At 62.2% G+C, this 55,298-nt stretch carries 54 protein-coding genes and 4 pseudogenes (2 of these 58 running past the window's edge); 31 read left to right on the top strand and 27 right to left on the bottom strand.

The features are described 5' to 3' along the window. Positions 1-495, bottom strand: partial view of a cytochrome c oxidase subunit 3 gene (locus BMG03_RS19645; RefSeq protein ID WP_075777676.1) — the 5' portion only. The gene continues 60 nt to the left of window position 1, outside the view; the window shows 495 of its 555 coding nt (coding positions 1-495); the start codon lies at positions 493-495; its stop codon lies beyond the left edge, outside the window. Positions 496-745: 250 nt separating this feature from the next. Between BMG03_RS19645 and hemN the strand changes: the two genes are divergently transcribed. After that, on the top strand, positions 746-2,101 hold the full coding sequence (hemN, locus tag BMG03_RS19640; RefSeq protein WP_077701426.1) for an oxygen-independent coproporphyrinogen III oxidase: 1,356 nt from the start codon (positions 746-748) through the stop codon (positions 2,099-2,101). 136 nt (positions 2,102-2,237) lie between these two features. Here the strand turns inward: hemN and BMG03_RS19635 are convergent, their stop codons facing one another. Beyond that, complete coding sequence (locus BMG03_RS19635) at positions 2,238-2,537, bottom strand: DUF6522 family protein (protein ID WP_075777624.1); 300 nt, start codon at positions 2,535-2,537, stop codon at positions 2,238-2,240. Positions 2,538-2,549: 12 nt separating this feature from the next. Next, positions 2,550-2,969, bottom strand: a complete 420-nt coding sequence (locus BMG03_RS19630; RefSeq protein WP_075777625.1) for an Rrf2 family transcriptional regulator — start codon at positions 2,967-2,969, stop codon at positions 2,550-2,552. A 400-nt stretch (positions 2,970-3,369) separates the two neighbouring features. On the opposite strand from BMG03_RS19630, the gene BMG03_RS19625 reads away from it, so the two are divergent. The 11 genes and pseudogenes from BMG03_RS19625 (at position 3,370) to BMG03_RS21115 (ending at position 12,671) form a co-directional block, all read left to right on the top strand. Further along, complete coding sequence (locus BMG03_RS19625; RefSeq protein WP_075777626.1) at positions 3,370-4,653, top strand: flavin-containing monooxygenase; 1,284 nt, start codon at positions 3,370-3,372, stop codon at positions 4,651-4,653. An 18-nt stretch (positions 4,654-4,671) separates the two neighbouring features. After that, positions 4,672-5,085 carry a RidA family protein gene (locus BMG03_RS19620; protein WP_075777627.1) on the top strand — a complete coding sequence of 138 codons (414 nt, stop codon included), beginning with the start codon at positions 4,672-4,674 and terminating at the stop codon, positions 5,083-5,085. A gap of 30 nt (positions 5,086-5,115) precedes the next feature. Next, positions 5,116-5,793: a DUF1028 domain-containing protein gene (locus tag BMG03_RS19615; RefSeq protein WP_075777628.1), complete on the top strand. Its 678-nt coding sequence runs from the start codon at positions 5,116-5,118 to the stop codon at positions 5,791-5,793. Beyond that, positions 5,793-6,728: a LysR family transcriptional regulator gene (locus tag BMG03_RS19610; RefSeq protein WP_075777629.1), complete on the top strand. Its 936-nt coding sequence runs from the start codon at positions 5,793-5,795 to the stop codon at positions 6,726-6,728. Before BMG03_RS19615 ends, BMG03_RS19610 begins: the two co-directional genes overlap by 1 nt. 3 nt (positions 6,729-6,731) lie before the next feature. Continuing rightward, positions 6,732-7,829, top strand: a complete 1,098-nt coding sequence (gene argE, locus BMG03_RS19605) for an acetylornithine deacetylase (RefSeq protein WP_075777630.1) — start codon at positions 6,732-6,734, stop codon at positions 7,827-7,829. 202 nt (positions 7,830-8,031) lie between these two features. Next, a complete protein-coding gene (locus BMG03_RS19600) occupies positions 8,032-9,183 on the top strand; it encodes an aromatic ring-hydroxylating oxygenase subunit alpha (protein ID WP_425275176.1) in 1,152 nt (383 codons plus the stop codon). 461 nt (positions 9,184-9,644) lie between these two features. Then, positions 9,645-10,391, top strand: a complete 747-nt coding sequence (locus tag BMG03_RS19595) for a sulfite exporter TauE/SafE family protein (RefSeq protein WP_075777631.1) — start codon at positions 9,645-9,647, stop codon at positions 10,389-10,391. Positions 10,392-10,533: 142 nt separating this feature from the next. Beyond that, a pseudogene (locus BMG03_RS21130) lies at positions 10,534-10,713 on the top strand (GntR family transcriptional regulator); the annotation flags it as partial. Between the two features lie 90 nt (positions 10,714-10,803). After that, on the top strand, positions 10,804-11,220 hold the full coding sequence (locus BMG03_RS21125) for a FadR/GntR family transcriptional regulator (protein ID WP_240497758.1): 417 nt from the start codon (positions 10,804-10,806) through the stop codon (positions 11,218-11,220). A 510-nt stretch (positions 11,221-11,730) separates the two neighbouring features. After that, the gene (locus BMG03_RS21120) at positions 11,731-12,165 is read left to right on the top strand and encodes a hypothetical protein (protein ID WP_244271038.1); all 435 of its coding nucleotides are present in this window, start codon (positions 11,731-11,733) and stop codon (positions 12,163-12,165) included. A gap of 2 nt (positions 12,166-12,167) precedes the next feature. Next, positions 12,168-12,671 carry a DMT family transporter gene (locus tag BMG03_RS21115; protein ID WP_244271037.1) on the top strand — a complete coding sequence of 168 codons (504 nt, stop codon included), beginning with the start codon at positions 12,168-12,170 and terminating at the stop codon, positions 12,669-12,671. 230 nt (positions 12,672-12,901) lie between these two features. Here BMG03_RS21115 and BMG03_RS19580 read toward each other — a convergent pair whose 3' ends face one another. Then, positions 12,902-13,342, bottom strand: a complete 441-nt coding sequence (locus tag BMG03_RS19580; protein ID WP_425275175.1) for a transposase domain-containing protein — start codon at positions 13,340-13,342, stop codon at positions 12,902-12,904. Between BMG03_RS19580 and BMG03_RS19575 the strand changes: the two genes are divergently transcribed. Next, entirely contained in the window at positions 13,259-13,969 is a 711-nt protein-coding gene (locus BMG03_RS19575) for an IS6 family transposase (RefSeq protein WP_075777548.1), read from the top strand. The genes BMG03_RS19580 and BMG03_RS19575 overlap by 84 nt on opposite strands. 46 nt (positions 13,970-14,015) lie before the next feature. Further along, a complete protein-coding gene (locus BMG03_RS19570) occupies positions 14,016-14,222 on the top strand; it encodes a hypothetical protein (RefSeq protein ID WP_075777531.1) in 207 nt (68 codons plus the stop codon). Positions 14,223-14,454: 232 nt separating this feature from the next. Here BMG03_RS19570 and BMG03_RS19565 read toward each other — a convergent pair whose 3' ends face one another. The 8 genes and pseudogenes from BMG03_RS19565 to BMG03_RS21110 all read right to left on the bottom strand — a co-directional run. After that, entirely contained in the window at positions 14,455-15,426 is a 972-nt protein-coding gene (locus BMG03_RS19565) for a D-2-hydroxyacid dehydrogenase family protein (protein WP_075777532.1), read from the bottom strand. 53 nt (positions 15,427-15,479) lie between these two features. After that, entirely contained in the window at positions 15,480-16,904 is a 1,425-nt protein-coding gene (locus BMG03_RS19560; RefSeq protein ID WP_075777533.1) for an MmgE/PrpD family protein, read from the bottom strand. Between the two features lie 14 nt (positions 16,905-16,918). Next, entirely contained in the window at positions 16,919-17,929 is a 1,011-nt protein-coding gene (locus BMG03_RS19555; protein WP_157771626.1) for an AbrB family transcriptional regulator, read from the bottom strand. 49 nt (positions 17,930-17,978) lie between these two features. Beyond that, positions 17,979-19,487, bottom strand: a complete 1,509-nt coding sequence (locus BMG03_RS19550) for a tripartite tricarboxylate transporter permease (RefSeq protein ID WP_075777535.1) — start codon at positions 19,485-19,487, stop codon at positions 17,979-17,981. Between the two features lie 11 nt (positions 19,488-19,498). Beyond that, positions 19,499-19,960, bottom strand: coding sequence for a tripartite tricarboxylate transporter TctB family protein (locus BMG03_RS19545; RefSeq protein WP_075777536.1), 462 nt, complete (start codon positions 19,958-19,960; stop codon positions 19,499-19,501). Between the two features lie 60 nt (positions 19,961-20,020). Next, positions 20,021-20,977, bottom strand: a complete 957-nt coding sequence (locus BMG03_RS19540; protein ID WP_077701425.1) for a Bug family tripartite tricarboxylate transporter substrate binding protein — start codon at positions 20,975-20,977, stop codon at positions 20,021-20,023. A gap of 102 nt (positions 20,978-21,079) precedes the next feature. Then, positions 21,080-21,781, bottom strand: coding sequence for a GntR family transcriptional regulator (locus tag BMG03_RS19535; protein ID WP_075777537.1), 702 nt, complete (start codon positions 21,779-21,781; stop codon positions 21,080-21,082). Positions 21,782-21,887: 106 nt separating this feature from the next. Continuing rightward, positions 21,888-21,995, bottom strand: a pseudogene (locus BMG03_RS21110) (IS6 family transposase); the annotation flags it as partial. 251 nt (positions 21,996-22,246) lie between these two features. Between BMG03_RS21110 and BMG03_RS19525 the strand changes: the two are divergent. From BMG03_RS19525 to BMG03_RS19500, 6 genes are all read left to right on the top strand, one after another. Next, positions 22,247-23,560, top strand: coding sequence for a hypothetical protein (locus BMG03_RS19525; protein ID WP_077701424.1), 1,314 nt, complete (start codon positions 22,247-22,249; stop codon positions 23,558-23,560). Beyond that, positions 23,535-23,924, top strand: coding sequence for a helix-turn-helix domain-containing protein (locus BMG03_RS19520; RefSeq protein WP_075777540.1), 390 nt, complete (start codon positions 23,535-23,537; stop codon positions 23,922-23,924). The genes BMG03_RS19525 and BMG03_RS19520 overlap by 26 nt, the downstream gene beginning before the upstream one ends. A 171-nt stretch (positions 23,925-24,095) precedes the next feature. Then, the gene (locus BMG03_RS19515; RefSeq protein ID WP_075777541.1) at positions 24,096-25,931 is read left to right on the top strand and encodes a site-specific integrase; all 1,836 of its coding nucleotides are present in this window, start codon (positions 24,096-24,098) and stop codon (positions 25,929-25,931) included. A 9-nt stretch (positions 25,932-25,940) separates the two neighbouring features. After that, complete coding sequence (locus tag BMG03_RS19510) at positions 25,941-27,386, top strand: hypothetical protein (RefSeq protein WP_075777542.1); 1,446 nt, start codon at positions 25,941-25,943, stop codon at positions 27,384-27,386. A gap of 280 nt (positions 27,387-27,666) precedes the next feature. Continuing rightward, positions 27,667-28,245: a hypothetical protein gene (locus BMG03_RS19505; protein ID WP_075777543.1), complete on the top strand. Its 579-nt coding sequence runs from the start codon at positions 27,667-27,669 to the stop codon at positions 28,243-28,245. Positions 28,246-28,349: 104 nt separating this feature from the next. Then, positions 28,350-29,738: an IS1182 family transposase gene (locus BMG03_RS19500; RefSeq protein WP_075777544.1), complete on the top strand. Its 1,389-nt coding sequence runs from the start codon at positions 28,350-28,352 to the stop codon at positions 29,736-29,738. A gap of 253 nt (positions 29,739-29,991) precedes the next feature. On the opposite strand, the gene BMG03_RS19495 is transcribed toward BMG03_RS19500, so the two are convergent. The 9 genes from BMG03_RS19495 to mprF all read right to left on the bottom strand — a co-directional run bounded on the left by BMG03_RS19495 (position 29,992) and on the right by mprF (position 40,197). Then, entirely contained in the window at positions 29,992-30,543 is a 552-nt protein-coding gene (locus BMG03_RS19495; RefSeq protein WP_077701422.1) for a tyrosine-protein phosphatase, read from the bottom strand. Between the two features lie 55 nt (positions 30,544-30,598). Then, positions 30,599-31,210: a hypothetical protein gene (locus BMG03_RS19490; RefSeq protein ID WP_077701421.1), complete on the bottom strand. Its 612-nt coding sequence runs from the start codon at positions 31,208-31,210 to the stop codon at positions 30,599-30,601. Positions 31,211-31,212: 2 nt separating this feature from the next. Beyond that, positions 31,213-32,196 (bottom strand): ABC transporter permease, encoded by a 984-nt coding sequence (locus BMG03_RS19485; RefSeq protein ID WP_075777568.1) that lies wholly within the window; start codon positions 32,194-32,196, stop codon positions 31,213-31,215. Beyond that, entirely contained in the window at positions 32,189-33,121 is a 933-nt protein-coding gene (locus BMG03_RS19480; RefSeq protein ID WP_077701419.1) for an ABC transporter permease, read from the bottom strand. The genes BMG03_RS19485 and BMG03_RS19480 overlap by 8 nt, the downstream gene beginning before the upstream one ends. Continuing rightward, positions 33,118-33,864, bottom strand: a complete 747-nt coding sequence (locus tag BMG03_RS19475) for an ABC transporter ATP-binding protein (protein ID WP_077701418.1) — start codon at positions 33,862-33,864, stop codon at positions 33,118-33,120. Before BMG03_RS19475 ends, BMG03_RS19480 begins: the two co-directional genes overlap by 4 nt. A 175-nt stretch (positions 33,865-34,039) precedes the next feature. After that, positions 34,040-34,819: a COG4705 family protein gene (locus BMG03_RS19470; protein WP_077701417.1), complete on the bottom strand. Its 780-nt coding sequence runs from the start codon at positions 34,817-34,819 to the stop codon at positions 34,040-34,042. Positions 34,820-34,826: 7 nt separating this feature from the next. After that, positions 34,827-35,450 (bottom strand): hypothetical protein, encoded by a 624-nt coding sequence (locus BMG03_RS19465; protein ID WP_077701416.1) that lies wholly within the window; start codon positions 35,448-35,450, stop codon positions 34,827-34,829. Between the two features lie 105 nt (positions 35,451-35,555). Next, positions 35,556-37,547, bottom strand: a complete 1,992-nt coding sequence (locus tag BMG03_RS19460) for a bifunctional DedA family/phosphatase PAP2 family protein (protein ID WP_167733413.1) — start codon at positions 37,545-37,547, stop codon at positions 35,556-35,558. Positions 37,548-37,590: 43 nt separating this feature from the next. Continuing rightward, positions 37,591-40,197: a bifunctional lysylphosphatidylglycerol flippase/synthetase MprF gene (gene mprF / locus BMG03_RS19455; RefSeq protein ID WP_075777621.1), complete on the bottom strand. Its 2,607-nt coding sequence runs from the start codon at positions 40,195-40,197 to the stop codon at positions 37,591-37,593. A gap of 139 nt (positions 40,198-40,336) precedes the next feature. Here mprF and BMG03_RS19450 point away from each other — a divergent pair, with 139 nt between their 5' ends. The 4 genes from BMG03_RS19450 to BMG03_RS19435 all read left to right on the top strand — a co-directional run bounded on the left by BMG03_RS19450 (position 40,337) and on the right by BMG03_RS19435 (position 43,242). Further along, positions 40,337-41,011: a response regulator transcription factor gene (locus BMG03_RS19450; protein WP_075777620.1), complete on the top strand. Its 675-nt coding sequence runs from the start codon at positions 40,337-40,339 to the stop codon at positions 41,009-41,011. Further along, positions 41,011-41,430, top strand: a complete 420-nt coding sequence (locus tag BMG03_RS19445; protein ID WP_077701414.1) for a hypothetical protein — start codon at positions 41,011-41,013, stop codon at positions 41,428-41,430. The genes BMG03_RS19450 and BMG03_RS19445 overlap by 1 nt, the downstream gene beginning before the upstream one ends. Then, entirely contained in the window at positions 41,430-42,368 is a 939-nt protein-coding gene (locus BMG03_RS19440) for a sensor histidine kinase (RefSeq protein ID WP_167733412.1), read from the top strand. The genes BMG03_RS19445 and BMG03_RS19440 overlap by 1 nt, the downstream gene beginning before the upstream one ends. A 247-nt stretch (positions 42,369-42,615) precedes the next feature. Further along, positions 42,616-43,242 carry a DedA family protein gene (locus BMG03_RS19435; RefSeq protein WP_208858051.1) on the top strand — a complete coding sequence of 209 codons (627 nt, stop codon included), beginning with the start codon at positions 42,616-42,618 and terminating at the stop codon, positions 43,240-43,242. A 202-nt stretch (positions 43,243-43,444) separates the two neighbouring features. On the opposite strand, the gene BMG03_RS19430 is transcribed toward BMG03_RS19435, so the two are convergent. Both BMG03_RS19430 and BMG03_RS19425 read right to left on the bottom strand, forming a co-directional pair. Continuing rightward, on the bottom strand, positions 43,445-43,657 hold the full coding sequence (locus BMG03_RS19430) for a hypothetical protein (protein ID WP_075777618.1): 213 nt from the start codon (positions 43,655-43,657) through the stop codon (positions 43,445-43,447). After that, complete coding sequence (locus tag BMG03_RS19425) at positions 43,654-44,406, bottom strand: COG4280 domain-containing protein (protein WP_075777617.1); 753 nt, start codon at positions 44,404-44,406, stop codon at positions 43,654-43,656. The genes BMG03_RS19430 and BMG03_RS19425 overlap by 4 nt, the downstream gene beginning before the upstream one ends. Between BMG03_RS19425 and BMG03_RS19420 the strand changes: the two genes are divergently transcribed. Both BMG03_RS19420 and BMG03_RS19415 read left to right on the top strand, forming a co-directional pair. Beyond that, positions 44,400-45,365, top strand: a complete 966-nt coding sequence (locus BMG03_RS19420; RefSeq protein ID WP_157771625.1) for a MurR/RpiR family transcriptional regulator — start codon at positions 44,400-44,402, stop codon at positions 45,363-45,365. The genes BMG03_RS19425 and BMG03_RS19420 overlap by 7 nt on opposite strands. A gap of 192 nt (positions 45,366-45,557) precedes the next feature. Next, a pseudogene (locus tag BMG03_RS19415) lies at positions 45,558-46,370 on the top strand (IS3 family transposase); the annotation flags it as partial. 207 nt (positions 46,371-46,577) lie between these two features. Here the strand turns inward: BMG03_RS19415 and BMG03_RS19410 are convergent. Further along, positions 46,578-47,861, bottom strand: coding sequence for an IS110 family RNA-guided transposase (locus BMG03_RS19410; RefSeq protein ID WP_075777662.1), 1,284 nt, complete (start codon positions 47,859-47,861; stop codon positions 46,578-46,580). Between the two features lie 135 nt (positions 47,862-47,996). Between BMG03_RS19410 and BMG03_RS19405 the strand changes: the two are divergent. Then, positions 47,997-48,377 (top strand): annotated as a pseudogene (locus BMG03_RS19405) (integrase core domain-containing protein); the annotation flags it as partial. Positions 48,378-48,392: 15 nt separating this feature from the next. Here the strand turns inward: BMG03_RS19405 and BMG03_RS19400 are convergent. Together BMG03_RS19400 and BMG03_RS19395 are read right to left on the bottom strand one after the other, a co-directional pair. Continuing rightward, complete coding sequence (locus BMG03_RS19400) at positions 48,393-49,424, bottom strand: IS110 family RNA-guided transposase (protein WP_075777660.1); 1,032 nt, start codon at positions 49,422-49,424, stop codon at positions 48,393-48,395. Between the two features lie 623 nt (positions 49,425-50,047). After that, positions 50,048-50,805 (bottom strand): IS5 family transposase gene (locus tag BMG03_RS19395; RefSeq protein ID WP_099049392.1). Its coding sequence is split into 2 segments (ribosomal slippage): positions 50,048-50,481 and positions 50,481-50,805, totalling 759 coding nucleotides; the frame shifts between segments, so codons are not numbered across the junction. Positions 50,806-51,113: 308 nt separating this feature from the next. Between BMG03_RS19395 and BMG03_RS19390 the strand changes: the two genes are divergently transcribed. The 4 genes from BMG03_RS19390 to BMG03_RS19375 all read left to right on the top strand — a co-directional run bounded on the left by BMG03_RS19390 (position 51,114) and on the right by BMG03_RS19375 (position 54,674). Continuing rightward, on the top strand, positions 51,114-52,319 hold the full coding sequence (locus BMG03_RS19390; protein ID WP_075777686.1) for an IS256 family transposase: 1,206 nt from the start codon (positions 51,114-51,116) through the stop codon (positions 52,317-52,319). Between the two features lie 336 nt (positions 52,320-52,655). Further along, on the top strand, positions 52,656-53,246 hold the full coding sequence (locus BMG03_RS19385) for a hypothetical protein (protein WP_075777673.1): 591 nt from the start codon (positions 52,656-52,658) through the stop codon (positions 53,244-53,246). 339 nt (positions 53,247-53,585) lie between these two features. Continuing rightward, the gene (locus tag BMG03_RS19380; protein ID WP_075777672.1) at positions 53,586-54,080 is read left to right on the top strand and encodes a hypothetical protein; all 495 of its coding nucleotides are present in this window, start codon (positions 53,586-53,588) and stop codon (positions 54,078-54,080) included. 3 nt (positions 54,081-54,083) lie between these two features. Further along, entirely contained in the window at positions 54,084-54,674 is a 591-nt protein-coding gene (locus BMG03_RS19375; RefSeq protein WP_077701411.1) for a helix-turn-helix transcriptional regulator, read from the top strand. Positions 54,675-54,741: 67 nt separating this feature from the next. Here the strand turns inward: BMG03_RS19375 and BMG03_RS19370 are convergent. After that, positions 54,742-55,298, bottom strand: a protein-coding gene (locus BMG03_RS19370; protein ID WP_244270937.1) for an IS3 family transposase (it continues 603 nt past the right edge of the window). Within the gene, positions 54,742-55,298 belong to an annotated coding region that runs on past the window's edge; the region does not span the whole gene.

Here is a 55,298-nt window from a genome sequence, read left to right as displayed (position 1 = left end):
GAACGCGGTCGCATCCTCGATATTTCCCACATGATCGCGCCACGCCACCAGCAGCAGCAGGATGACGCCGGCTGCGACATGCGCGGCGTGAAATCCGGTCAGCAGGAAGTAGAAATTGAAGAAAGGATGCGTGTCCCAGACAATGCCTTGCGCCGCCTTGGACGCGAATTCGGCGCCCTTGATCCAGAGAAATGCCGCGCCGAGCAAAGCGGCACACACAAGAGAAACGCGTGCGCCGCCACGCCTGCGCGATTGCCTTAGATTCAACGCCAGGGCAGCGAAAAAGCCGCTCGTCAGCAAGATAATCGTGTTGGTCGCAGCGGCAGTCCGGTCCAGCGCATTCTGCGCCTCGGCAAAGCCCGTCGGATCCGTGATCCGCACCGACAAGAAAACGATCAACCCCGCCCCGAAAACCAGCAATTCGCTGATAATGAGAACCCACATCAAAAGATCGCCGGGCAAATCGTCCAATGCAGTTCGGGTTTGATCCGTCATTCAGCAAGACCTTTGCAAGAGCCTTCGGCCCGTCACGACTCAATCGGCTTCAACCTTCGTCGCCATGATCTCTCCCTGCACTATTTGAATGCGCATTGTAAATACCAATTACCGCACACAAGATGACTCGATGCCCTTCTGTCAATTTCACGGTCGAACGAGGGGACCTGTGCGGCCACCGGCTGCGTCGTCGCAAATTTAGTTTGAGCCACAGCAAAGAAGCCCGCTTCTGTCTGTCTGATAAGAGGGCATGGAACACACAGAAACACTTCGGGCCCTTGGCCTCTTCGATGCGCGCGTGCCGCGTTACACGTCCTACCCGACTGCGGCGGCCTTTGCGCCCGACACAGGCGCGTCCTTTCAACGCCATGCGCTTGAACGGTTGGACCCGAGCGAGCCTGTGTCAGTCTACATGCACATCCCGTTTTGCGAGCGTCTTTGCTGGTTCTGCGCCTGTCACACACAAGGCACGAGAACCCTTGGCCCGGTGGAAAGCTATATCGAGGCGCTTGAGGCAGAGCTCGAAATGGTGCGCGCCATCATACCGAACGGCCTGAAAATGGGCCGCCTTCACTGGGGTGGCGGAACGCCTACCATCCTGCCGCCGGAATTGATTCATCGTCTCTCGGCATCGATACGCCGTGTGTTTCCACCAGCTCAGGAGTTCGAGTTCTCGGTGGAGATTGACCCGACCATGGTCGATCGCGCGAAGATCGAAGCTCTCGCCTCCGAGGGCATGAACCGCGCGTCGATCGGCATTCAGGATTTCGATCCCGAAGTCCAAAAAGCCATCGGTCGCCTGCAACCGTTCGAAACCACACGCGCGTGCGTCGAAGACTTGCGTGCAGCCGGCATCGCCTCTCTCAACACCGATCTGGTCTATGGCCTCCCGCACCAGAGCCTCGCACGCATCGAAGATACGATCGAAAAGGTTCTCACCTTTACGCCGGACCGCGTTGCGCTCTTTGGTTACGCGCATGTGCCTTGGGTTTCAAAACGGCAAAAGCTGATCGACGAAGACGCGCTGCCGGACGATCTGGCGCGCTACCACCTCGCCACGCGCGCCGGAGAACTGTTTGTCGCGGCTGGCCTCACAGCTATCGGCATCGACCATTTCGCGCACCCCGGCGACACTCTGACGGCGGCGCTCGAAGCCGGACGGCTGCGTCGCAATTTCCAAGGATACACGACCGACACATGCAGCACTCTCATAGGGCTTGGGGCATCGTCGATTTCGCGCTTTTCGGAAGGTTATATCCAGAATGCGCCCGCAACCGCGGCTTATCAGCAGCGGATTGCAACCGGTGTTTTTCCGGGCGCTCGTGGCTACCAGTTAAGCCCCGAAGACCAGTTGCGCGCTCGGGCGATCGAGGAGTTGATGTGTCGGTTCGCAGTGGATCTTGACGATTTGAGCCAGGAGTTCGGCACCGATGCCCAGAAGCTGCTACCGTGCCTGACGGAAATGGCCACGCGCTTCGCGCCATTCGCAAGGCTGACGGGAAAGCGTATCGCCATTGCACCGGAAGGTCGCCCGTTAACACGGATAATCGCTTCGGTTTTCGATCAGCACGTGCCCGAGGGGGTGCGCTATTCGCGCGCGTCCTGAACAAGGCGCGTCTGATGGCGGAGCGCGCCTTCAGCAGGGTGTCACGCTAGACAACTCGCCGCCGGCAACAAGAAGCGGAGCTTGCGGGGGAGGGAGGGGCAGATCGTCGTGCTTCTTTCCCGCGGGAAATTGCTGGTCAGGACTTCGAATGTGTCGTTGCGAGGTCGCGCGGAGCCGCAACGGGTGCGTGTGAGGGAAAGGTGCCGCGTGACAGGATCGTGCCGTTCTTATCGACAACGAGGCGTAGAGCGCGACCGCCAAAGTAGAAGGTCAGCCGCCATCGGCCGGCATCGTCGTCGACACCGGCCTCGCATCTGCTTGTGACCTCGCCGTCGCGGAGTTTCGCGAGAACATCGGCTGGTGGGAGGCCGAAAGCGCGTCCAACGAGTTCTGCGTCGACAGTAAAACCCTCAGTGGTGAAAGACACGTTACGCATCGCTATCTCCTTTCAGACCGCAGATGAAACAGTGGCCGGCAAGGCGATGTCTGCCAGCGTCGAACGATCGAGTTCTGCCAAAAACGCGGTCTCTGCGGCGCGGAGTCTGCCCTTCAAGCCGCAGACGGGGGTAATGCAGCACGCGCCGTCAGGCAAAAAACATTCGACAATGGCCTGGTCCTGCTCGAGAAGCCGCACGAGGTCTCCAAGAACAATCTCGTGGGCGGGACGGCCGAGCATTGCGCCGCCACCGGTCCCGCGCCGCGTGGTCACGAAGCCGTGCCGGGCCAGGCGCTGAATGACTTTATTCAGGTGGTGGCGAGAGATACCGAATTCATCGGCGATCTCGGCTGTCGAGAAGGCACGCTCCGGCCCGCTGGCCATCCGCATCAGCGCTCGGAGTCCGAAATCTGTGAAACTGGTCAGGCGCATATGGTGCCTCCAACAAACAAGCATCAGAAATACTTGTTATAGGTTCGGCCGCGATCGCGCAATGATCTTCGTGTCAAGTCAGTCACGTCCCGGACGCCATCCGCCTTTCCGCAACAGGCCGGATTGGGAGACCTAAAGCATCGAGGCAACTCGGATTGAAGGAACTGGGCCGGTGCTCAGATTTTCCGAGCTGACCACAGAATACTGGGCTGAAAGGATAAGGCTCGCACAGAGCGATGCTCCCTTCGCGGTGAATGGTAGCCTAGCTTAGGCGCTCCCTAATCAATACTACCGAAAATCTTTATTTTAGTTAACCTGCCCCGGTTATACCGAGAAGGTACGGGACGAGGGCCCTCGTGCCACTTTCGGGCAACGAAACAAACCGCTGGGGACTGCGCTGATGAAGATTGATAACATCAATACGCTCGTCATTGGTGCGGGGCAGGCCGGGATCGCCATGAGTGAGCATCTGACGCGCCGGCGGATCGCACATATCGTCCTCGAGCGGGCGCGCATCGCCGAGTCCTGGCGCACGCGCCGTTGGGACTCGCTCGTCGCGAACGGACCGGCCTGGCATGATCGCTTTCCGAATATGGAATTCGAGGGCCACTCTCCTGACGCATTCGTCGGAAAAGAGGATGTGGCCGCTTATTTCGAGGCCTATGCTGAACGCTTTGCGGGTCAGATACGGAGCGGCGTCGAGGTGACGGCGCTCGCGCCGCTGGACGGGCGTCCGGGGTATCGCGCGGACACGTCGGAAGGAGCGATCGAGGCGCAAACCGTCGTCGTTGCGACCGGTGCCTTCCAGACACCAGTGATCCCTCCGATTGTCCCAGAAGCCGATTGGCTTAACCAGATACATTCCAGCGATTACCGAAATCCGGATGCTCTGCAGAAGGGAGCGGTGCTCGTTGTTGGCGCGGGATCTTCCGGAGCGCAGATCGCGGATGAGCTGGTGCGGGCAGGGCGCCGCGTCTTCCTTTCGGTCGGACCGCATGACCGGCCGCCGCGCAGCTATCGTGGCCGCGACTTCGTCTGGTGGCTGGGCGTGCTCGGGAAGTGGGACCGGCAAGCGAGCGCCCCTGGTGCCGAGCACGTCACCATCGCGGTCAGCGGGGCGAACGGGGGCCAGACGGTCGATTTCCGCAGGCTTGCCCAAGACGGCATCACCCTTCTCGGACGCACCGAGACTTGTGCCAATGGCGTGCTGTCCTTTGCCCCTGACCTCGAACGCAACGTCCGCCTTGGAGACGAGAACTACCTCGCGCTCCTCGACGAGGCAGACGCCTATGTGACCCGCAACGGACTCGACCTGCCTCCCGAGCCATCGGCCCGGGCGCTTGCCGCGATGCCGGACTGCGTGACCGATCCGCTGCAGACGCTCGACATTCGCGCAGCTGGCATTTCCACTATCATCTGGGCGACCGGCTTCGCTAACGACTACGGCTGGATGGCGGTCGATGCCTTTGACGAGGCGGGACGGCCCGCGCATCAGCGCGGCGTGTCGCGCGCATCGGGGGTTTATTTCCTCGGCCTACCATGGCTTTCAGGGCGCGGCTCCAGCTTCATCTGGGGCGTCTGGCATGATGCGAAATACCTCGCAGATCACATCGAGATCCAGGCCAGCTACCGTGCTTATCGTCCCGATCCCGCAGCGGCCCGCGCCGCTTCCCGCCCCGCTTGATCCGAACAGGGAAACATCATGGCTCATACCCGAATTCGCGCCTTCAACACGAAGGACACTTACCCCGAACAGAACCTCGACAATGATCTCGCGCAGGCCGTCGTGGCGCGTGGGCAGATGATCTTCCTACGAGGGCAGTGTCCGCAAGACCTCGACACCGCGAAGAATATCGATAGCCACGACCCGGTCGAGCAGACCCACAAGGTCATGCAGAACATCCGCCAGCTCATCGAAGAGGCAGGAGGCGAGATGGCGCATCTGACCAAACTTGTCGTCTACCTTACCGACGTGCGCCACCGCGAGGCCGTCTACCGGACAATGGGCGAATACATCGGCGGTGTGCATCCTGTTTGCACCGGTCTGGTCGTGGTCGCTCTTGCGCGACCCGAGTGGCTGGTGGAAATTGACGCAACAGCCGTAATTCCCGACTAGACCCGATTTCTGCAGCGAAACGGAGCACGCATGACCTTTTCTATCGTAGCCAGATGTGCGCAAAGCGGCCAGCTCGGCGTTGCAATATCCTCGTCTTCACCGGCGGTCGCAGCGCGCTGCGCGCGGGCGCGGGCCGACGTCGGCGCGGTCTCGTCGCAAAACGTGACCAATCCCGAGCTGGGGAAAATCATGCTGGACCGGATGGCAGCGGGCGAGGGCGCAGCGGATGCCGTGGCCGCGGCACGCGACGGCGACGATCATCCCGATTATCGCCAGCTTCTCGCAATTGACGCGCGCGGCGCGACATCGGTTCATTCGGGTCCGAAGGCCCTCGGGATATGGGCCTCCGCCGAGGGCCGCGACTGCGCCGCAGGGGGCAACATGCTGGCGGGGGATGGTATCCCGGCGAAGATGGTGGCGGCCTTCGAAGCGGCGGACGGTCCTTTCGGGGATCGCCTGATCGCGGCGATGAAGGCGGGTCTCAAAGCCGGCGGCGAAGCCGGGCCAGTGCATTCCGCGGGGCTGTTGATCGTTGACCGGCAAAGCTGGCCCTATGCCGATCTGCGGGTCGACTGGCTCGACGAGGGCTGTCCGATCACCGCGTTGTCCGATCTTTGGGCGCGCTACCGTCCGCAGGCCGACGATTACGTGACCCGCGCGTTGAACCCAGGCGCAGCACCGTCCTATGGCGTTCCGGGCGACGACTGATGCCGTTGCGGATCACGCTCCGCCAGCTCGAATACTTTATCGCTGTCTGCGATTGTGGTTCCATTACGCTCGCGGCCCAGAAGCTGAACGTCTCTTCGCCCACGATTTCCGCTGCCATTGGCCAGCTCGAGGCAGAGGTCGGCTTGACGCTCTTCAATCGGCGTCATGCCCATGGCCTGACCGTATCGCAAGTGGGGCGTCGGTTCCTAGAGGGGGCGCGGGAGGCCGTCGCACGGGCGGAGGCGCTCGGCGATCTGGCGAGCGCCTTGGCCGGCACAGTGCGAGGCGACCTGCATGTGGGCTGTCTGATCACCTTCGCGCAGATCGTGCTACCGAAACTGCGCCGCAGTTTCATCGACACCTATCCCGAGGTCGTCTTCCACCAGTTCGAACGCGATCAATCTGAGATTTTTGAGCAGCTGCGGGATGCGAGGTTGGATGTGGCGATAACCTACGATCTCGACATTCCCCCCGATCTCGATTTCCAGCCATTGATCGACCTGCCGCCCGTTGCACATTTCGCGCAGGATCATCCTCTGGCTGGGCTGCGCGAAGTGGCGCCCTCGGAACTTGTCGACCTGCCAATGATCCTGCTCGATCTACCGGTGAGCACCGACTATTTCCTGTCGCTCTTCGGTGCCACGGGACAGCGCCCGCGCGTCGTGGAGCGGACGCGTGATATCGCGGTGATGCGCTCACTGGTGGCGAATAACTTCGGTTATTCCATCGCCAATATCCGGCCGATCACAGACCAAGCTCCCGACGGCGGCACGCTGCGTTTCGTGCCGATCTCGGGCGCGCCTCGGTTGCTCAAGATGGGCATTCTGACGAGCCGGGGAGCGGAAACCTCACGTACGGTCGCCGCTTTCATTGAGCATGTCCGTGAAAATTTGAGCGATGCGAGCGAATTCAGTTTTGCGGCTGCAACGAGGTAAACCATGGAACTCTCCACCAAAGACATCCTCGCAGCGCTCGTCGGTTTTCCAACGGTCACGGACGGGCCCAACGGCGCATTAGTCGATTGGGTCGAAGACTTCCTGCAGTTGCACGGTTTCGCGACATGGCGGCTCGTGTCCGCCGATGGCCTGAAGGCGGGTCTACTTGCAAAGCGCGGGGAAGGAGACGGCGGCTTGCTCTGCTCTGCACACTCCGATGTCGTGCCGGTCGCTGGGCAGGCGTGGTCGCGAGATGCCTTTGGCCTCTTCGAGCGCGATGGCCGATATTTTGGGCGCGGCACAACCGACATGAAAGGCTTTCTTGCCTGCGTTCTGGCCGTCGCGCAATCACTGAAGGTCGAAGCCCAGAGCATGCCTCTGAGCCTCGCGCTCAGCTGGGATGAGGAGATCGGTTGCCGCGGCATAGCCGAGATGATCGATACGGTAATCCCTACGCTGGGACGGCCTGACCTCTGTCTTGTTGGAGAGCCGACTTCGCTGAAGATCGTGACCGGACACAAGGGCAAGGCAAGCTACCGTGCTGTCGCGACTGGCGAGGCCGGGCACTCGGCGATGGCGCCGCGGTTTCGGAACGCGCTGCACCCGGCTGCCGACCTCTTGCAGGCGATCCGGGAGCGGCAGTCCACACTTATGGAGGAGGGCGCGCGGGACGGACGTTATGACCCTCCGTTCTCAACAATTCATGCCGGGGTCTTGCGTGGCGGGAGCGCGTTGAACATCGTTCCGGACCGCGCCGAGCTTCTGTTCGAGATCCGCCACCTCGCGGCCGAGACGCCCGATTCTATAATGAGGGGCCTCGATGTGCCCCGCAATGTGACGATCACGCAGACAGGGAGCTACCCGGGTCTTTGCAGCAACGCAGAGCACCCGGCAATCCGCGCTTTTGCGTCTAGCCTTGCGCAGCCGGACGCCGGCACCGTCGCATTCGGCACGGAAGCGGGATTTTTCGCAACACTCGGCCTTGCCACGATCGTCTGGGGGCCAGGCGACATGCGCGACGGTCATCAACCCGACGAATCGATTGCGATCTCCGAACTCGAGAGCTGCATACGAATTTTGCGCGCTTATCTGTCCTATTGAAGGTGTGTCTGCAGACCTCTTGCGGAACGTGGAGGCGCTGCTGCGCGCGTGAACTCCGCTCGTCGCGCGGTTTGACCTTGGGTCAGTCGGTTAGTCCGAGCCTAAGCCATACTAATAGAAAAATTTCTTTCAACGAAGCAGGAGCGGCGGCATTCAGAAGAGGTCCGGAACGAACATCTCCGGGCCAGATATGGAGCCCGCGATGAACGAGAACACTCCCGTCACCATCCCTCGGATCGATCCTGTCGCCGAACTCGCCGCCAATGTGGCGGTCCCGTTCGAGCGCGCCTTTGCAATGCCAAGCTCCGTCTACACCTCAAAGGAGTTTCTCGCCGTCGAAGAGGAGCGGATCTTCGCGAAGAGCTGGGTCTGCGTCGGGCGCGCTGAATCGCTCGACGGACCGGGCGCCTACTTGACGACCGAGGTTGCCGGCGAGCCGATCATCGTGCTGCGCGACGCCAAGGGAGCGCTGCGAGCGGTGTCGAATGTCTGTCGCCACCGGATGTCGACGCTGCTGCAAGGTCGCGGCACCGTGCGAGTCATCACTTGCCCCTATCACGCCTGGACCTATTCGCTCGACGGATCTCTCCGCGGCGCTCCGGCAATGGAGATGAACGACTCTTTCTGCAAGGAAAGTTCGGGCTTGCCCTCGGTCCGCTGCGTCGATTGGAAGGGCTGGATCATGCTGACCCTCGATCCTGATCTGGCGGAGCCCCAGGAGATCTATTCCGAGGTGGACGATCTTGTCGGCTACCTTGATATGGCGAGCTATCGCGAGACGTTCCGCGAGGAGCATCGCTGGAACACCAACTGGAAGATTCTCGCCGAGAACTTCATGGAGAGCTACCACCTGCCGGTCTGCCACGTGGGGACGATCGGCGGCGCGAGCAGGCTCAGCGACATGGTCTGCCCTGAAGGTTTCGCGAATTTCAACTTTCACCACATCCTCAAAGCCGATTCCGTGCCGCTGGCACTGGCGCATCCGTCCAACACCGTCCTGGAAGGTGACGACCGCCGCCGCACCTGGCTGCTGGCGATTTACCCGTCGCTGATGATCACGCTCACCCCGGGCTATTTCTGGTATCTTTCTCTGCGTCCTGACGGGCCCGATCACGTGAAGATTCTATATGGCGGCGGTCTCTCGCCCGATTTCCTCGCAGATCCGGACGCGGAGGCCCATCTCGCCGCTCTCAAGACACTGCTCGACGAGGTGAACGCGGAAGACAAGGGCTGCACCGAAAAAGTCTGGAAAGGTATGCAAAGCCGCTTTGCCAAGCCCGGGCCCCTCTCGCATCTCGAACGCCCGAACTACGAATTCGCCCAGTGGCTTTCGCGAATGGTATCGACCGGCTGACGTGGACAGTGCCGGCTCCCGTGAAGAACGCCCGGCACTAATTCATAGACTCCGGTGTGCAGGTCGCCCTTGTAATCGTAGATGGGACCCTGATTACAGCCGGGTTCGTCACCCTCGAAATTCTTCTGCATGGTCAAGGCGTCCTTCGGCGTTCCCGGAGCGTTCTCGCGGAAGTACGGCTCGGGCACAGTTGAGATGGTGTCGTCGCCCAAGACCGAGTTCGAAAGCATTTCGACCGGCAGATCTATGTCTCTTGATTTTATCAAGTAAGAATGAGGTCTTAACCTTTCTCGCGCACAGCGCAGCGGGGATAGTCGTAGGCAAGAAGGTGTGTTCGTGAGCGAGGTTTACGACGCTCTGAACAGACGCCGAGCAGCGAGACGGGTTAGCGAAGCAGACCAATTCGCAGACCAAATCCCACGAGGTGTATGTAGTAGGTCCATCACTTCAAGGATCGTTTCATGCTCTCCATCGTTTTACTTGTCTTAGCAGGTCTCATGGCCGGAATGGTTAATGCGATCGCGGGTGGCGGCACGCTTCTCAGCTTTCCAGCTTTGGTCTGGCTAGGTGTCCCGCCCGTGATGGCAAATGCCACTGCGACGCTGACAGCGCTGCCGGGATATATTGGAAGTACCTGGGCGTTCCGGAACGACATTCGTGCCGAGGGAAGTCTTGGCCTCGCAGGCGTGGTAGGAACTGCGGCTCTTCGCGGACTTACAGGGGCCGGTCTGTTGCTGATTACCTCCGGAGAAGCTTTTGTCGGCATCGTGCCGTGGCTCATCTTCGCCGCGACATTGCTCTTCGCTGCAGGGCCTCGTCTCGTGGCGATGGTGCAGGCCCGCGGCGTGAAGGTAGGACCGGTGCTTTCGGCTGTCGCGATCTTTCTCGTTTCCGGCTATGGCGGCTACTTCAACGGCGGGGTAGGAATTATGCTTCTCGCGATGTTCAGTCTCATCGGCTTTCGCAATCTCCACGGCATGAACGGTCTAAAGAATCTTCTGTCCGCCGTTCTCTCGCTGGTTTCCGTCACAGCTTACGCGAGCGCTGGCCTGATCGCTTGGGACTCCGCTGCCGTGTTGGCCGTCTCGACCACATTGGGCGGCTATATTGGGGCGCATCAGGCGCGCAGAATCCGGCATACCGAGTATCTTCGTGGGCTGATTGTAGCGATCGGTGCGGTGTTGACGCTGGTCTTTTTCGTCATCTGACCGGCACGCCCGTCAGGGCGGGCGCGGACCGTCGTTTCACCGGCAATTCGGCGTCCGCCCGAGATCCGGAAAACGCTGGCCGCCCGGACTTGCTTTCCGTGGTGTTCGGTCCGAACATCAATGCGATCAAGGGAAGGGCGGTATGCGAACTGATAAAATAGCGGCACGGGGACGGCTATGGCGCATAATAGAGGAACGCGCGCCCGCACCAGGAGACCGGCTTCCGCCTGAGCGGGTGCTAAAGGACCTTGTCGGATGTAGCCGCGAAACGTTGCGCGCTGCACTCGGCGCGTTCGAGGCGGAAGGTGAGGTCTGGCGGCATGTCGGACAGGGGAAATTTCGGGGCCGGGCGCCGCTGGGGCGACCGGTAAAGGATACCCTTCTGCTGGAAGCGACTACGCCTGTGGATCTGATGGACGCGCGCAGACTGCTCGAACCGCAGGTCGCGGCGGCAGCGGCGATGCGACGGGAGTCAGAGGACATTGCTCATCTTCGCCGGTGTGTTGCTGAAGGGAAAGCGGCGCGCAACCGCGCCGAATGTGAACGGGCAGATGATGCCTTCCACCAGACCGTTGCCCGGGTGGCGCGAAACCCGGTTCTGATTGCGCTCCTACGACATTTTTCAGGCACACGTTGCCGCGCAGTCTGGCAAAGGGAATGGGATCGAACCTACCGACGCGTCGGAGTCGAAGAGTTCACCCTTGTTCATTGTGGTCACCACGAAAAGGTGGTTGCGGCGATCGCGGACAGGGATCCCCGCGCGGCGCATCGGGCCATGGCCCATCATCTCGAAGTTGTCAGTAGCGCGATGCGAGAGGCCGATCCGTAGAGACCCAGCCGATTGAGCTGCGCCCTAACGTTAGGCATGCCGAGAACCGCCCCACCGAAGGAAGCTACGTGCTGCATCTTTTCGTCTGTATCAATTATTGATCATTGCGCCAGACAGCACGTTCCGTAAGCTACCCTCGATCCGATCTCTGTTTTCGTGGGGCGTCGAAGACGGTCATCTCGCGCGGAACCGCGAGATGAAAATCGATGAAGGTCGCGCTTCCAAAAGCTCACGTCGGTTTTGTCGGCTTCGGCGTACTCTTTATGAACTTCGGTGCTTTGCGTGCGAACGTCTCCGATTGCTTCCGCTACGTCGAGTTATGCCATCCCTAAGGGTAAGCCAGCCCCCGGAGATGCATCTCCACGCCGGAAAAGGTTGACCGGGCAAGGCCCCGGCAATACCAACGATCGGAGGGCGAGATGGCGTCTCGCCCCGATCCCGTTTTTGTCCTGAACGCCCGGACCTGTCGCGCGCGCCTACCGATACCTCGGACGGCGCCGAGGAGGCATCATGGCATTATCCGCAACTCCCAGCACCGCCACCTTCGAGCACAAGCGTATCGGAATGGCGTCGATGGCGCTCGCAATGGCGCTCCTGCCGGTGGGGGACGCGATCTCGAAATCACTCACCACGGTCATTGCGCCTTTCGAGGTCACCTTGCTGCGCTCATTGGCACAGGCCGCGTTCTTCCTGCCGGTTGCGTGGGTCATGCGTCGTCACCTCGCGGGTCCGATCCTCTCGGGGGCGTCCCTCATCTCGGCCGGGCTAATCGTGACCGTGCTCTATTCGCTCATCACCGCTTTCGAGGTCATGCCCATCGCCACGGCGATCGCGATCTTCTTCGTCGAGCCGCTGCTTCTCACCTTGCTTGCCGGGCCGTTCCTTGGGAGGTTCCGGGCCCGCGTCGCTTCGCTGCCGTCGGGGTCGGGCTCGTCGGCGCGCTGATCGTGATCCGGCCGAACTTTGCCGTGTTCGGTCCGGTGGCGTTGCTGCCGCTGCTGGCCGCCCTGTGCTATGCGCTCAACATGATCGTCCTTCGCAAGGCGCGTGGCGGGCAATCCCCCCTGAGCTTCCAATTGGGCGCCTCGCTCTGCGCCGCGGGCCTCCTGCTGTTTATCGAGATACTCCGCCAACTCAGCGGGCTCGCTCCGGACCTGCCTCTCTTGCCCGGTTGGACGGGCTATGCGGTGCTCGCCGCCGGGGCGCTGTCGACAGTGACGTTCCTGATGATCACTTTTGCGTTCTCTCGCGTCGAGGCGAGCCTGCTGGCCCCGTTCCAGTATCTCGAGATCGTTGGTGCGACAGTCCTCGGGTTTCTGGTGTTCGGCGACATTCCCGACGCGCTCACGTTCCTCGGCACCGGGATCATCCTGGCATCCGGAATCTATGTCTTCCATCGCGAAAGGGTGCAGGACGGGCCTGACGAAAAGGAATTTCGCGCGCGCTCCTGAGGCGGCGGCGTCGTTCTCCGTCGTAATGCCAATCTGTCGCGTTGCGGCGGATAGAGCGTGTCATACCAGCAAGTGCGCCAAGAATTGGGAGACGGCTATCTCCTCCTTGCTGGCGCATCACGTTCGTCAAGTGGCTCGCCATTATCTCACGGAAGTGGCTTCCATCAGCGGGAGATGGCCTTGCCCGAAGGCTTGCATTCGGTAAGCGCCGGCTGCATCCCACCCCAGGTTCAGCTTGACGGCTTGAAGGTCCACGGGAGAAGTTCGTCGATGCGGCCTTGCGGATGGCCGACGGCGATGGCCTCGAGGGTGGCCTTGAGATAGGCGAAGGGTTCGACGCCGTTGATCTTTTCGGTCTCGATGAGCGATGCGATGCGTCCCCAAGCGCGCTCGCCGTCGTCATGTCCGGCGAACAATGCGTTCTTCCTATTCAGAGCGATGGGCCGGATCAGGTTCTCCACGCTGTTGGAGTCGATCTCCACCCGCCCATCGTGCAGGAAGGTCTGGCGCCCGTCCCAGTGCCGGTGGATGTAAGCGAGCGGCATCGCCAACTTGTTCGGGATGGTTCTGTTGGATAGGCGTGTGGGATGAAGATACCGTCCGAGATGCCGCGCCTGAAAGGCTACCGCTTTCCCCGTGAAATCGTTGCCTACGCGGTCTGGGCGTACCAACGGTTCGCGCTCAGCACTGCGGATGTCGAGGACCTGTTGGCGGAGCGCGGCGTGATCGTCAGCCGGGAAACGGTCCGAAAATGGGTCAACCGATTTGGCTGCCACTTCGCCACCTGCATCAAGCGCGACAGGCCAGGCGCCAGCGACAAGTGGCATCTCGATGAAGTTGTCATAGCGATCCGCGGCAAGAAACACTGGTTGTGGCGCGCCGTCGACGGGAATGGAGACGTGCTTGATATTCTGGTCCAGCCACGACGGAACGCCAAGGCTGCAAGGCGTTTTCTCAAACGGTTAGTCGGCCGGTTCGGCGCGCCGAGGGTCATCGTCACCGACAAGCTTCGCAGTTATGTCAGGCCGATCCGCGAGCTGGCGCCGGGGGCAGATCACCGAGCGCACAAAGGCTTGAACAACCGCATCGAAGGATCGCACCGCCCGACCCGCAAGCGTGAGAAACTCATGGGCAGGTTCAAGTCGCACAGGCAAGCGCAGAGGTTCCTCGCCGCCCACGACCAGATCAACACTCTCTTCCGCCCCCGCCGCTATCAACTTTCCGCCAACTCCTATCGCCATGTCAGGTCCGATGCCCATGACCTGTGGCGCCACTACGCCCTCGAGATGACCGCCTGACATTCGCCCTTCCGGCCGAACTCGTCGACCAATAACTAAGTTGGCAATGCCCCTGGAGGGACACATTCGCGGCGTCCTGAAAACCTTTGGCATCCGCATGACCGGGATCAGTCAAGGGCGGCAGCGCCAGGCGTTCCGCGATCAGCTCGCCGCGGCGGGCGAAACAGACCCGGTGCTGCGCGTCATTGCGGACGGGTTCATTACGGCCCACGCGACCCTTTGCCAGGCCGCGGCTGATCTCGATGCCGCCTAGAAACGAAAAGCGCGAGATCATTCAGTCACGCGCCGGCTGATGACTGAATAGCCCCGTGTATCGTGGACGCCTTCTTTGCTGATTTTGAGGTAATTGCACGTACAGCAATAAATGCTACATAATATTTATTACCGGCGTTTTTGCTTTACTCAGACATATTCGCTCTCTGTCTCGTCGCCGGCTAAATTGCCGCGGCGGCCCCACACCCCTCCGACCCATCTCGGGACGGCTTTCAGCTCACCGCTTCGGGATTTATGACGTTGATCGGCGCGCCTGCGTCGAACGCGTTCACCTGAGCGTAGATATCCGCGAATTGATGTTCCAGCTCGTCTTGGGTCACGAAGCCGATATGCGGCGTCGCGATGACCCGCGGATCGGTCAGCAGCACGGAGCCGGTATCGTGGAACGGCTCGTGGTCGAACACGTCGATGGCGATGCGACCGGGGCTGTTTCCCTCGAGCGCCGCTTCGAGCGCACCGGGTGCGACGAGACCGGCCCGGGATGTGTTCACGAAAATGCTCTGTGGCTGCATCGCGGACAGATCCTGCGCCGTGATCATGCCGCGGGTCTGGGCATTCAACCGGACATGCAGGCTGACAACATCGCTTTGCGCGAAGAACGCCTCGCGGCTGGGGGCCACGACCTCGCCATCCGCCTCTGCCCTCGCCCGGCCCTGCTCGGAGCCCCACCACCAGACTTTCATGTCGAGCGCACGGCCATATTTTGCGACCAGCTGCCCGATCCGGCCATAGCCAATCAGTCCGAGCTGTCGACCCGTGAGGCTGAGGCCCACGCCCGCCTGCCAGTGGCCGCTTTTCAGGCTCTCCATCTGCCGCGGCAGATCGCGCGCGGCGGCAAGCATCAGCGCCAGCGTCAGCTCTGCCGCCGCGACCGAGGGCTTGCCCTCTGCCATATCGCTGCACAGGACCACGCCATGCCGGGTGCAGGCCGTGACGTCGACATGCGGATAGCTGCTGCGTTGCGCGATCAGGCGCACCTTCGGCAACTTTGCCAGAAGCTCGGCGGTGATCGGCGTGCGCTCGCGAAACAGCACCAGCACCTCCGCATCGGCATGCCGCTCCGCCAAGCGATCCACATCGCTTTCGTGGTCGGTCCAGACCGTGACCTCGTGCCCGTCCAGCCGCTTGAAGCTGGGCAGGCCGCGCAGCGTGTCGAACCAGTCGTCGAGAATGTGAACTTTCATACGCCCCTCCGGAATCCCCTGCCGACCCATGTCGGATCGGCAGAGGCTATGCGTTATTGCAAGCTGTCGGCAAGCTGCCCGGCATCCGTCATGTCGAGGACGGCCCAAGCCTGCGCGATCAGCGCATCCTGCTGATCTGCCTCCAGAACCCCGGCGCAGCAAGAGCGGAATTTGTCTTCCACCTCGGAATCGCTGAGCGGGTTTTCCGGCCCGCCGCGATAGCGCTCATCGGCCCAGCCGCTGATCTCGCGCCCGTCCTTGAGGCGGATCGTGATCCGCGAGCGCATCTTGTCGAAGCCCTGCGCCTCGATCTCGGGGTCCAGCTCGGTGCGCATCCGGCGCTGCATGTCCTGCATCGCGTCGCTCGCCACGAAATCGTCCGAGAATTCGACCTTGCCCGCCTGCCGCGCCAGCGCGATCATCGACAGCGCCGCAGGCAGCGAGAACTTCGCCTGCAGGTGGTTCTGGGCGATCGGGTAGCGGATCGGTTTCAGGATGTTGCTACCGGCGTGAACGGTCACAGTGTCGATATCCTCGGGCTGGACGTCGGCCTCGGAAACCAGCTTGAGCATCAGGTCGATCGTCGGATGGGTCAGCACGCCGCAGGGATAGGGTTTGATCGACACGCCGGGGTTCACGATCGTCCAGGTCTTGCCGAAACCTTGCGACAGTTTCTCGGGCGATGCGCCACCGCCCTGCACGGCCATGAACCCCCAAGGCCCGTCGAACGCGTTCGGATCGGCGGTGAAGCCGCGCTTGGCGAGCATCGCGGCCGTCACCCCGTTTTCGCAGGCGCGCCCGACATGGAGCGGTTTGGTCATCGTGCCGAAATTGCAGCGGATGCCGGCGGCGAAACTGGCCGCGATGCCGAAGCCCCAGCGCAGCTCGTCGCCCTTGAGGCCCAGCAGCTTCGCGGCGGCGGCATAAGCGCCGATGGTGCCGACCGTGCCGCTCGAATGCATGCCCTGCATGTAATGGCGCGGCAGCATCCATTCCGAGATTTTGCACTCCACTTCGAACCCGGTCAGGAAAGCGAGCATGAAATCGCGCCCCGAGACTGCGCCGAGCGATTGCGCCGTCACCAGCGCCGACGACAGAGGCGGGATCGTCGGGTGCGTCAGCAGACCGTAAATATGGGCGGGGTCGATGCTGACCTGACTGTCGTCCCAGTCATGCGCGTGCCCGGCGGTGCCCAGAACGCGCGCCGCCATCGCGGCGGGCACACGCAGAGTGCTGCCCAGAAGGCGCGACTCCTCGCGGCCGCCGACATATTCGGCCTCTTGCGCGAGAATATGGACAGAGTGCTCTTCCGAGCCCGCGACATAGAGGCCGAGCGCGTCTATCAGGCAGCGCTTGCCGATCGTGAGGGCCTCTTCGGGGATATCCTCGAAAGTCACGGTCTCGACGAAGCGGGCCGCCTCTTCGGTGATCGTCGTGCCCTCGGGCATCTCGGCAAAGGCATTCTGCATTACGGACATCGTCATTCTCCTGTTCATTTTGTTCGATTTCGTGTGAGCCAGATCCAGATCGGACCGGCCAAAGCATTGGCGGCGATGCCGCGCACAGCCTGAAAGGCCGCGACGAGCGCCACGTCTTGGTGGAGGGCCTTCGCCGTCAGAACCATCTCGGCCATGCCGCCGATCGCGAAGGACAGCACCAGGGTCGACAGGTCGACCGGCATGAAGAGCGCGCAGAGCGCCGCGAAAAGCGCCATCACCACGATGATGGTGATCAGCACTGGGACGCCGACGGCGAGGGCGCGAGGGATAGTGGCGAGCCGTCTACGGTCGAACCGGGAGCCGAGCGTCATGCCGACGGTAATCTGCGCCAATGCGAGCAATCCGCCCGGCAGCTTGGCACCGACCTCGCCGCTGCCCGACGCGATGCCGACCGCGATGACCGCGCCGAGCAGCCACGCCGCGGGAAAATGAAGGCGCGCGCCCAGCCAGCCGCCGAAGGTTCCGACCGCCAGAGCTGCGGCGATCATCACCCATCCCGAATTTGCCGCGCCGATGCTGGCCGCACCGCCCGAGCCATGTTCAAAGATCGAAAACAGCGCCAGCGGCAACAGGACCACGACAAGGGCCACGCGCACCGTGTGCAGCGCCGCAATGGTGGTGCGGTCCGCCCCGAAGCGACCCGCGATATTCGCCATCTCGATGACACCGCCGGGCAGCAGCGAGAAATAGGCGGTCGCGCGATCCACCTTGCCGAACCGCTCCAACAGCGGCGCCATCAGGGCCGCCATCGCGATCCCCAGAACCGCCGCCACGCCCATGACCGGCGCCCATGTCACGATCTGCACCGCAACGTCGGGTGAAAGCGCCAGCCCGACCCCGGTTCCGATCACGATCAGCGCGGCCTTGTGCAGACCCGCCGGCACGGTGATCGCGACGCCCATCATCGCGACGACCCCGGTGACCAAAGCAGCCCCCATCAACCAGCCGAGCGGAAGATGGGACAGGTTCCACGCGGCGCCGCCGACCGCAGCCGCGGGCGCCACCGCCAGAAAGCTGCGGTCGGGTATTCTTGGAGCAGTCAGCAAATTCGCCTCACTCGTTCCCGTGCGCCAGCCGGTCGACCTTGGCGCGGCGCTTGGCCGAGATGAACCGCCCCAGCGGCGTCGACAGCACGCTCAGAAGCGCGAGCGCGAAGAACAGCAGCGCGATCGGGCGCGTCAGGAAGCCGGTCGCGTCCTGATCGAACAGGATCATCGATTGCCCGAGCGAGCTTTCGACGAGGTGCCCCAGCACGAGCCCCATGATGATCGGCGCAGAGGAGAACCCGGCGCGATTGAGGAAGAAGCCGACCAGACCGGAAATCAGCATGATGTAGACATCCACCATCGACTGCGCCCCGCCATAGGCACCGACCACGCAGAGGCAGAAGACGCCGGGCCAGAGGAACTCGCGCGGGATCATCGAAATCCGCGAGAAATAGCGCGCCCCCGCGAGACCGAAGATCAGGAAGACGACATTCGCGATCAGCATCGAGAAGAAGATCGCGTAAAGCAGATCCGGCTGGTTCTGGAACAGGTACGGGCCCGGACGCAGCCCCTGGATCTGCAACCCGCCAAGGATCACGGCAGCGGTCGCGGAGCCGGGGATACCGAGTGCCAGCGTCGGCACCATCGCCCCGCCCGTCGCGGCGTTGTTGGCGGCTTCGGGACCGGCGACGCCCTCGATCTCGCCCTCGCCGAAATTCTTGCCATTGGGCGACCAGCGCTTGGCTTCGTTATAGCCGATCATCGCGGCCATCGTGCTCCCTTCGGCGGGCAGGATGCCGATGAAGGTGCCCAACCCGCTCGAGCGTAGGATGGTCTTCCAGCAGGCGCGGAAATCCTCGCGCGAGGGCAGAGCGATCCGCCCCACCGCGATGCGTTGCAGTTTCTTCGCTTTCGCGCCCGCCTGATTGAGCAGCTCCGCCATCGCAAACAGGCCGATCAGCACCGGGATGAAATTGATGCCCTCGTAAAGCTCGGGGACATTGAACGTGAACCGCTCGACCCCCGTCAGAAGATCGACACCCACGGTCGAAAGCAGCACACCGAACGCACCCCCGATCAGGTTGCGGATCGCCGAGGAGCCGCTGATCGAGGCGAGCATCGAAAGGCCGAACACGGTCAGCGCGAAATATTCCGGCGGACCGAATTTATAGGCGACCGTCGCCAGAAGCGGCGCGGCTAGGATCAGAACGATCAGCGAGAAGATCCCGCCGATGACGCTGGCCACCGCCGCCATTCCAAGCGCGCGGCCCGCCTGCCCCTTGCGCGCCAGCGGATAGCCGTCGAACGCGGTCGCGGCGGCCGGCGGCGCACCGGGCGCGTTGATCAGGATCGCCGTGATCGAGCCGCCGAAGGTGCCCGCACAATAAAGCGAGGCCAGCATCGCGATCGCCGGGATCGGATCGAGATAGATCGTGAACGGCAGCAGAAGCGCCACCGCCATCGAGCTCGACAGCCCCGGCAGGGCACCGACGAGCACGCCCGCGATCGTGCCGAAGACGATCAGCATCAGCGTCGCGGGCTGCAGGATCGTGAGCAAACCACCAAGAATATCCATATCGGGTGTCCTTAAAGACCGAGCGCGGCGAGCGGACCGAGCGGCAGGCGCACGGAGAGCAGCAGTTGAAAGATGACGTAGATCGCGATCGGCGTGGCGAGCGCGAAGAGCACGATCGCCACGTAGCGGCGCGAGCCCCAGAGGATCGGGATCACCGTGCAGACGATGAAGAAGCCGAGCGGCAGACCGATGGTGGACAGCAGCACCGCAATCGCACCGAGGATGATCGCCGTCACCGGCACCTGCCACGCGACCGCGCCAAACCGGGTCTTGTTCTTCGGCGACAGGCCCTGCACCGTCAGCGCGAGCGAGAGCATGGCGATGACGCCGATGACGAGGCGCGGCATCTCTGTCGCGGGCATGCCTGTGGTCATGCCCATCGGATCACTGTCGAAAGTCGTCGTCGCGTACCAAAGGAGAGCGCAGATCACGAGGAGCAATATCCCCGTCACGCTATCGCGGCTGAGTGACATGGTTCACCTGTAATGCTGGAGCGCGCGCGGGCGGCATCAGGGCCGCCCGCGCAGCCGTCGTCACTTCGCGAGGCCGAGCGATTTCAGCGTCGTTTCGATGTTGGAATACATCTCGCGGATCTGGGCATCCCATTCCTCGGAGCCCGCGACGCTGGAGCCGTCCAGACCGATACCCGTCAGGTATTTCTGGTATTGATCGGTCTTCATGCCTTCGATGAAGCCTTTCTCCGCCACGGCGAGCCTGTCATCCGGCACGCCTTTCAGCGCGATGATGCCGCGCACGGTCGAGAAGTTCACACCCGGGAAGCCTTCTTCGGCCAGCGTCGGAACGTCGGGCAGGCTCGACATCCGCTTCGGCGCCATGATTGCGAGCGGCACGAAGTCGCCCGCTTCGATACCGTCGGCGGCCTCGCCGTAGTTCAGCCCGGCGGCCTGAATGTTCTTGCCCATCAGGTTGGTGACCATCGCGCCACCGCCGTCGAACGGGACGTAGGAGACCTTGGTGCCGGTCTTGTTGGCGAAGGTCATCGCGGCGATATGATCGATACCGCCGACCTGCGTCCCGCCCCATTTGATCGGCGAGGATTTGGACGCCTCGATCAGCTCGTCGATCGATTTGATGCCGCTGGCGGCATTCACCGTGACGATGATCGGATCGTCCGTGGTCCGCACGACACCTTTCACGTCATCGATCGAAACCGGGGCGCGGCCACGGGCCATCGTGATCAGATGGGTCGGCGTGATCGCCATCAGATGGTAGCCGTCTTCGGGCTGGGTCTTCGCATAGCCCATCGCCACGGCACCGCCGCCGCCTTGCTTGATATTCACGAAGACCTGTGTGCCGAGCGGCTTTGCCGCCGCGGCGGCCAAGGCGCGCGCAGTCGTGTCGGTTCCCCCACCGGCAGACGCGTGAGTGATGATCTCGATCGGTTGCGACGGATACTCGTCGGCAAGTGCGGGCATGGCAGACGCGGCGACGACAAGCGCCCCGGCCCAGAGCTTTCCAAGAACACGCATGAATTCCTCCCTTCATCGTTTCTCAGAGGACTATCGGTTAATGACCTGTAAACTGTCAACAGTTTTCGAAATGTTAATTCGCAGACCGCATAGGGCCCGCCGTTACGCCGTGTGAAGGCTTTGTTGAAGACGCGAGAAACCGCCCTCGACATGCTCGCGCATCCGGCGCTCCGCCAGATCGGGATCGCGCGCTTCGAGCGCATCGAGGATGTGCTGGTGCTCTTCGTTCGAGACCTGGATGTTATGGGCATCGACGAGGCCGCGCCGACGCATGAGGTGCAGCTGGTCGACGATTTCGCGATAACGGCTTTCCAGTGCAGGATTTTGAGCGGCGGCAATCAGCGCGTCGTGGAACTCGAGGTTGAGCTTGAAATAGCCTGCGGCATCGTCGTCTTTCACCGCGCGGTCCATCTTCTCGACCCGCTTGCGCAGATCGGCGATCGCAGCATCCGTCCCACGCAGCGCGATGAGCCTGCCGGCGAGGCCGGTCAGCGCCCCACGCAACTCATAGAGGTAGCGCGCCTCTTCCTCGGAAAGCTCGCGGACGAACGCCCCCTTGTTCGTAGTGCTGTAAAGCAGCCCCGCTTGCTCGAGGCTCCGGCAGGCTTCGCGCACCGGCCCCCGGCTGATTCCCAACCGATCCGCAAGATGGCTCTCATTGATCCGGTCGCCCGACCGCAGATGTCCCTCGATGATCATCTCGCGGATCGCCTCGGAGGCAATAGACGCCAAGGTCTGCGCGCGCCTTTGATTGATCTTCTCGACCGAAGAAATATAGCGGGCAGGTTCGGATTTCCGGGTCATCGGGCCATCTTTTGAAAACTGTCAACAACTCTCACTATTTCAGCGAAGTGCGGATTTGACAATGACCGCGTCAGACAGCTGCACATGAACCTCGCGGCGACCGGCCGTGGATCGAGGCGAAGCGCTGCAAGTGCGCGGGCGATTTGAACCCTTTCACGATCCGCTCTCGTCGTCGAATTGGTTGGTAGGAATTCTCCCCCCGATTGTTGATGCCAGCAAATCGCTTCCGCGCCGCATCAACCGATCCATGTCCGGTCGATGCAAAGCCTCGCCACACTCCACACCCCGCCCTCGATCGAAGATCTCTCTGCGGAAGCTTATGTTGAGCTCCTCCACCCGCGCCATTCTCACGGTCGGCCTGCGATCCTTTGGTTCGAAGGTTCCAGGGCGCACAACCGATGCCTGGCCGCCAGTGACCTGAGTTTAGGCTTATCTGGATTGCTCGATGGTCGAGCATATCTGTCTATGAACCGATTTTCACGACGGCGAAACCTCGACCAGCTCAAGGCTCTGAACGCGGTCTACGTAGATCTCGACTGGCACATGACGGATGAATGGCGCGGGCAGAGCCGGGACGAGGTCGAAGCGGCGATCCTGCGCCACGTCTGTGCCTCCGACCTTCCCGCGCCCTCCGTGGTGCTGCAGAGTGGACGCGGCTCTGCCCTGATCTGGCTTATCAATGAAATGCCGCCCCAAGTTTTGCCTCGCTGGCAATCGACGATGCGCGCACTCGGGGATGTGTTCGCAAGGTTCGGTGTCGATCGCTCGAGCCAGGAAGCGGCGCGCATCTTTCGGCTCCCGGGCAGTATCAATGAGAAGTCCGGACGGCGGGTGCGCGTCTCCGGCGGAAGTGCCGCACGGCACCACTTCGATGCCCTCTCCGACGAGATCTTCCAAGCTGCGGGCCTGCCCACCCGCGCTCAACTGCAAGTGCTTCGCGCAGAAAAACGCGCGAAGCGGCGCCCGACCGCTCCCGCACGCGCGATGCCTTTCGGCCTTCCCCCGGCGGCACGTTTTCGTCAGATCCGCGATGACCTCGAAGCTATCCGGATGTCGCACGGCGGGCGGCTCCCGGAGGGCCTGCGGAACACCTGGCTGCATATCTTCGCGACTTCTCTGACGCATGATCCACGAGAGACTGAACTCGCGCGGAAAATCGACGAGATGGCTCAGGTCGCGACACCTGATCTCCCCCCGCAGGAAGTCGCGGCGATCATTCGCAGCGCGGAAAAACAAGCCGCCCGGGCGCCTAGCACGACCCCGCTCAAAGATGGCCGCTATCACTATTCCGGCGCGACACTCGCGGAACGGCTCGGAATTTCAGGAGAGGACGCACGCGCCCTCGGCCTGCGCCAGATCGTGCCTGCTCAAGAACGAAAGCGTCGAAAGGCAGAGGCCGAACGGAAACGGCGCGAGCGGAATGGGGCGCAAACGCGAGCGGAATATCTTGCCGAGAACAACGCCTCGCGCCTTGAGATCTGGAAAGAATACGGCCTGAGCCGAACCACCTACTACAAGCGCAAGAAGGACGGAACGCTTCCGCCTCGCCTTGTGGCACAAGGTCCGGACAGGTCCGTGCCCGGGACAGGGGGAACCATAGGGCAGGATCGCAGCTGGAATTTCCCAGCAGCACGAAAAGCCCCCAGCCCGGCACCCGCACCCCCTACTCTGCCACCCCCTGAAAATTCTGAACGCGAAAATTTGGATTTGAACGGCGATTTCCCTCTCTCCTTTCCAACGAAAGGAAATGCCGATGCCGAAACGCTCCAAGACCTCTGACGTCGATCACGCCTCAACCCTCCTGAGTGCCGCCGACCTGCTTCGCCGCTGGCAGGCAGGGAGCGATGCGACACTCTGGCGCGCCGAGAAAGACGGCCTCCTGCTCCCGGTCCGCGAGGGCCGGCGCAGGGGCTATTCTTGGGAGACAATCTGGGCGTTTGAGGGCGGGCAGCCGCCAGCGGGAATGGAAGCCGCCTATCGACAGCGCTTGCTAACCTCCGAGCAGGCGGCAATGCGCGTGCCCTACCGGCCATCGACGCTCATCACCAAGGCGCGAGAGGGCACCCTGCCCTGCCGCAGGATCGGCACACGCGTCCGTTTTGTGGCCGCTGAGATCGATCGCTGGCTGTGCTCATGGCTGTGATCGCCGCCACTGCGCCTGAACGGCAAAACCGCAATTTGAACGGGTTTTCTACCCCTTTGAACCAAACACCCCCCGAACTTAATGGGCCAAATCTGCGTGAGCGTCTCGTTCATCTTGGTCCGAATGAACGCGCCACTCAGCAGATGAAATCTTACCAGCAAGGATGAAATAATGACTCTCAACGATATCTACCTCGCCCTGCCCAATCTCTATTCCGAGTCCTCCGCACAGGCTTACGGCGCCGCGTTTCGCCGCGTCGAGAAGCTGACCGGCCGAACCCTCAAGCAGGTTCCCGCAGATGACGTCGCATGGACCGAGATTGCCCGCCATATCGTCTGGGCCGGGGAGTTTCGGGCCGCGACGCCGAAGGCGGCGGAGCGCGCTTTTCATACCTGGTCGGGAAAAATCAGCGCCGCGATCCGGAAAGCGCAGGAGGCGACCGCAGAGGCGCCTGTCGCTCCCGATGCGCGCCTCGCATGGGACCAGTTGATCGATTACGCCAAGCGAGTGCAGAACCGTCCGGGGCCCGATGGGAAAAAACTGCTGCCCGGAATGGCAGACGTATCGCTCGCAAATCTGCGGGCGCGCGTCGGGGAGGTTTTTCCCGCAGAGCTCGATAACGAAGCGGCCGCCAAAGCGCTCTCGCGTATTCCAGCGGACAAGACCGCTTCCTTCCGTCGCTCGTTCAGGCTCCTCGACAAGATGATCACCCAAAGGGACCGGCATGAAGAAATCGCCGCCCTGCTCCCGACATCGCCGGTGGGGTCCCTTCCGGGACTACGGGACGCTCCGCTCGACTGGACGGCGCTACCAGCGTCTCTGGTCGCATCCTGCGAAACGGCGATCGAGCGGGCTATCAATGGGGAGCGGCCGCAGCGCGATCGTTTCGGGGGCAAACTCGGCGAAGACCCGCTGCCGCGACGGAGCAAGAACAAGCGCAAGATCCGCAACCCTGAGCTTAGACGCAAAAACCACCGCCAGGCTCTGTCCTGGCTGATCCGGCACACATGGGAGGACCGCACACCGCCCCCTGGCGTCGCTCAGCTCGAAGACCTTCTGACCTCCAAGAATGTCAAAATGGCGACCGCAAAATACGCGGAGAGGACGAAGCAAAGCAAAACCCTCAAGACGGTCAAGGAGACGTCTTCGACGAACTCTTGGCTTGCTACCCTCGATACGCTCGCGAAGCGCAATGACCTCGGTGACGACGTGCTCGATGCGATCGCTGATTTGCGATTTTCCGACGCCGTGAACAGCGACTACGCAAACGAGATGGCGGCAGAACGCGCGGCGTTTCTCAAGCTCCTGGATCACAACCCCGAGGTGGTTCGAGCCATCCTGACAGGTCCGCGCGTTTTGGCACGCGAAGCGCGGCGCGGGCTTGATGGGTGGGACAAATTGGGGGTGCATGCCCAGACCGAGGCGCTTCATTTGGCGATGGCCTCGGCAGCGATGGCTCTTCAGCTCTCGCGCCCCCTGCGGACGCGCAACATCCACGAGCTGACAATAAGCGGGCAAGGAGCCGAGCTTTGCCTCCCGCGTCGCAAGGGGGCCTTGGCGATGATCGACATTGCCCGAACGCGTGTGAAAAACAATCGCGACATTTTCCACGAGGTGCCGGCGGTTCAGTGGAAGACGCTCGCGCTCTGGATCGAGGAAGGGCGCGAAAAGTGGTGCACGCGTCACGGGACAGATTCCGAGCTCAATCCCTACCTGTTCCCGGGCATCAAGAGCGGTGAGGCAATCTCGCGGGGCACATTCAACAAGTTTTGGAATCGTGGGATGTCGCGGATCGGAGTGATCGGCCTCAGTCCGCACCTGATGCGGCATGTCGGCGCGACGCTCTATATTGCACAGAACCCCGGCGCCTATGGCGTCGTCGCAGACCTGCTCGGCGACAAGCTCGATACGGTGCAGGCGTTTTACGCGCGTGGAGCCGGACGCGAAGCGTCGCGTCTCTTCGCCGAGGTCATCCAGCGCCTCGACCCGACACTCAACCTTTCCTGAGGAGGCCTCATGGCTCATCAACCTTTCTCGCGCGCCGAGCGGGTCGCACGGCTGCTTGCGCGAATGCAGAATGTGCCCCGGCCTGTCGCCCACGCGGTTGCGGAGGCAGTTGTTGAAGGCACGCTCAAGGGGCGCGGCGCACCCGCCGCGCTCGAGCGCTTCTACGGCGCCCTCGCGGCGGTGGGCAGGACGCCAGAAACAGCAAGTCGCGAGGACTTCGAGGCCGCGGCGAGCAGCCGGACGAGCTACCGGACCCTGATCTCGGCCCTCACACGGTTTGATCCCACCGTGTCGCTTGCCCCGGCCCGGGACGTGACGAAGAACTGGGATCGCTGGTTGAACTCGACCTACGGCAGCAAACCGAAAAAGCCTCGGGTCTCTACCCGGATCGCGGCGCTACCCGAGCAATGGCCCGCGCGTTGGCGCGAGGCCCTCCCTCTTCTCGACCGGGTCGTTCGACGCGGTGAGACTGTCTACAAACCGCTTCGGCAAAAGTCGCGCGCGTCGGTCGTCGCTGCCGTCGGCACCTGCGAGACGGCCCGGATCTGGGCTAACGGGCGCGGCATCGCGCTCGGTGACGCCTTCTGCCCCGATCTCGCCGAGGTATTCCTGCGCTATCTGCTCGTCGATAGAGGTATTACGCCACGCTCGGCCGCGGACTATTTCGAACGCATCGAAGGTTTCGCATATCGCGGCCGGCTCTTCGACCGGGCCGCCGCCGAAGCGTTCGCGGATATCCGCGGGCAGTTGCGAGCTGAAGCGGAGGATCAGCCGGAGGGCAAACACGCGAAGGTCAAACGTTTTCTCAAGACGTTTGACCTCGCCGATATCCTGCATGGGGCCGCGCGACTTTCTGAAGCCGCGACGTCTTGCCGAGGGGACAGTGCCCAAGCCGAACGGTTCAGGCGCAAGTCCGTGGTCTTCGCGCTTCTGGTCAACGGGTCGGACCGACAGGGCGACCTGTCACGGTTTCGGATTGGTCGCGAGATCCAACGGTTGCCCGATGGCAGTTGGGAAGTGGCGTTTCGACAGGCAAAGACACGACGCAAAAAGGAACTGGGTACTCTCTGGCCATTCACGGCCCGACTTCTCGATGCGCATGTGCTGGCCGATCGTCCGTCGTGGCAGCTCAAGGACCGCATGGCGGAATTGGATGGGATGAACCTGCTCAGTCTTAGGGAGGAAGGGTATGGCACCTACCACCCGAGCGCCCTTTTGAAAGAGGAATTTGGGATTTCGGGCCACCTGATCCGGACCTTGGTCACGAACCTGATCCGCACGGAAGAGCCGGATGCGGCATGGGCAGCGCAGGCGCTCCTCGGTCACTCGAACCGCTACTCGCAGCGCGCTTATCTCACGGATTTCCGCGTCACGGCGTCGGTGCGCGAATGGCAGTCCACGATGGCCGACCTTGAGAAGAAGGTCGCGCGAGCAACGGCATACGACGAAGCGTAGTAGGAGCGCTTCGTCCACAATTCCGGAATAGCGTGCTAACCCACTTAGCATTTCGATAGCTGCGTAAAGGAAGCGTCTTTGGCGCGTGGCAGCGGATCAGCGGCAGAGCGAGACGTCGGGCCGAAGCCCGCCCAACTTTTTCAGAAAAATCGGCTTTGGAATTTCCAGGCCGAGACGATGTCCCTGTCAGGCCGGGCAATGAGGCCTGCCGCACGCAGCTATTCGTTGAATGTCATTCATCAAATGAATCAACGAATGATTACATGAAGACCGAGGTTACATGACTGAAAAAAGCACTGCAGGGCGCAAACCGAACTACACCGATGACGACATCGCCGATGCGATCGCCGATCTGCGTTTCAATGGTCAGGACGTGAACGGGAAAAACGTTTGTGACTGGCTCAAGGCGGCGGGCATCGCCAAAGCCCCGAGCGCGGAAGCTGTCAAAAAGGTCATTCAGCGGGTTCTCGAACGCGAAAAGGAAGCAGAGAAAAGACGGCTGCTCGCCGCTTTGCCTTCCGGGATGGTCGAGGAACTCCAGCCCGGTATGGAGGAGTTGACTTCACATGTTCATATGCTCCTCGCCCGAGCACATCGGGACATGCAAAAGACCACCGAAAGCTCGCTCAATGCGGCGAACGCCTCCATGGAATATCGCGACAAGCGCATCGCTGCGTTGGAGGATGACCTCGAGGCGTCAATCAAGAAGGCGGAGCAACTTACCGAACAGCTCGCGAAAGCGCAGAAACGCATCGGAAGCTTGCTCACGGAGCGCGAGAAGCTCAAGATCAAGGCTTCGCAGCTCGCGACTGCGAAAAAAACGCTCGAAGAGGTCGTGAAGACGTTCAAAGACCCCTAAAAGGGGTAGGAGATGTCGGTAGGGGCGTATTCCGTTGAAAAACTCGCGCTTGATTGCTGGACGTGGCGCTGATTCAATTCCGACATCAGGTGGGAGGATTGGCGATGATGGGACCGAAGCAGGAAGCTCAGCCAGCGCTGTTCTACGAGTTTTCGCTGGAGGATCATGTTCCGCAAGATCACCTACTTCGATCCATCGACCGGTTCGTCGATCTGAGCGGCATCCGTGCTCATCTTGCGGTTTTCTACAGCCACACGGGCCGTCCGTCTGTCGACCCCGAACTGCTGATCCGCATGCTCCTGGTCGGCTATTGCTCCGGCATCCGGTCCGAGCGGCGCCTCTGCGAAGAGGTGCATCTGAACTTGGCGTATCGCTGGTTCTGCCGGCTCGACCTTGCTGACCGGGTGCCGGATCACTCCACCTTTTCGAAGAACCGCCATGGCCGGTTTCGTGACAGCGAGCTGCTACGCCACCTGTTCGAGATGACGGTCGCACGCTGCATCGAGGAAGGCCTGGTGAGCGGGCAGCGCATGGCGGTCGATGCCAGCCTGATCGAGGCGGATGCGAACAAGCAGAACTCGACGCCGAAGGAAGAGTGGGACGCCTCGCAAATCGATCCGACGGATGCGCCCCGCGCCGTTCGCGAGTATCTTGAGACGCTGGACGAGGCCGCCTTCGGTGCCGCCAGCGAGGTCCAGCCCAAGTTCACCTCGCATTCCGACCCGGCCAGCCAGTGGACGGCAGCGCGCAAGGGTCCGGCATTCTTTAGCTATTCAGACAACTACCTGATCGACACGGATCACGGCGTCATTGTGGATGTCGAGGCGACGCGGTCGATCCGGCAGGCGGAGGTCGGCTCGACACGCACCATGCTGGACCGGGTTAAGGCCAAGTTCGATTTGCATCCCGAACGCCTGATCGCGGATACCGCCTATGGCACCGGGCCGATGCTGGGTTGGCTGGTCGAGCGCAAGATCGCGCCGCACATCCCCGTCTTGGACAAGTCGGGCCGTAACGATGGCACCTGGACTCGGGCCGACTTCGAGTGGGACGCCGAAAACAATCAATACATCTGCCCAGAGGGCCAGACGCTGAAGCAGTTCCGCCGGAACTATTCCGACCCGAACAGAGGACCGACCGGCAAGGGCGTCGCCAAATACCGCGGCTTGAAGCACATCTGTCAGGCCTGCCCTTCGAAGCAGCACTGCTGCCCGAACATGGACTTCCGGTCCATCACCCGCGAGGAACACGAAGACGCCCGCCAGGTCGCCAGGGACATCGCAAAGACCAGGCAATACGAGGTCTCGATGAAGCTCCGGAAGAAGGTCGAGATGCTCTTCGCGCACCTCAAACGCATCCTTGGCCTCGGACGCCTCCGACTACGTGGCCCGTGCGGCGCAAATGACGAATTTCTCCTCGCCGCAACCGCCCAGAACCTCAGGAAGCTGGCAAAGATCCTTCCCGCACCGCAGCAACCGCGAAAAGCCTTATAGGAAAGGCAGTCGCACATCACGAAAGCTTCCAATTTCTGCAATCGCGAACGGGTGTTTTTCCACAGAATCGGCCCAGAGCTGACCTTCGCTGCGCTCGCTTTGAATGTCCGCTCACGAGCACAAACACGACATACTCGCCTGCAACGCGTGTTTTTTGCAACTTTCTCCGGGTTTCGGAGATTCTTGACTACGACTTGAACTCGGGCACAGCTTTCGCCATAGCAAAACCTGCGGCAAAGAGGTTCGAAATCCTTCAACTGTTGGCCGCCATCCATGTCTGGTCCATCGGCCAGGCTCTCGAGAGCCACGGCACGCCTATATGGCCGTAGAGAAACGAGAGCTGCCAACCCGCCTCGGAAGGCGAACGCTTCTTCTGATGATAAAGGTAAAGCGCGGCAGCGAGCCCGGTGCGATCCGCCCCCGCCTTGCAGTGAACCAGAACGGGCTTGGGCGCCCGCGCCATCGCCCCTTCGAGCGCCGCGAGGCGGATCGGGCTGAGGGTTTGATGGTCGGACATCTTGAAGTCGATCAATTCCAATCCAAGCCGTTTCGCCGCAGCCTTCTCCTGATCGTACCACGCCTGTCCCGGATGCGCTCCGCGCAGGTTCAGGACCGATCGTATGCCGTCCTTTTTCTTGTAGGCCTTCAACCTCGCGGCGGTCGGTTGGTTCGAACGATAGAACTCTCCAGCCACCACGGTGTGGAAATTTCCGGTCACCTGCAAATACCCGAAATAGAGCACCAGCGCCGCGAGCGTCCCGACCAATACGGTGCCCACGAGCCGCGCGATTTCGCGAAGTTTCATCGCCTCTGTCTCCGTTGCGGCCCCGGATGCGGGGCCGCTCTGCGATGGTTGGCGATCAATCCGCCTGCTCGGCGCCGCCGGCGTCTTTCTTGACACCCTGCGTCACCGCCGCAGTGCCCGGAAGCTGCAGGCTCACCTCGACCTGTTTCGCGGATTGCGCTGTGGTGTAGATCGAGTTCGGGTTCGCCCGCAGATGCCCCGGCTTGCCGCTGTCATCGACATGGATGCGGGCCGAGCCATTGGCGGGAACGGTCACGTCGGGGTGCAGGATATAGGCCTCCTTCGCGCCGCTATCGGCGTCGGTGATGGTGTAGAAGAGGGTGAAGCCCCTCAGCGGCTTGGCACTGTCATTGACCAGCTGGATCTCGAGGTGATCGGGCGCGTCCGTATGGGTCGCGGGATCGACATTGTTCTCGACCAGCAGCTCTCCGATATGGAACGGCGCGGCAGTGCCCCCGGGCTGGATCGGGCTTTGCGCGACCACCGGGTCCTTGTCGGCCAAATCGTTCTGCCCGTCGCCATCGGTATCGGGGTTCTGCGGATCGGTGTGCAGCAGCGGTTCGGCCATGTCGGGCACGCCATCCTTGTCGGTATCGGTCTGCGCGGCCTGGGCGCCGCCAGCGGCGAGCATCAGCAGCACGGTGAGGGTGGAAAGGGTCTTGTTCATCGTCAGGTCTCCTTGGTCAGACGGTCGGCACGGATCGGACGCAGCAGGACGAGCCCGCCGAGACCGAGGGTGAAGAGAATGAGGAACCAGGCATCGCCCTTCTTGTCGGCCCAGATCGGCCCGAGCGCTTTGCCGGTGTAGATGTCCTTGATTCCGAGCACCGCGAAGGTGAAGCGCTCGTAATGCTTGGTCACGGACGAGACCTCGATCCCGTTGCGGATGGTTTCGTAGGTGGCGAAGCCCTGCTTGATCTTGGTCTGCTCGGCTTTCGGGATCGAAAGCTGCGCGAAGACGCCGCCTGCGACCTGGTTATCGGGGTCCATCGTGTCGCCGATCTGCGGCGCGACGAGGACCACCAGCAGCCACAGCGCGAAGGCGTAGAGCAGCCCGCTCGCCGGGCTTTTCAGCCAGAGGCTCAGCCCGAAGCCCACCGCAAAGATCGCGCTGAGATAGAGCGTCGAAGCCCCCCAGGTTATCGCAAGGCGCAAGAGGTCATTCGCCCCGATCCCAATGCCCGAACCGAGCGCGAGCACCACTGCGCAGAGCGCGAAGACGCAAGCCAGCGCCGCCCCCATCAGCCCGGCCCCGCCCAGCAGCTTCGCGGCGAGGAACTGCCAGTTCGAGAGCGGCCGCGTCAGGATCAGCGCCAACGTCTGGCGTCCGCGCTCTTCGACGGCGGCGCGGTAGCCCGCGATCAGCGCGATCACGGCGCCCATGATCTCGATCTGCTCGATCGTGCCGCGCATCAGCTTCAGCGGATAGAACTCGGGCGCCGCGATCGAACCGAGGCTTTTGCCGAGCGCCAGCAGCTGCTGTTTCGCGGCCATGTAGGTGGCGACATCGGTGCGCATCGCGACCGTTCCGGTGATCAGCGAGATCAGCGCGGCGGCGACGAGCGCCAGCGTCGCGGCGAGCAGGAAACGGTCGCGCAGCGCGATCCGCGCGTCCTTGAGCGCAACGGTGGAGATTGCGGAGAGATCAGGCATCGGGGCCTCCCTTCGTCATGTCGAGCTTGAGGCAGCCACGCAGCGCATAGAGGCCGGAGCCCGCAGCGAAGAGCATCATCACGACCAGCGGCGGCACGGGACCGCGCGGCGGCAGACCGTCGGGCAGGTAACCCATCAGCTCCGCTCCGAGATACTTGTAGGCTTCGGCCAGCGAGAACGGCCCGAGCAGGTTTGCGGAGAGGTCGAAGATCGCGGATTGCGGGGCGGGTGCGAGCGCCGAGATCGGGTTGATCGCAGCGGTGGGCAGGATGTTTCCGGTCAGCGCAGGCCAGACGAAGGTCAGCACCAGCCAGACCACCGTCGGCACCATCAGACCCACGGTTTCGCTGCGCGCCCGCGCCGAAGCACCGATCGCGATCAGCCCGAAGGTCATCATGTAGAGCCAGCCCAGAGAGAAGAACGCAGCCAGCCGCGCCCAATCCCCTGCGGCGAGATGCACCGAAGGCAGGATGACGAGGGTCGCGGCGCCCACGACGCCCGCAAGCGCGGCCAGTCCGCCGACGGCCAGAGCGAGTGCCGAGACCTTGCCTCGCGCGTAATCGAGCCGCTCCAGCGGGCGCGCGCCGATCAGCGGCAGCACGCCGGCCCGGCGGTCGGTCTCGACCATCCGGTAGCCGATCACGATGGCCGAAAACGCGCCGATCAGGCTGATATAGATCGTGAGGTTGCGCAGCAGCGCCAGCGGCGAGCCTTGCGTAACCGGGTTTGGCGGCACCGGCTTGCCATTGGCTTCGAACCAATGCGTGGCGCTGGCATAAATCGCGTCGACCGTCGAGGTCGCGGACCAGCCGAGATAGGCGGAGACCAGCACCAGCGCGGCGAACAGCGCGGCCACCAGCGCGATCGTCCGCTCGCGTGCAAGCGCGGCAAGCGCGTGGCGGCGCAGGATCGTGGAAGGTGTCATGCCGCGACCTCGCGATCCGGCACCACCGAGAGGTAAAGCTCCTCGAGGGCCTCTTCCGAGCCGTAGCGCGCGTTCACCGTCTCGATCGTGTCGTGGAAAACCAGCTGCCCATGCGAGAGCACGCCGATGGAGGAACACGACCGCGCCACCTCGCTCAGCAGGTGGGTGTTCATGAAGATCGTCATGCCCTGCGCGTTCAGCCGCTCGAGCACCTCGCGCAGCTGGCGCACCCCCATCGGGTCGAGCCCCGAGGTCGGCTCGTCGAGAAACAGGACCTGCGGACGGTGGACGATGGCCTGGGCCAGTCCGACCCGCTGGCGCATCCCCTTGGAGAAGGTCGCGATCCGGCGGTCGGCGAGATCGGTGATGCCGAGGAACTCCATCACCTCCTCGACGCGGTCGCGGGCATCCTCGATCCGCGAGAGCGCCGCGAAGAAGCGCAGGTTCTCGCGCGTGGTGAGCGTGTCGTAGAGGCGGACGTTCTCGGGCAGGTAGCCGATGGCGCGGCGCAGCGCGATGCGGTTATGCGCGAGGTCACACCCGGCAACGCTCGCCGTGCCGCCGCTGGGTTCCATGAGCGTCGTCAGTAGCCGGATCGTCGTGGTCTTGCCCGCGCCGTTATGGCCGAGAAATCCGAAGATCTCGCCACGTCCGATATCGAGATCGAGCGGCTGGAGCGCGGTGAAATCGCCGTAGCGCAGGGTAAGTCCCCGCGTGCTCACGGCCAGTGTGTCTGTTTGCATCTCTGGGCACCTCCTTTTGATGTTGAGAGGAAATTGCCCGTCGCGATCCGGATCGACTTCGACAGTTTCTTACAAATCGGTGAGAAGCTGGATTACCGGCTTGGCCCAGACGAAAAACCCTCCGCCCCGGACGGACGGGACGGAGGGCCACGCGGCGTACGATCTGGAAAGGGAATCAGATGCGCCTGCGTTTCACGGTCATCGCGGCGACGGTGATTGCGATGACGGCGAGGAAGCCGAGGCTGGTGGGAATGGTGCCGAAGCCCAGCCCGCCATAATCGGTCGGTTGCGAGAGAAGATCGCCGAAGGACGCACCCAGCGGGCGGGTGAAGATATAGCAGAGCCAGAACGCCCAGAGCCCGCCCAGATTGAAGGTGACATACCCCAAGGTGAGCGACGCGATGATCAGCCCGAAGAGGATGCCGGTCGCGAGATAACCTATCCCGAACTGCTCGGAGATCAGATCGCCGACCGCCGTGCCGAGCGCGAAGGTGAACAGGATCGCGAGCCAGTAGAACCCTTCGCGCCGGGCGGTGTAGACCTCATGAATCGAGAGCGTGCGCTCGGAGGCGAACCACGCCGCGAAGGTCGCGCCCAGCAGGATGGTGAACCCGATCGTCGAGTCGATCAGCGGAATCCCGAGATTGTCGGTCATGTTGTCGGTGATCAGCGTCCCCACGATCGAGATCAGCACCACCGCCGACCAGTAGACTGCAGGCACGTAGCGGCGCTGCGCGAATTGCCAGCGGATCACCAAGGCGAGGATCGCGGTCATCAGGATCGTCGTCGCGGTCAGACCGAGACCGAGATTGACGGCCAGAAAGTCGGCCGCCGTCTCGCCCATCGTCACCGCCATCAGTTTGATGAGCCAAAAGCCCGGCGTGACCTCGGGAACGCGGCTGACCGGGTTGGTCAACTCTTCGTCGGGGTAGATGAAAGTCTGTTGATAGCTCATGTTCGCCTCAGTCGTTCAGCATTGCCAGCGCCTGCGCCGAGAACGCATCGGCGCGGGTATCGTCGTCGGCGTTGCAGCGCTCGAGCGCTTTCGCCTGAAGGTCGGAAACCGCTTGCGGCGCGGTTTTGCCGCCGAGCGTGTCGCGCAACTGCCCGATCATCGCCTCGCAGGGCAGCGCATGGCCGGTCTTGTCGGTCACCGCGATGCCCGCGACTTTCTGCACAGCCCCGACTTCCGAGGGCACCGGATCGGCAAGCGCGGTCTGCAAGCCGTTAAGGCTCTGCATCACGGTTTTCGAATCCGGCGACTTCGTGCGCAGCGCGGCGAAAGCCTTGTCCGCCGCACCGTCGATCACGCCCCAAGCGGAAGGATCGGCCTTGCGCAGCTTGGCCGCGTTCTTGTCCCAAAGGGTCTCCAGATCGGTGATGCGTTTCTCCGCAGCGGTGAACTCGCCTTTCTTGGCAAGCGTCTGTGTATCGCTCACGATCGTCTCGTAAGGGCTCATATCGCCGAGGCTTGCAGCTTGCGCCGCGGAAGCGCCCGGCCCTCCCGTATTCATGGCCATTTCGACCATTGAAAATGACGCGACCGGCACCGCGATGAGCGCGGCGGAAAGAAGCAGGTTTCGCATAAGGTCCTCATTGCTTGCGATGCATCCGCACCGATGCCGCCAGCAATCGCCTGCACAAGGACGTAGCGTTTTTCTCCCGTCTTACGAATTTGTAAGAACATTCTCTTAGCGCAGTGCGAGCAATGGAATCCGTTGGAATTCTTGCGAGGAGATTCCACCCGCAATCTGCGCGGTGCCCGATGTGGTCAGTGCGTTCATCAAAGCGGGTGCTAAATTGTAGGCCGGTTCTCCGTCGGTTTGCAGAAGACCGTCATCTCGTGTGAACACGGCAAGCCAAAGCCGCGCACCCGAGCTATCGATATAGGAGGTCTTCCAAAGTCGAAGTCTTGGGATCTGCGCTTCAATTTCAGGTCCGGGTTTGCTGAAACCAAGCACGTTCGGCTCGTTTCGCCAGAAGAGTGGGGCAAGTGCGGCATCTGGCGTGGTTTTGTCACGAACCGTTGCAAAAGCTGCCCGCATAAGCGCGGTCAGGCTGGGTGCTCCCGCCCGGGTCCAACCCTGCGTCTCGAGCGCGCTTGCGATCTGCGTGGAGCCGTGCGCCCAGATGCCCATCGCCACCGGAAAGCTATGCTCTGCATCGAGGGTTTGAGCCTCAAGCGAACCCGCACTTAATTTCGGCAGATTGGCGCCTTGCGCAACCTGGATGAGCGGCTGCGCCATCGGCGGCGGGTTCAGCGCTTTGGAATAATCGTGAACACGCTTTACGGCAAACCCGCCAAGGCCGAGCGAGAGCGCGAGCAAAAGACCGATCTGCCAGCGCGGCCGCGGCGATACGTGTTCCCGGATACGCGTCCGCAGCCACTCGGCGATGGAGATCCCAACCAGAAGGCAAAGCGCCCCAAGGATCCAGCCCGCCATCACGTCGCTAAGGTAATGTTCGACCAGATAGAGTCGACTCAGCCCGATCAACCCCGCAAAGAGCACAGCCAGAACGCCAGCGCTCACCGCGCCAAGGCGCGTGAGGCGCCAGAGCACGAAGACCAGCATCCCGTAGAAGGCGACCGAAAGCGTCGCGTGGCCCGAAGGAAAACTGCCCGAGCTTTCTTGAAAATAGCCCAGAATCGAACGCGGTCGGCTGAAGCCCGCTTTCAGGATCACCACCGAGACCAGATCGAGCCCGAGCGCGACCAGGACCCCCCAAAAAAGATCGAAACGGCGCAGCACGGCGAGCCAGGTCAGTGCAAGCGCAAGCACCGCCACCACCAGGCGCGTATCGCCGAGCGCCGTGATCCAGATGAATATCTGGATCAGGCCCGGCGTCCAGAACAGGCGCATCAATTCGGCCAATTGTGCATCGATCTGCACGATGGGTGCCGCTTGCAGAAAATCGAGCGAAAGACCGATCAGCAGCGCGAACAGGTAAACGAAGGCCAGCACACCGAGCGTCAGCGGCAGCCCTGCCAGATGACTGCGATCCAACCGGCGCGCAATCCATTTCGCCACGCGCGGGTGACGGCCACCCCAGCTGTCGACGCGGGGATGGCGCGCGATCTCGTCGAGTAGCCCACCCATCATTTCAAGAAGATGCGGAATGGCGCGATCGAGCCGACGCAGGGTCCAATAAAGCACCGCGGCGATTACAAGCAATGCAAGGAAGAAAAGCGTATTGCGCGTCATCAGCGGGCTGAATGTCGTGAGTCCCGCGCCCAAAGCGTAGCCGAAGCTGACATGCGCAATCGCGTAAGGAAACCCGCTCAGGATGTTCCAGAGCCCGAATTTCTTTCGTTCCATGCCCGCAAGTGCGGCGGCAAAGGGCACGAATGCTGCCACCGGGCCAAGAAATCGCCCAATAACCAGTGCTACGCCGCCCCGTCGCTTAAAAAGCTCTTCTGCACGTTTGTAGGGCTTCATCTCCTCGACTTTCCAGCGCCCCAACATGCCATGGCGCGCGTGCCGACCGAGCCACCAGCTGGCCTCGCCGCCCAGAATTGAGCCGATCGCGACGAACCAGATAAGGTCGAACGGATCAAGCATCCCTTGTTGCACCATCACGCCGCCCGCATCGACGATGAGCGTGCCGGGAATGAAGATTCCCGTGAGGAGAAAAGCTTCGAGTGCCGCCGCCGCCGCGATGATCCAGTAGCCGAAGATGCCCAACGCAGCGAGGGAGGGCAGAACGTGATGAATGGCGCTCAGCATGTCAGTCTTTCGTGAAGAGATTGCGCGCGCCGCCCGAAATTAGAAGGGCGATTTCGGTCAACGCGAGATAGGGTGAGGTTCCCGGCGGCAATGCTACGTAGCGCGGCCGCCAGTCGGGGCGGAACTTCTGCTTGAAGCGCCGCAGCCCCTCGAAATTGTAGAAACTGCCGCCGTGTCGGTAGATGAGATTGCCCAAACGGCTCGTCAGCCGCGCGGAGACCCGGTCCGACAGCCCCGCAAGCGGCGCAAGCCCAAGGCTAAGCTCGGTCGCACCTCGATCGCGCAACGCCTCGATCAGCGCGAGGAACAGGAACTGCATCACGCCGTCTGCGGCCTCCGGGCGATAGCGCATCAGATCGATCCCGAAATGCTGCGCTCCGGGGCTGCCAAGCAGATTGGCAAAGCCGAGGATCTGGCCGTCGCGCCGGATCAGGGCAAGCTCGCAATGGTTCAGATATCTGGGCTCGAAGCGACCGACCGAGAACCCCTTCTCCTTGCCCTTTTGCCCTGCAAGCCAGCTATCTGAGATTGCGCGGAGCTCATCAATCAGCGCGGGATCATGCGGTGGCGAGACGATCTCGAGTGAGCACCCTTCACGCAGCGCCCGGTTTTGCTCGGCGCGCATCGTCTTGTATTTCGATCCCGCGAGAGAGAAGTTCTGAAGCTCGATCACCGCCTCTTCGCCGATCTTGTGCAGCGCATAGCCCATCTCGATCCAGAGCGGCAGGTATTTGGTCGAGACCTCGTAGAATACCGGTGTGATCCCCTCGCGGCGCGCACGTTCGTGGAAGTCCCAAGCGAGCTGGCGCGCGGGTTCGGGCGGGCCGACCGGGTCGCCCAGAACCGCGCAAAGGCCGTGGCGGCGCGCATACATCAAGAACGCGTCACGTTCGGACGAGAAGACCACCTGCTTGTCTCCGGTCAGAGCGAACCAGCCTTGGGGTGTGTCCTGAGTTTCAAGGATCTCTGACACGGCGCGATCCTGGTCGGGGTCGGGCGTCAGTGCGAAGCTGCGCGACGGACGCAATGCGAGCCAGAGCAGCAGCCCCAGCATAAGTGCGCTGACCAGCAAACCCGCGCGCAGTGCACGTGGCGTGGCGGATTTTGCCGTGAAGTCGAGCCAGAGCGCATTGGTATAGGGCGTCGCCTCGTGGGCAAGAAAGAAGAACATCGCTGCAGAGGCCAGCATTCCGGCCAGAAGCGCCACCCAGATCGGTCCGAAGCCGCCCTCGCTGAGCGCCGCTTGCCGGTGGAAGGCACGCCGAAACGGCCAGAGCGCGAGGGCGGCAAGGCCCAGCACCACCGCCGATTCCGTGTCGAGATCGTCGGCAAGAACGGCAAAGACACCCACGATCAGGGTCCCGATCGTTAGGCTGTGCGCAAGCTGCACCCGACGCACAAGCGCCTGCGACAGGACGATCAGCAATACGCCCGCAAGCGCGCAGGCAAGCGTTCCCCCTTCGGCCAGGATCGCGCCGACCAGCCCGGGATCGTCAATGCGCTGGCTCAGCGAGGGCATCAGCGCCACGATAATCAGCCAGAAACCAAGCCCAAGGACTGCGATACCTGCGATACGCGGCGCGACGCCTTCGACCCCTCCCATGACCGGGCGCATGGGCTCTGAAATTTCCCCGAAGATGCGCGCAGCCCAGCCACCGGCAAGGCGGGCCTCGTTGATCGATACGATCGCGAAGGCCAGCGCGAAGGGCAGCAGGAAATAGATCATGCGGAAGGCCAGCAGCCCGGCCGCCGCTGCGCCCACCGGAACGCCCGCGGGAAGGGCCGCAATCACCACCGTCTCGAAGATGCCGACGCCGCCGGGCACATGGCTGAGCACGCCCACCATAGTTGCCGCCGCATAGATCGCCAGGAAACTCGCGAAGGGCGGCGTGCCTTCGGGCATCAGCACCCAGAGCGCAAGCGAGGCCATGGTCGAGTCGAACAGCGCCACGACAAGCTGACCGAGAAGGATCCGCGGCGCGGGCATCGCGATTTCGAAGCCGCGAATACGCAGCGCGCGCCCTGTGACGGAAAGCCAGAACGCTCCGCCGAGGATCAGCGCCGAAATCCCGATCGCACCGAGCCGGATCGCGGCCTCCGACGCCGAGATCACGCCGGCAAGCGCCGCGGGGTGAACCGCCAGCGCCAGCACGCCCACAAGCGTCAGCCCCATGCCCATCGCGACCGCGATATAGGAAGACAGCCCGGCGACTTCGAAGGCGTTCAGCCCGGCGGCCGAGTAGATCCGGTAACGCACGGCCCCGCCCGAGATCACGCTGATGCCGACCGTGTTGCCGAAGGCGTAGCCAAGAAACCCTCCCAAGGCGACGGTGCGCAGCGGCAGGCGTTTTCCGAGATAGTGCAGCGCCCAGAAATCGTAGCCGACAAGCGCGAGATAACCCAAAGCGGTCGCGCCGAGCGCGGCGCCCAGCGTTGGCCAGGGCGTCGCCTTGATCTGGACGATGACTTGGCGCACGTCGATGCTGGCCAGCAGGTGATGCAGCGCCCAGAGCCCCATCAGGAAGAGGACAAGACCCAGCACGATCGGCCAGATCGTCTTCAGCCGGGACAGGCTCGGCCGCGTCTGTGCAGGATCAAATAGTGTCATCGTTACGTCCCCATGTTCTTTGTCTATGTCGTGGCGCGCGAGTAACTGCTTTGTGAAAGTCTTACAAATCCGTAAGAAATTGCACAGGCCGTGATTTCCCGACCGTGACAATCCCGATCCGTTATCGAAAGATGGTGCGATGAAGATCCTGATTGCCGAAGACGATGCCGAAACCGGAGACTACCTGCGCAAGGGGCTGACCGGAGAAGGTCATGCCGTCGACCTGCTCCGCGACGGGCGCGAAGCGCTGACCCAAGCCACCGCGCAGAGCTACGATCTGTTCATCTTCGACCGGATGATGCCGGGACTCGACGGGTTGGCCCTGCTCAAGGCGTTGCGCGCCGCGCAGATCGCCACGCCCGTCATTCTGCTGACCGCGATGGGCAGCGTCGAGGATCGCGTCGCCGGGCTGCGTGCGGGGGCCGACGATTACATGGTCAAACCCTTCGCCTTCGTGGAGCTGCTTGCACGGATCGACACGATCGCGCGTCGCCCCGCCCTCAAGGTCGAGGTGACCGAACTGGTGCAGGGCGACCTGCGGCTCGACCTTCTCGCCCGCGAGGCATGGCGTGACGGGCAGTGCATCGAATTGCAGCCGCGAGAATTCATGCTCCTGAAGCACTTCATGGAACGTCCCGGCCGGGTGCAAACGAAGACGATCCTGCTGGAGGCGATCTGGGACATCCATTTCGATCCGAAAAGCAGCGTCGTCGAGACCCATATCAGCCGGCTGCGCGGTAAGATCGACAAGCCTTTCGCCACCCCCTACCTGACCACGCTGCACGGGATCGGCTACGTGTTCGAGGCGACGTGATGCGCGCGTTCACTTGGTCGATGCGCTTTGCGATCGCGATCTCCACGGTCTTCGCGTTTGCCGCACTGGTCGCGGGCGGGGTCTCCTACACGCTGCAATCCAAGGAAATGAGCCTCCGCCTCGAGGGCGAGGTCCGCGCCGATACCGAGGCGCTCGCCCTCTCTGCCCGCGGCGCCAACATGCAGGACCTGAGCGAGCAGATCACAGCGCGGATGACGACGAGTCGCGACGGCGCGAATATCGTGACCTTCGTGCCGGCCGATGGCTCTGACGCACTTGGCAATGTCCGCGTCGCCGCCTCGTTCGAAGGCACGCGACACCTCGAACCGGGGACCGGCCTGACGCTGCTCGACCCACCCGGTGCGAATGTCCCGAAGGTTACGTCACCTTCGGGATGCAGCTTCCGTCAGGCTGGCTGATGACGGGGCGCGACGATGCATGGCTGCGCGAACAGGGCGAAATCCTCGCCACGAGCTTCGGCTGGGGTCTCGGCCTCGCACTTCTGCTGTCGATCAGTTTTGCGGTCTTCATCGCGCGGCGAAACGAGGCCCGCATCGACCGGATGGAGCAGGTCCTTCACGCGGTTGGCGAAGGCCGCCACGGGTTGCGCATTCGCGACGAAGGCGATGACGACGTGGCGCGTCTGGCGCAAAGCGTGGATGAGGCGCTCGACCAGTTGGAGGCGGGGATCGCGTCGATCCGTCAGGTCTCGACCGATGTCGCCCATGACCTGCGCGCGCCGCTCGCCCGACTGCGACTGCGGCTCGAGCCGGTGGCATTGGATGCGTCCCTACCGTTGGCGCAGCGCGGCGAGATCGGGAAAGCGCTGAGCGATCTCGATCAGGTCTCGGAAACCTTCGATGCAATCCTGCGCCTGTCCCGCATGCAGGCCGGAATGGTCGAGATCACGCGTTTGCCCGTCAATCTCACGCAGCTCTGCCAAGATGTCGCGGAGATGCTTGGCGCGGGTGCAGAGGATGCAGGGCAGGAATTGGCGCTCGAACTGCCGGAGAGCATTTCCATCGAGGGCGATCGCGAGCTTCTGTTTCAGGCGCTCGTGAACCTCGTGGACAACGCGCTTCGCTACAGCCCCTCCCCGGCGCGGGTTTCGATAGGCGTGCATGCGGAAAGCCAACAAGTCGTGTTGAGCGTGACAGATAACGGCCCCGGCATCCCGGACCGCGACTTGGCGCGGGTGCGCGAACGTTTCGTCCGCCTCGACCAGAGCCGCAACACCCAAGGCAGCGGTTTGGGCCTGAGCCTCGTCGACGCCATCGCGCAGATACACGGGGGCGAGCTGCGCCTGCAAAACCTCGAACGCGGCCTGCGGGTGGAGATGCGCTTTCCGACGTTGTGATGGGTGAAATGTGCCGCGCTAATGACGTTCTACCAGCGAAGGGACAAACGCGGGAGTGATGCACGCATTCACGCGTTTCACGGTGAGCCCGCCCGACCGATGTCTCTCGCGGCTGGGACACGGTTTCGCGAGCTTTCTTTCCCGCCTTCGCCGCCGCCACACCTTCAGTTTTCCCCACGACCGCAAGGCAGGGTCTTTGCCGGAAACCTCAGGGGAAGCACAGGGCCAGATGCGGGAGGAATGAGACATGATTTCAGGACTGATGGGAGCCATCGCGGGCTTTATAACCCATGCGATCAGTTCCATGGGCTATGCTGGGATCGCTGCGCTGATGGCGATCGAATCCGCCTGTATCCCGCTCCCATCGGAAGTGATCATGCCCTTCTCGGGCTATCTCGCCTCGAAAGGTCAGTTCTCGCTGCTTTTGGTCGCCACCGTTGGCGCAATCGGCTGCAATATCGGGTCGACCCTCGCCTATTTCGTTGGTGCTTACGGCGGTCGCCGCGCCGTCGAACGTTGGGGGCGATACATTTTGCTCAGCCAATCGGATCTGGACCGGGCCGATCGCTGGTTCTCCCGCTATGGCAGTGCCGCGGCTTTCGTCTCGAGGCTTTTGCCGCTCGTGCGGACCTTCATCTCCCTCCCGGCCGGTATCGCTCGGATGCCGTTCTGGAAGTTCCAGATCTACACGTTCATCGGATCTTGGCCCTGGTGCCTCGTCCTCGCCTATGTCGGCCTCAAGCTCGGCCAAGCGTGGGACAAAAGCCCGGCCCTGCGCAACACGATGCACGCCCTGAATGGCGTGGTGCTCGTTGCGATCCTGATCGGGGTCGGCTTCTACGTCCGGCGCTTTTTCAAAAGTCGTGAGGCGTAGAAGCAATGGCGATCCTGCGCGGCCCTCGGTGCCAGTGATGCCGACGCGCAGGCTCAAAGCCGATCCGAGCGGCGATAGCATGTCTGCACGTGGATTCGATTTTGCCATTGGCTCGTCGTCGAAGGATCCGGCTCAGTTCGACCGATCCCGATATTTCGCATCGGGCTATCCACCGGTCAGACAGTTAACCGATCCCGGTGCGCTACTTGCGTTTGCGCGCCTCACGCAGGACCGCTTCACCGAGCACCAGAACGCAGCCGATGGCAAGCGTTAGGCCCGCGCCAACCGGCCCGAGCCCTCCCGAGCCCATGAATGTCGCCACCAACGTTACACCGCCGACCACCGCCAATGTTAGCCGCAAGTCGGCCACGAACATCTTGAAGAGTTCTTTGAAGACATCGCCAATGATTGTCATGCGTTGCTCCCCGCGGGCGTGGTGCGCGCGACACGCGCAAGGCCGATGCCAGCCAACAGAAACAGCGCCGCCAGTGGAAGCAGCGCGAGGTCGGCGCCGGGCCACTCCGCACCAAGCCCTTCGCCGGTCCAAAAGACACCGAATGCCGACAGCATCACGCCGACACCGAATTTCAGCGTATTCTCAGGCACCTGCGATAGCGGCTTGTGCATTGCCGCGCCCACGATCAACACGAGAGCGCAGGCCGCCGTCGCGCCAAGCGACGCCTCCCGCAACAGGCCCTTGCCGGCGCCTATGGCGACCACGATGAAGGCGACCTCAAGCCCCTCCAGCAGCACCGCCTTGAAAGCGGCGATGCCAGCAATCCACTGCAATGTCCGTGGCGCGCCGGTTTGCGCGCGCAGCTCTGCGGTTTCCGCGTCATAGGCCAGCGTCTCGTCATGCAGGGCGATCACGCCAGCCGAGCGAAGCACGGCCTTCCTGAGCCAGCCCATGCCGAACAGGAGAAGCAGAATGCCGACGACGAGTTGCAAGGCTTGGATCTGGATGAAGCGCAGCGCCGGACCGAGGATGAGAACGATCAGGGCAAGGACTGCGAGTGCCGCGGCAGTCCCGGCGATGGCGGGCCGCCAGCCGCGCGTGGTGCCGACAGCCAGCACGATGGTGAAGGCCTCGACTACCTCGACGATCGAGGCGAGGAAGGCCGCCGTGACAGCAGGGAATAGCACGGTCCAGAAATCAGGTGGCATGGGCATCCTCCGGTTTTGGCGCGATTGCGACGACGATGCGACTCGAATGTCGTAACTACTACAGCTTGTATGTCGCAAATGCAACGTGCTATGTAGAAAACATGAACACGAGCACGTTTTCCGATCGTATTTCCAGCTACAACGCGGCCGTGTCCCCCGTTGAGCGGCGCCTCCTCGACTGGCTTGCCCGGAATCGCGAGACCGCGCTTCACGCCTCTGCCGCAGAGATCGCCTCGGCCGCAGGAACCAGCGACGCCACCGTGATCCGCACGGCACGCAAGCTCGGCTACGCGGGGCTGGCAGAGTTGCGCCGCGCCTTGGCCGAAGACCTGCGCCGCGATCTGACACTCGCGGACCGAATGACGCGCGAACTGTCGCAGTCCGGCGCTGCCCCGGGTTTAGAGACATCGACCCAGGCCCTGCGCGCCGCGCTTGATGTCATCGAGGCGCTTGAAGACGCAGTGGTTTCGGAGATTGTCACCTCGATCGTCGCGGCACGCCGCATCCATGTCTTCGGCATCGGGCCGTCGGGCTTCATCGCCGGCTATTTCGCGGTGCAGCTTCAACGCCTCGGCTTCGACGCGCGGGCCTTGTCACGCACGGGCCTGCAGTTTGCCGATGACCTTGTCGGAATCGAGTCGGAGGATACCGTTATCGCACTGGCCTATGATCGGCCCTATCCCGAGGTGCGGGCGCTCTTTGATCGAGCAACGCGCCTGAACCTGTCCACCTTTCTGATCACCTCCAACGGGCCGCGCATGCCCGACCCGCGCGCGCGCCTCGTCCTGCGCGTGCCTCGCGGCCGCACGGACGGTTTTGGTCTGCACGCGGGCACCCTCGCTCTGCTCGAGGGCCTCCTCGTTGCGCTTTCGGCAGCCGAACCTGACAGGACAAAGGCAGCGCTTGAGGACCTCAACGCCGCCCGCGAGACCTTGTCGGGGGCAGGTATGGGATTGTGAGCCCTGCGTTTCGGACGCTTCTTTCGGCAAGCAATCTTGATCCTCAACGTCAGACGCCATCGGCGACCGCAGCTCTGTGAAGTTTATGGGTCGGGAGATGGTGTGGTGACATGAACGACCTGCTTTGGCTGACCTGCCACGGGATTTTTCCTCCACCATCGATTAGAGTCCGACCCAACTTGAGGACGGACAATGAAGCGAACGAGATTCACGGACGAGCAGATCATCGGCATCCTGGCCGAACACGAGGCAGGCGCGAAGTGCGCGGACTTGTGCCGCAAGCACGGCATGTCGGAAGGGACCTTCTATAACTGGAAGGCGAAGTTCGGCGGCATGACGGTGCCGGAGGCAAAGCGGCTGAAGACGCTCGAAGACGAGAACGCCAAGCTGAAGAAGCTGCTGGCCGAGCAGATGCTGGACCTGGCGGCGATGAAGGAACTGGTTTCAAAAAAGTGGTAACGCCTGCCTTGAAGCGCGAGGCGGTCGCGCATCTGAAGGCCCAGTTCGGGCTCTCGGAACGGCGGGCGTGCCGGATTGCCGGGGCGGATCGCAAGATGGTCCGCTACCAGACGCAGCGTGCGCCGGACACGGTGCTGCGCGGGCGGTTGCGGGAGCTGGCCAACGAGCGTCGGCGGTTCGGCTATCGGCGGCTCTTCGTGCTGCTGCGGCGCGAGGGAGAAGCCTCGGGGATCAACCGGATCTACCGGCTCTACCGCGAAGAAGGCCTGACGGTGCGCAAACGAAAGGCACGGCGCAAGGCTGTCGGGACGCGAGCCCCGATCCTGGTCGAGGCGCGGCCCAATGCGCGATGGTCGTTGGATTTCGTTCACGACCAGTTCGCCAACGGTCAGCGTTTCCGGGTGCTCAACGTGGTCGACGATGTCACCCGGGAGTGCCTCGCGGCGATCCCGGACACCTCGATCTCGGGGCGCCGTGTGGCTCGTGAACTGACTGCCCTGATCGAGCGCCGCGGAAAGCCGGGGATGATCGTCTCTGACAACGTCCTACGTCGGGAAGAATTTGCCGTTTTAGGCATTGGGTCACGGGGCATCCGAACGGTCGGACACCCTGTCGATGGTTGCCCAGGCGGGCGTCGCCGTCAAGAAGTGGTCTCTCCCATAGCAAACACAGGGTCAGCCTGAGCGCCGCCCTCACCGTCCTCAAGACGAGATCCGAATTCCCAAGCGAAAGGCCCGAACATTATCTACGAGGTCAGCGGACTGCCTCCACGGCACGACAGAGAGGGGTCCTTCCGCCTGGGCTCACCCCTTCGAAGAAGGGGCGATAGGGGTCGCCGGATTTGATCACGGCGTGAATGGTTCGGGCCATCTTGGCTGCGACAGCTGTGTAGGCTTTGCGCCTGAGATGCGGGTTGTGGCGGTCCTGTGCGATATAGCGCTCGAACTTGTCCCGGAAGCTGTTGGTGCGCTGGAGCACGGCGGTCTGGCCGGCCATCCAGAGCGTGCGTCGCAGCCGGGCATTACCATATTTCGAGATCCGGCTCTGGCCGCGGAACATGCCGGACTGGACCGTGGCGAGATCCATGCCGCAGAACTTCAGGAACTGACGATGGTGGGGAAAGCGGCGCAGATCCCCGGCCTCGGCCAGGATCGTCAGCGCGTTGATCGGTCCGATGCCCGGAACAGAGGTGAGCAGCCGGTAGTCAGGGTGATCGCCGAGCAGCTCGGTGGCACGGACCTCGATCGTATTGCGCTGGCGGATCAGGCTGCGCCCCTCAGCGAGCACCATCCGGAACATGCGCAAGGCATCGGAGTCTTCCGCGACCGGCAGGCCGACCGAGCAGCGTGCGGTCTCGTAAATGTCCGAGATGAGGGCAGTTTTGGAGACCTTGCGCCCGACCACCTGCCAGGCCGCGGCAATGAAGGCCTCCTTGTCCATCGCGGCGATCAGATGCGGCGACGGGAACATCTCGAGAAAGGCCAGGAACCAGTCGCTGCGCGAGCTGCGGTGGAAACGTGTCGCCTCAGGAAAGTAGAGCGGCAGGTAGTGACCCTGTATCCGGTGCCACAGTTCCGTCTTGGCTCGCGAGACGATCTCGTGCGTCTTCGACAATTCCTGAATGTCGTTGGTGCCGGCACGCAGAGGGTCCAGGAAGATCTGGGTCGCCCCGATCTGCAGCATGTGAAGGATGACCTGGGCGTCCTTCGGATCGTTCTTGTCCCAGCTGTTGTGCAGGGCTTCACGGGTCAGCGCCATCGCGATCGATGAGACGAGCTTGAGATCGAACTCCGCGGCGCCAAGCCGATACATCAGCGCCCGATGATAGTTGCCGGTGGCCTCGAAGCCTATCTGCACCGGAGAGTTGTAATCTCCAAGCAAGGCAATCAGACGGTCGATATCGTCCACGGTGTTCGTGATGGTCAGTCGCCGCCGGCGCCGCTTGCCAGGGGCGGCAATCAACACCTCGTGGCGGTGTTTGGAGATGTCGATGCCTACCAGAACACGGGCATCCGCAGTATGTTGAACCTTGGTCATAGCCGGTCTCCTCTGTGGTGTGGTTCCCAAAACCACTATAGAGACCCAAGCCCGGTTATGGCCGCCCGCTGCGCGATGGGAGGGCTCCGCGAGCGGCCATAACCTTCTAAAACAGCCGGCTTCCGGACGTGCTACGGCACCGAACTAACCAGTAACGCAATCTTAACCTTCGCTACCGCGCACCGGATCGAGTGGCACTACATCGCCCCGGGCAAGCCGATGCAGAACGGCTTCGTGGAGAGCTTCAACGGGCGGATGCGGGACGAGCTGCTCAACGAGACCATGTTCCGAAACCTGGCCCACGCGCGGATCGTGATCGCCGCCTGGGCTGCCGACTACAATACCGAACGCCCGCACTCGGCCTTGGACTACCAGACACCGGCTGACTACGCGCGGGCCCTGACCTCCGCAATCGCCCGCCCCGCTGCGCGAGATGATAGCTCCGCGCGTCGGGCGATTGCTCAACCTGCGCCGATCGGCGTAAACACCAACCGGGCTCCGGTCGCGGCTGGATGAAAGTTCAGTGGCAGGTCAATGGCCTCCCACTTTTTCCTGACGGAACTCTGTGCCGTCGATCCACATCCGATGTAAAAGGACGGCCAGTTTGCGAGCCACCGCGACGACGGCACGGCGGCGGCCTTTGGTGCGCATGAGGCGCATGCCCCAAGACTTGATCTGCGATCCGGCCATCGTTCGCATAAGCAACGCATTTGCGGCAGCGTAGAGCGTCGCTCGGACATTCTGATCACCGGCTTTGGAGATGCGACCTGGGTTGTCGTGTTCGCCGGACTGGTATCGCCTCGGCGTGAGACCAAAGTGCGCGGCTACTGTGCGAGACCGTTTGAACCGATTGGGATCATCGACCGCTGCTTTGAATGTTAGAGCAGCGATCGGGCCTACACCAGGCACCGTCATCATCCGCATGCAGACCTCGTCTTGCGACGCCGCACGCTTCACCCGTCGATCCAGCTCAAGATAATGCTGGAACAGGACGGCACGTGCATCGAGCAACGGAATGACCGCGTGCGCGAGAACTTCATCCATCTCGATCATGGGCCTCACGAGACCGTCGAAGCTACCGTGCTTGACGGTCCGGGGAAGGCGAACACCGAATATCTTCAGCAATCCACGCACTTCGTTTGCCAAGTCCATTGTTTTCTTCAGCAAGGCCTTTCTGGTGCTCAGCAGGGCCCGTAGCCCGTGGGCCTCCCGGCTCTTCATATGCACCGGGCTGAACCAACCCGTCCGCAAAATCTGGGCAATGCCCTTGGCGTCCGTCTTGTCTGTCTTGTTCCGCATCGCTGAAAGTGCGGCACTGACCTGGCGAGCTTCCATGCACACGATCTCGAAACCCATGTTTTGCAGGCCGAAGAAAAGGTGCTGGCTCAGCGCGCCAGCCTCAAAGCCGATCCGCACGATTGCGGCGCCGAACGCATTCAGGAAGTTGGCGATTTCGTCGACCTCACACGGGAGCTCTCGCTCCATGCAAACCTTGCCACGACCGTCCACAATGCAAAGCGCGCAAGACCGAAGCGACACATCCAAACCAACGAAGTATTCCATTTTCTGTCTCCCTATTCTCACAGCAATGCTGAGATATTATCGGGAGCTCGACCTTAGAGCAGGGTCAGCCCAATTACGCATGCTTTCCGCGCGTCCGAAAATTTGCTCGCCTTCATGCGACTCCACTCCTCTTCCAGCCAAGGAAGCGTAGCGGAAAACTCCAGCTTCAAACGGTCCAGTTTCCGGGGATCAGATCAGGCAGAGCATCTTGATTAGTTCGAAGCAGCCGGACGACTGCCCGGCTGCTTCCCGCTATCGACCTGCTAAGCTGTGGGGTCTTCGCTAGGTCAATCAACGATGCGCCTGAAAGAGATTGGTGGCTCGCAACGTCGATCGCGGTAAGATGGAAAGGCGTCTATTCTCTGAAGGCCATTTCGGTGCATCCAAAGTACTCGATCACATTTAGCAGAAATCCCGTAAAGGTGAAAGGCTGATAGGTGTACAGTTCGGGCTCCAATGCAGCCAAAATTGTAGGATCCCCCTTGTCGATGGAGCGCGTTTCCTGACCGTTGTCAAGGAATGCGCCCAAAAGGCGGCACAGAATAGACGATCGTGTGGCTTGTTGGCTAGCACTGTTTGAATAGCCCCGTGTATACACCGGCCGTCGACGTTAGGGTCAGGATTCATAACCAGTAGATGACGAGGGCGGCGAGGGCGATGGCCGAAAGGAAGACCTTTGGGCACCGGTCATATCGGGTGGCCACACGCCTCCAGTCCTTAAGTCTTCCGAACATGATCTCGATGCGATTGCGGCGCTTGTATCGGCGTTTGTCGTATTTGACCGGCTTCTTGCGTTTCTTTCGGCCTGGAATACAGGCGCGTATCCCCTTGTCCTGCAACGCTTCTCTGAACCAGTCAGCGTCATAGCCACGATCCCCGAGCAGCCATTTGACGTTTGGTAGGCCGCTGAGCAATGCGCGCGCGCCGATGTAATCGCTGACCTGTCCGGCGGTGACGAACAGGTCGATCGGTCGCCCCTGACTGTCGCAGATGGCGTGCAGCTTCGTGTTCATGCCCCCTTTGGTTCGACCGATCAGACGACCGCGCCCCCCTTTTTGGCGACCATGCTGGTCGCCGTTCGATGGGCCTTGAGATATGTCGCGTCGATCATCACGGTCTTCTCTTCGCCGTGCTCAGCGGCCAGACCCACCATCATCCGCGCGAAGATGCCTTTCTCGCTCCACCGCTTCCACCGGCTGTAAAGCGTCTTATGCGGACCATACTCCTTCGGCGCATCTCGCCAACGCAAGCCATTGCGATTGAGGAAGATAATCCCGCTCAAAACCCGCCTGTCATCGACCCGAGGCTTACCATGAGGCTTGGGGAAGAAAGGGGCCAGGCGTGCCATCTGCGCGTCGGTCAGCCAGAAGAGATCGCTCATGTCACCGCTCCGTTTTCAAAGCCGTGAACCATGCTGTTCGCGCGAAATCAATGCATCCTGACCCTAGGTACCCGCGCCGGTATGCGGGGTTTGTGATCGTCAACGCGATGGTCATTTGGATATCATCCTTACGACGTCCCACATTTGAATTCGGGCCCTTGATGCATTTCTGAAGGCAACTTGCGAGTTAGTGTCCGAGGACGTGGTGTAATTTCTGCGCCGTCAAAGGTGTAATCCCGGGTGGCCATCGAGGTGTATGGTCGAGGTGGAGTTTGGCGACTTCAACCGCGAACCCTACGGAGACCCCGATGACCAAGACCAACATGGACCTGTCCGCGCTTCTGGCCAAGCACGATCAAGGAGACTTCCTGCGCAGCATCGCCGAGGCTGTCCTGCAACTGATCATGGAGGCCGATGTTGACGGCCTGATCGGCGCCGGTCGGCATGAACGCTGCGGCGAACGCACGACCTGGCGAAACGGGTATCGAGAGCGCGCTCTCGATACCCGTTTGGGCACACTGAACCTGCGGGTGCCCAAGCTTCGGCAGGGCAGTTACTTCCCGGGCTTCCTGGAGGCCCGCAAAACCTCGGAACAAGCGCTGGTGGCCGTCATCCAGGAGGCGTGGATCAGCGGCGTCTCCACCCGGCGGGTGGACGAGCTGGTGCAGGCGATGGGGCTGAACGGCATTTCCAAGAGCACGGTCTCGAAGCTCTGCAAGGACATAGATGAGAGGGTCGGCGAGTTCCTGAACCGGCCGCTGACCGGCGAATGGCCCTATGTCTGGCTCGACGCGACCTACCTGAAAGTGCGTCAGGGTGGCCGGATCGTGCCGGTCGCGGCGATAATCGCGGTGGCCGCCAACACCGAGGGGCGCCGGGAAATCATCGGCCTGGGGATCGGTCCCTCGGAGGCCGAGACCTTCTGGACCGAGTTCCTTCGCTCCCTGCGCGCTCGGGGCCTTGGCGGCATCAGGCTGGTGATCAGCGACGCCCATACCGGCCTCAAGGCGGCCATCGCCAGGGTCTTCGAAGCGACCTGGCAGAGGTGTCGCGTTCACTGGATGCGCAACGCTCTGGCGCACGTCTCGCGCGGGCAACACACCGTCGTTGCCGCAGCGATCCGCCAAGCTTTCGACCAGCCCGACCGCGCCCATGCCGGCGAAACCTGGCGCAAGGTGGCCGAGCAGTTGCGCCCGCGCTGGCCAAAGCTGGCCGATCTCATGGACGCCAGCGAGCACGACGTGCTGGCCTACATGTCCTTCCCCCGCCAGCACCGCACCAAGCTGCACAGCACCAACCCGATCGAGCGTCTGAACAAGGAAGTGAAGCGCCGCGCCGACGTCGTCGGGATCTTCCCGAACGAGGCGTCCATCATGCGCCTGATCGGCGCGGTGCTGTTCGAGCAGAATGACGAGTGGCAGACCTCGAGCCGCTACATGATGGTCGAGGCCTTCGCCCAGATCGACAAGGAGGAGATCGACCCCATTCTCAGCATAACCACGAAAGCCGCCTGATCATGCCCTCAGGCCATCCGGGAAATTACACCACCTTGACGGACGTGACCACTTGCGAGCGTCTGCCGTGACCAGTTGTTCGGCGCGCACTCTACAGAAAATCCACGTCGTTCGCTCAGGCAACAAGTGCCGGGTCCGAGCGCTTTGACGTCTAGCGGCGCAGTGCCATCAATTGAAAAGAAAATCCACGTAACCCTTTGGCCCAGAAGGACCAAAGAGCCAGTTTCACCCGTTTGGATGATGGTATTCTGCCGCCGACCCCCCTTTTTATAGGGCATGAGAGCCGCGACGCGATCATCGTGCGTGGCATAATCTTGCAACAAGAAGGAGTTCAAAATGATCTATGGCAGCAAAATGACCGTCGCAGGCATTCTCGCTATCACAGCTCTCGGCGTCGGCGTGCCACTGGCTGCATCCGCCGCGGAAGTTGGGTCTTCGGTCGGCGTGAATGCCGGCGCGCAAATCAGCTCGGATGCCGGCTCGAGCGCGGCGCTCGCAACGGGTGCGAATGCCGCAGGGCAGGCAGAAGCGCAAACCCCTGAGGCGGGCACTGTACTCGATGCCGCAAAAGTCGCGACCCAATCGAGCGCCATGACCGTAGGTTCTCTCGTCTCCACTTTGGAGACCCAGGCAAAGGCCAACGCCATGGGCGACGTGAGCGCGAAGCTCGCGGACAGCGATGCTGCCGCACAGGTCAAGCTGGTGACACTCACTGATCTTGAGACTGGTTCCCGAGCGCTGACCTCGCGAGTCGAATCGGCCATCGACTCCCAGAAATCGACGATCGGCAAGGTCCAAAAGTCGATCTCGGAGAATGCGAAGCTCTCCGCCGCACTTTCCGCAAAGGGTTACGTTGCCAGCGATGTGATCGGCGTGGCGCAGACTGCGGGCGGCGACATCATAATTGTGATTGATAACGCAGGCTAACGACCGAAAACCGTTCGCTCGCCTTTTGGGACAGATGAGCCTTGAGCTTGTGTTCTCTCCTTGGCCCCCTGAGGGCCAAGGGCTCCCGCGCCCTCTTCCGATCCCGAGAGCGCGGGAGCTTTCCGTCCCTAAGACGTCGGGAGCGATTTTACCCGGCGAGTTATCAAGTTTTCTCGAGATCGCATCCGGTACGGGCCCGATCAGTTTCATTCTCGAAAGATTTGTTCGACCCTGTTTACGGAATTGGGGAAATATGATCGATCATGCCACTACTTTCGTAGTAACGAAGCGTTTGCATGTGCTGGCGGTGGAAGCGATGTATCTTTAGAGGAGACATTTATGACCCTCTTTGACAAATCCCGTTTTTCGGCAGCTCGCGCGGTGCTACTAGCCATCGCAATAGGCGGCCCGCCCGCAGCGCTTCCCGATAGCGCTTCGGCGTTGACGCGCCCCGTGCAGGTGGCGAACGCGACGTATCTGAAGGTCATCCAATCTCTCAAAGCGCAGGGCTACGCGATCCAACGGGTGAGTCGAACTTTTCTCGGGCGTTACCAAATTCTCGCCCGCAACCGGACGCAGTTGCGGGAGGTGATCGTAAGTAGCTCGACCGGTGAAATCAAACGCGATGCGATAATCAAGCGTTTCGAGGGCGACCGCGCGGACACTGGCCACTCCGGAGCGCAACACGAAGGCTCCGCTGCATCTGGTCCCTCTACCAAGGGCGAGAGGGGGGGGCTCTCTGTGGGGGCGTCGCTCAGCGCAACGGGAGGGACGGACGGATCGAGCAGCGCGGTCTCGTCTGGGGGCGGCGGCAGCGGACTGGGAGGTCTTTGAACCGTGAAAGACCTGAGCCACGACGTACTGCCTCCTTCTCAGGCCGGTCTAGCGAAGAAAGTCCCATCCGCAACTCGGCGTCTGACCACGCGGCTGAGTCGTTCCCTCTTTCTTCACGTGGCGTTGGTGGTACAAAGTCTCAGTGCCGCTTTCTTCGTCGGCGATCTGTGGTCCGAGGTGCTGGGTTTGCGCAGTTGGCTTTTGCCTTGGGCGGTCCAGGAATATATTCAAGTTTTCGCCAGCGTTGGGTTGATTGTCGGTGTCATTAGCAGCGCGTTGTTCGTGCGCCACAGCCGCAAGCGAATCGCGGCAATGGGGCGCCAGATCGATGTAGTTCAGGGCCACTTCCAGACCCATATTGAAGACCTCTTTGATGCTTGGAAGCTTTCGAGCTCCGAGCGTGCTGTCGCTATATACGCGATGAAAGGGTTCTCGAATCGCGAGATCGCGGAGCTGCGCGGAAAATCGCAGTCCACCGTGAAAACCCAACTGAACGCTGTCTTCCGTAAATCCGGCCGAAACACCCGCCAGCAGCTTACAGCTTTTCTTGTCGAGGAGCTTATTTCGGGAGCCACAGTGGAAGCGACGCAGTAGTGTACTCGGCGCGCTATTCCGACCGCACAGTAAAAGTCCAGTGACCTGCCCCCCTTGGGGCCCTCGTTCATAACGAGAGTCTGCAGGTTTGAGATTGGTAGTCGGATCGGTTGTTGTGGGCAAGCGCGCCGGGCGCGGAGCCCTCAAATTGCTCAAGCGTCCGGCGCGCTTCGAGCGGCGTCTGGTTTCCCAGAGACGAGTGCGGTCTGACGGCGTTGTAGTCGTAGCGCCAGAGCGCCAACTTGCGCCGGGCATCGTCCAGTGTGTCGAAGATCTCCTCGTTTAATAATTCGTCGCGCAGGCTTCCGTTGAAGGACTCGATGAACGCGTTCTGCTGCGGCTTGCCGGGGTCGATGTAGTGCCAGGGAATGGCGTTCTGGTCGGCCCATCTCAGGATGGCCCGGCTGGTGAACTCCGTCCCGTTGTCGCTGACAATGCAAGCAGGCTTTCCGTAGATCCGCACCAGCGCATCGAGTTCACGGGCAACACGCTTGCCCGATATACTGGTATCGGCGACCAGGCACAGGTTCTCTCTGCAACAATCGTCGATCACGGCCAAAATACGGAACTTGCGCGAGGCGCCGAAGCTGTCCGCCAGGAAGTCGAGCGACCAGCGCGCATTGG

The sequence above is a fragment of the Thioclava nitratireducens genome (genome assembly GCF_001940525.2).
Taxonomy (GTDB): Bacteria; Pseudomonadota; Alphaproteobacteria; order Rhodobacterales; family Rhodobacteraceae; genus Thioclava; species Thioclava nitratireducens.
Note: the sequence above shows the minus strand (reverse complement) of the source record. Positions and strands in the feature narration are given on the sequence as shown.

What these genes read in the sequence shown, in the direction of transcription:
- hemN (WP_077701426.1), top strand. Translation starts at nt 746, where the DNA reads ATGGAACACACAGAAACACTTCGGGCCCTTGGCCTCTTCGATGCGCGC.
- BMG03_RS19635 (WP_075777624.1), bottom strand. Translation starts at nt 2,537, where the DNA reads ATGCGTAACGTGTCTTTCACCACTGAGGGTTTTACTGTCGACGCAGAA.
- BMG03_RS19630 (WP_075777625.1), bottom strand. Translation starts at nt 2,969, where the DNA reads ATGCGCCTGACCAGTTTCACAGATTTCGGACTCCGAGCGCTGATGCGG.
- BMG03_RS19625 (WP_075777626.1), top strand. Translation starts at nt 3,370, where the DNA reads ATGAAGATTGATAACATCAATACGCTCGTCATTGGTGCGGGGCAGGCC.
- BMG03_RS19620 (WP_075777627.1), top strand. Translation starts at nt 4,672, where the DNA reads ATGGCTCATACCCGAATTCGCGCCTTCAACACGAAGGACACTTACCCC.
- BMG03_RS19615 (WP_075777628.1), top strand. Translation starts at nt 5,116, where the DNA reads ATGACCTTTTCTATCGTAGCCAGATGTGCGCAAAGCGGCCAGCTCGGC.
- BMG03_RS19610 (WP_075777629.1), top strand. Translation starts at nt 5,793, where the DNA reads ATGCCGTTGCGGATCACGCTCCGCCAGCTCGAATACTTTATCGCTGTC.
- argE (WP_075777630.1), top strand. Translation starts at nt 6,732, where the DNA reads ATGGAACTCTCCACCAAAGACATCCTCGCAGCGCTCGTCGGTTTTCCA.
- BMG03_RS19600 (WP_425275176.1), top strand. Translation starts at nt 8,032, where the DNA reads ATGAACGAGAACACTCCCGTCACCATCCCTCGGATCGATCCTGTCGCC.
- BMG03_RS19595 (WP_075777631.1), top strand. Translation starts at nt 9,645, where the DNA reads ATGCTCTCCATCGTTTTACTTGTCTTAGCAGGTCTCATGGCCGGAATG.
- BMG03_RS21125 (WP_240497758.1), top strand. Translation starts at nt 10,804, where the DNA reads ATGGACGCGCGCAGACTGCTCGAACCGCAGGTCGCGGCGGCAGCGGCG.
- BMG03_RS21120 (WP_244271038.1), top strand. Translation starts at nt 11,731, where the DNA reads ATGGCATTATCCGCAACTCCCAGCACCGCCACCTTCGAGCACAAGCGT.
- BMG03_RS19575 (WP_075777548.1), top strand. Translation starts at nt 13,259, where the DNA reads ATGAAGATACCGTCCGAGATGCCGCGCCTGAAAGGCTACCGCTTTCCC.
- BMG03_RS19570 (WP_075777531.1), top strand. Translation starts at nt 14,016, where the DNA reads ATGCCCCTGGAGGGACACATTCGCGGCGTCCTGAAAACCTTTGGCATC.
- BMG03_RS19565 (WP_075777532.1), bottom strand. Translation starts at nt 15,426, where the DNA reads ATGAAAGTTCACATTCTCGACGACTGGTTCGACACGCTGCGCGGCCTG.
- BMG03_RS19560 (WP_075777533.1), bottom strand. Translation starts at nt 16,904, where the DNA reads ATGTCCGTAATGCAGAATGCCTTTGCCGAGATGCCCGAGGGCACGACG.
- BMG03_RS19550 (WP_075777535.1), bottom strand. Translation starts at nt 19,487, where the DNA reads ATGGATATTCTTGGTGGTTTGCTCACGATCCTGCAGCCCGCGACGCTG.
- BMG03_RS19545 (WP_075777536.1), bottom strand. Translation starts at nt 19,960, where the DNA reads ATGTCACTCAGCCGCGATAGCGTGACGGGGATATTGCTCCTCGTGATC.
- BMG03_RS19540 (WP_077701425.1), bottom strand. Translation starts at nt 20,977, where the DNA reads ATGCGTGTTCTTGGAAAGCTCTGGGCCGGGGCGCTTGTCGTCGCCGCG.
- BMG03_RS19535 (WP_075777537.1), bottom strand. Translation starts at nt 21,781, where the DNA reads ATGACCCGGAAATCCGAACCTGCCCGCTATATTTCTTCGGTCGAGAAG.
- BMG03_RS19525 (WP_077701424.1), top strand. Translation starts at nt 22,247, where the DNA reads ATGAACCGATTTTCACGACGGCGAAACCTCGACCAGCTCAAGGCTCTG.
- BMG03_RS19520 (WP_075777540.1), top strand. Translation starts at nt 23,535, where the DNA reads ATGCCGAAACGCTCCAAGACCTCTGACGTCGATCACGCCTCAACCCTC.
- BMG03_RS19515 (WP_075777541.1), top strand. Translation starts at nt 24,096, where the DNA reads ATGACTCTCAACGATATCTACCTCGCCCTGCCCAATCTCTATTCCGAG.
- BMG03_RS19510 (WP_075777542.1), top strand. Translation starts at nt 25,941, where the DNA reads ATGGCTCATCAACCTTTCTCGCGCGCCGAGCGGGTCGCACGGCTGCTT.
- BMG03_RS19505 (WP_075777543.1), top strand. Translation starts at nt 27,667, where the DNA reads ATGACTGAAAAAAGCACTGCAGGGCGCAAACCGAACTACACCGATGAC.
- BMG03_RS19500 (WP_075777544.1), top strand. Translation starts at nt 28,350, where the DNA reads ATGATGGGACCGAAGCAGGAAGCTCAGCCAGCGCTGTTCTACGAGTTT.
- BMG03_RS19495 (WP_077701422.1), bottom strand. Translation starts at nt 30,543, where the DNA reads ATGAAACTTCGCGAAATCGCGCGGCTCGTGGGCACCGTATTGGTCGGG.
- BMG03_RS19490 (WP_077701421.1), bottom strand. Translation starts at nt 31,210, where the DNA reads ATGAACAAGACCCTTTCCACCCTCACCGTGCTGCTGATGCTCGCCGCT.
- BMG03_RS19485 (WP_075777568.1), bottom strand. Translation starts at nt 32,196, where the DNA reads ATGCCTGATCTCTCCGCAATCTCCACCGTTGCGCTCAAGGACGCGCGG.
- BMG03_RS19480 (WP_077701419.1), bottom strand. Translation starts at nt 33,121, where the DNA reads ATGACACCTTCCACGATCCTGCGCCGCCACGCGCTTGCCGCGCTTGCA.
- BMG03_RS19475 (WP_077701418.1), bottom strand. Translation starts at nt 33,864, where the DNA reads ATGCAAACAGACACACTGGCCGTGAGCACGCGGGGACTTACCCTGCGC.
- BMG03_RS19470 (WP_077701417.1), bottom strand. Translation starts at nt 34,819, where the DNA reads ATGAGCTATCAACAGACTTTCATCTACCCCGACGAAGAGTTGACCAAC.
- BMG03_RS19465 (WP_077701416.1), bottom strand. Translation starts at nt 35,450, where the DNA reads ATGCGAAACCTGCTTCTTTCCGCCGCGCTCATCGCGGTGCCGGTCGCG.
- mprF (WP_075777621.1), bottom strand. Translation starts at nt 40,197, where the DNA reads ATGACACTATTTGATCCTGCACAGACGCGGCCGAGCCTGTCCCGGCTG.
- BMG03_RS19450 (WP_075777620.1), top strand. Translation starts at nt 40,337, where the DNA reads ATGAAGATCCTGATTGCCGAAGACGATGCCGAAACCGGAGACTACCTG.
- BMG03_RS19445 (WP_077701414.1), top strand. Translation starts at nt 41,011, where the DNA reads ATGCGCGCGTTCACTTGGTCGATGCGCTTTGCGATCGCGATCTCCACG.
- BMG03_RS19440 (WP_167733412.1), top strand. Translation starts at nt 41,430, where the DNA reads ATGACGGGGCGCGACGATGCATGGCTGCGCGAACAGGGCGAAATCCTC.
- BMG03_RS19435 (WP_208858051.1), top strand. Translation starts at nt 42,616, where the DNA reads ATGATTTCAGGACTGATGGGAGCCATCGCGGGCTTTATAACCCATGCG.
- BMG03_RS19430 (WP_075777618.1), bottom strand. Translation starts at nt 43,657, where the DNA reads ATGACAATCATTGGCGATGTCTTCAAAGAACTCTTCAAGATGTTCGTG.
- BMG03_RS19425 (WP_075777617.1), bottom strand. Translation starts at nt 44,406, where the DNA reads ATGCCACCTGATTTCTGGACCGTGCTATTCCCTGCTGTCACGGCGGCC.
- BMG03_RS19410 (WP_075777662.1), bottom strand. Translation starts at nt 47,861, where the DNA reads ATGACCAAGGTTCAACATACTGCGGATGCCCGTGTTCTGGTAGGCATC.
- BMG03_RS19400 (WP_075777660.1), bottom strand. Translation starts at nt 49,424, where the DNA reads ATGGAATACTTCGTTGGTTTGGATGTGTCGCTTCGGTCTTGCGCGCTT.
- BMG03_RS19390 (WP_075777686.1), top strand. Translation starts at nt 51,114, where the DNA reads ATGACCAAGACCAACATGGACCTGTCCGCGCTTCTGGCCAAGCACGAT.
- BMG03_RS19385 (WP_075777673.1), top strand. Translation starts at nt 52,656, where the DNA reads ATGATCTATGGCAGCAAAATGACCGTCGCAGGCATTCTCGCTATCACA.
- BMG03_RS19380 (WP_075777672.1), top strand. Translation starts at nt 53,586, where the DNA reads ATGACCCTCTTTGACAAATCCCGTTTTTCGGCAGCTCGCGCGGTGCTA.